Source organism: Kitasatospora sp. NPDC058190 (assembly GCF_042883685.1).
In the GTDB taxonomy this organism is placed as follows: Bacteria; Actinomycetota; Actinomycetes; order Streptomycetales; family Streptomycetaceae; genus Kitasatospora.
Map to the genome: position 1 here is coordinate 1 of NZ_JBHVVI010000003.1, position 55,858 is coordinate 55,858.

The window sequence follows — 55,858 nt, forward strand, 5'->3', positions numbered from 1 at the left end:
GCTCGACACGGAGCTTCCTGGGCCCCTGCGGCTTCCGGTCCCTACGGATCTCGAACTCCATCGCACACCTTGAGCTCGGGTGTTGCGACGACCGTTAGAACCCAAGCGCCGGGCCGGGGGTTCTCCATGTCCGCCGCCGCCGCGGTCAGAACTCCTGCGAGCCGCTGACCGCCCAGGCCACCCCGCTCGCCGGATCCTCCAGCGCGAGGTGCAGGTGGCGCAGCCCGGCGGCCGGCTCCTGCCAGGTGAAGCAGCGCATCCGGGCCACCAGGGCGTTCACCTCGGTCCGGTCCGGCCCCTCCGCACCGGCCATCGCGCCCAGCGCCCGCCAGAGGCCCAGCCGCCCGTGCGCGCCGCCGTGGGTGCGGCCCACGGCGGCCGCCTGCACCAGCGCCGGGCAGGCGAGCGCGAACGGCAGGTACCCGCCGACCACCCGACGGCGCCGGGCCAGCACGGCGGCCGCCAACTGGGCCTGGCCGCGGACGCAGACCACCTCCACCCAGGGCGCGAGCGCGGACAGTTCGGCCAGCGCCCGGGTGACCCGCTGGCCGCCCAGCCGCCCGCCCGGTTCCGGCAGCTCGACCTCGCCCAGGCCCTCCCGACTGGCCGGCAGGGTCAGCAACGCGCTGCGTGCTCCCCCGCCGGGCAGGTACTCGCGCACCCGCGAGGCCTCGTCCCAGCCCGCCGCCTCCCACGGCTCCAACCGCAGCGGCACGCCGTCCGGGTCGGGCTCGGCCCCGTACGAGAGGTCCTCGCCGAGCAGCACCCGGGTGTGCGCGACCAGTCGGCGCACCGGGGCCGGGCCGAGCAACGGGGCCAGCCGCAGCCAGGAGTGCCGGGTCGCCAGGACCTCCCAGAGCGGGCCGGCGTCGTGGTCGGCCACCCCGGCGACCGTCCCCTCGCCGCCGTCCGCGTCGAACAGCCGGACGGCCAGTTCGGGCGGCGCCGAGTAGGCGATCAGGTGGCCGAGCGGCGCGGTCAGGTCCACGGCGGCCCGCTCCCCGGCCTGCACGACGGCGGCCGCCCGGCCCTGCCGGTAGGCGGCGAGCAGCTCGGGCCAGCGGCCGTCCTCGGCCAGGGCTCGCAGGCGGTGGTCCTCGTCCGTGATCACGATTTGAGCGTACGGGCCGGTGGCACGCATCAGCCGACTTGCCGTCAGTTCGGTGCGTCGGTGGCCCGGTCGGAGCCTTGTCCGGAGTCCTCGGATGCCATCCGGGCCGCATCCGGACGCCACCCCGGGCACCGCGCTCAGGCCCCGGGCACCGCGCTCAGGCCCCGTGCCGACGCTCGTGCTCCAGGACGGCGCGCAGCCGGCCGTGGGCGCGGCGCCGGGTGACGGCCAGGGTGCTGCGGTGCAGACCGAGCAGTTCGGCGGCCTCGTCGACGGAGTAGCCGTCGAGGTCCACCAGCACCACGACCCTGGCCTGCTTGGCCGTCAGGAAGCCGAGCAGCCGGACCACCTCCCAGCGGGCCTGCAGCTCGGCCATCCCGCCGGACGGCGGGTCGAGCGCGGACCGGCCGCGCTCCACCGCCTCGGCCAGCCCGGACACCTCGGGCAGCGCCACCCGGCGGCGCTCCCGGCGCCACTGGTCGCGCAGGATGTTGGTCATCGTGGTGAAGGCGTAGGCGTACGGCTGAGGATGGCTGAGGAACCGCTCCGGTCGGCGGGCGATCCGCAGGTAGGCGTCGTGGACGACGTCACCGGCAGCGAGCGGGTTTCCGGCGAGCATCTCGGCCGCCCGGTGGAGTCTGGGCAGAAGGTCGGTGAACATCCGGTTGAAATCGGCGGATTGGCGCTCGGTAGGACCCGAACCGAAGCCCTTCCCATGCCCGCCCGCATGTCGTCCGCTGCAATCCGCCATGCCGCTCTCCCCGGAAATCGGCATCCTGAACGCCCAGTTGGGGCCGGCCTCGGGCCGGCCAACCGGGCGGGTTGTGACGCGAGTCACATCATAGGTCGTCGTCTCACGCTGCGCAGTCATTCGTGTGCAATTCGTCATCGACCGGGCGGGAGGCGGGACTTCACCTCACCCGCCGTTCCGCCTGCCGGGGCGCTCCGCCCGATGGCAACCGTTGAACGAGGAGAAGTGCCATGCGAGGCTGCATCGCCAGGAAGATCGCCACCTTCGGGATGGCCACCGCGGCCGCCCTGGGCGTGCTCGGTTCCGCCACCCTGCCGGCCGCCGCGGCTCCGGCCGCCGACCAGACCATCACCCCCGGGGCCGCGGCGGCCTCGCCGCACGTCGTCGCCGTCCCCTACCACTGCGTGATCACCGCCAACTACGGCTGGCGCTGGGAGGGGTACTGCAACATCTACTCCGGCCAGCTGCGCACCATCACCTACTGCGCCAACGGCAACTACTCGGTCGGCCTGTGGATCGGCGCCCGACCGCAGGCCTGGGCGGTGTGGGGCAACTGCCCGGGGTCCACCTGGACGAAGATCGTGTTCCAGTGGCACAGCTGAGCGGGTAGGCGATGACAGCTGACGGATGACAGATTTCGAAATCTGTCATCCGTCAGCTGAACTCTGTTCGCTGAAGCCTGTTCGCCGACATCCGTTCGCTGAAATCCGCTGGCCCTCGTCCCACCCGACCAGTCGTCCCACCCGACCGACCGCCCCGCCGAGCCGGTCACCGGATCGGCGAGACCTCCTCGAGCAGCCGCGCGGTGTGCACCCGCCCCGCGTGCTCGACCAGGTTGATCAGCACCTCCTTCCCCGAGGCCCGCTGACGCGCATCGCACAACACCACCGGCGTCCCGGCGTCCAGGTCCAGCGCGCGGGCGACCTCCTCGGGACCGAACTCGCGCGTCCCCGCGAAACGGTTCACCGCGACCACGAACGGAATGCCCCGGTGCTCGAAGAAGTCCACGGCCGGGAAGCAGTCGGTCAGCCGCCGAGTGTCGGCCAGCACCACCGCACCGAGCGCGCCCTGCGCCAGCTCGTCCCAGAGGAACCAGAACCGGTCCTGCCCCGGAGTGCCGAACAGGTAGACCGCCAGGCCCTCGCGAATGGTGATCCGGCCGAAGTCCATCGCCACCGTGGTGGTGGTCTTGCGCTCGACGCCGTCGAGGTCGTCCACCCCGCGCCCGGCTTCGGTCAGCCGCTCCTCGGTGCGCAGCGGCCGGATCTCGCTGACGGCGCCGACCAGCGTCGTCTTGCCGACCCCGAAGCCGCCCGCCACCAGGATCTTGAGCGCGAGCACGGAGTCGGCCGGGTCCACCGGGTCGGACAGTCGGCGGTCGGACGGCTGGCGGTCGGACGGCTGGCAGTCGGACGGGTGGTCAGAGTGCACGGAGTCCATGGATGACCTCCTGGAGGATGCGCTCGTCGGGGAGCAGGGCGGGCGGGACGGGGCGGCTGACCCGGACGAGCCCGGCGGCCAGCAGGTCGCCGAGCAGCACCCGCACGACGCCCAACGGCAGGTCGAGGTCGGCGGCCAGCTCGGCCACGGACAGCGGCGTGCCCCGGCACAGGCCGAGGATGCGCGCCTGCTCCGGGCCGACCGGTGGCTCGGGCGTGTCCGGGGTGAGCGCCGGGTCGGGCAGGTCGGACACGACCACGGCGATCAGGTCGAACTGCCGCTCGCCCACGCCGGTCCGACCCCTGGTCATCGTGTACGGCCGGACGAGCGGCCCGGCCTCGTCGTCGTACCAGCGGGCCCGGTGGGCGGCGGCGAGCGGGTTTCGGGAGCGTTCGCCGGACTCGGCCCGTGGCTGCTCCGGATGCCGCTGGTGGTACGGATGGAACGCGGGCGCCGACCCGTACCGGTGATCCGGTTCATACGGACGATCCGACTCCGACGGCTGGTCAGACCCGTACGAGCGGTCCGGTCGGTAGGGGCGGTCCGCCGGGTACGGCCGGTCCGGTCGGGGCACCGGGCTCACCCGCCGTACACCACGCGGGGCGCGGCGCTCAGGTGCTCCCCGACCCGGCGGACCAGTCTGGCCATCTCGTAGGCGATCAGCCCGAGGTCGGCCCGGGCGCTCGCGAACACGGCCAGGCAGGTGCCCTCCCCGGCCGCCGCGACGAGCAGGTAGCCGCCCTCCAGCTCGACCATGGTCTGACGGACTTCGCCCGCGCCGAAGTGCCGGCCGGCGCCCTTGGCCAGACTGTGGAAGCCGGAGGCGACAGCGGCGAGGTGCTCGCCGTCCTCTCTGTCCAGTCCGGTCGAGGTGCCCATGGCCAGGCCGTCGGCGGAGAGCATCACGGCGAACCGGACCTCGGGGGCGCGCTGGACCAACTCGTCCAGGAGCCAGTTCAGTTCCCCCGCGCGGTGGGTGGTGCCGATCACGGACGGTCTCCTTCGGGTCGGGGCGAGGACGGATGGTGGCGCGGCGGCCGGGGCAGGGCCGGGTCGGCCGGCGGGTCCTCGGGCCGCCGGTCAGGGCGCAGTCCGCGTGCCCAGCCGCTCTGGAAGGCGGACATCGCCGCGCGCGCCGCCTCCGGGCTGCGACCCTCGGGCGCCGGACCGGCGACCCCGGAAGCCCCGGCGACGGTGGTCCGGCGGGTGCGCGGGGCCGGTCCGGCCGGGGCCTCGCGCAGTTGGGGAACCAGGCTCGCCTGCCGCACTCGACGCGGCAACTCCTCTGGCCCGCCGCCCGGTTGTGATTCTCCGGCCGCCGGCACGGCCGCCGTGCGGTACGGCTGCGGCGGACCGGACTGCGGACGGGAGGCGGCACCCTGGCCCCCGTCCGCAGCCGGTCCGGCCGTCCGGGCGCCGGAGGCCCGGAAGGGGGTGCGGCGCACCGGCCCGGGGTCGCCGCCCCGGACGCCGAAGGCCAGCAGCGCCCCACCCTCCGGCAGCGGCCCACCCGCCGCCGGAAGCTCGATCTCCGTCACCCCGCCACCGGGGAAGGCCAGGCCCTCGGCCGGGAGGGGTGCGGGCTCCGGTCCCGTCGCGGCGGTCGGCGGCTCCGGGAAGGCCAGGCTCTCCGGCACAGCCATCCATTCCGGGGCGGCCGGACCGGCCGGAGCGGTGACGACGTCCAACTCCGCTACCGAGTCGAAGGATTGCGCCCCGCCGTGCCGCTCGTCGGCCAGCACCCCGGTGGGCAGCAGGACCACGGCGGTGGTGCCGCCGTACGCGGAGGTCACCAGCGAGACCCTGACGTCGTGCCGCCGGGCGAGCCGACTGACCACGAACAGGCCGAGCCGGTCGCTGTCGAACAGGTCGGCCTGCTCGGCGGCGGCGATCCGGCGGTTGGCGGCGGCCAGCTGGGCCGCTCCCATGCCGAGGCCGCGGTCCTCGATCTCCAACGCGTAGCCGTTGCCGACCTGTTCGCCCCGGATGTGCACCCGGGTGTGCGGCGGGGAGAACCCGGTGGCGTTCTCGACCAGTTCGGCCACCAGGTGGGTGAGGTCGGCGACGGCGTGGCCGACCACGGCGGCCCGCGGCAGCGGGTGCACCTCGACCCTGGCGTACTCCTCGACCTCCGAGACGGCCGCGCGCACCACGTCCACCAGGGGGACGGGCCGGCGCCAGGCCCGGCCGGGGACGGCCCCGGAGAGGATGATCAGGCCCTCCGCGTGGCGTCGCATCCGGGTGGTGAGGTGGTCGAGACGGAACAGGTCGGCCAGCTCGGACGGGTCCTCGGTGCGCCGCTCCATGGCGTCCAGAAGGGTGAGTTGGCGGTGCACGAGGACCTGGCTGCGGCGCGCGAGGTTGACGAACACCCCGGAGACCCCGGACAGCACCTCGGCCCGTTCCACCGCCGCCGTGACGGCCGCCCGTTGGACGGTGCCGAGCGCCCGGTGCACCTGGCCGATCTCGTCGTCGCGACCCACCGGGCGGGGCGCCTCGGCCTCGATGTCCACCTCCTCCCCCGCGCGCAGCTTCCGGATCGTGGCGGGCAGTTTGCGGCCGGCCAGGTCAAGTGCCGAGTTCCGCAGGCCGATCAGCTCGGTGACCAGGCCGCGGCCGATCTGCACCGAGATCACCAGCGAGGCGACCACCCCGAGCAGACCGAGCAGCACAGCGATCCCGGCCGGTGTGAACAGGCCCAGGGCGTAGGGGTTCTGGCGCTCGGCGGCGAGCCGTCCGGCCCGGTCCTCGACGGCGCGCAGGCCACCGGTCACGTTCCCGGCCACCATCGCCCACCGGTCGGCGGGCACGGCGGCGACGGCGGCCCGGCCGTCGGCGGCGGTACGGACCGTGTCCTCGTAGCCGACCAGCTCCCGGTGGTCCTGGCCGTCGGTGACGGCGAGCAGCGCGTCCCGGTCGGCGGGGCGCAGGTCGGCGGCCGTACCCTGCTCGAACTCGCGCCGGGCGAAGACCGTGCCGGAGAACTCGCGGAGCTGGTCGTCGCCGAGCGCGCCGGAGAGCTGGGCGGTGCGCAGCAACGCGTCCTCACGGGTGAGGAGTTCGCGGGAACGGGCGAGGTCCAGCAGCACCCGGGTGTCGGCGGCCGACCTGCCGTCCTGCTGCGGGGCGACGGCGCCGGACACGGCGAGCGCCCGGTCCACGGCCGCGCCGTACGCGGCGTACGCCTCGGGCCAGCCGACGGTCCGGGCCAGCACCCGGGCGCGCAGCTCGGGCAGGGCGGCGAGGGAGGTGCCGAGGGCGTCCAGGCGGGCGGCGGCGTCGGCGCCCAGACCCTGGGCGTCCGCGCGATTGTAGCCCTGGCCCGGGTGGCGGGGGTCGGGGAACAGCGGGGCGAGCGCCCGGTCGGTGGTGTCGGCGGCCTCGCGCAGGGCGCTCTCCCGAGCGGCGGACGGGGCGGAGGGCGCGGAGGGCGCGGAGGGCGCGGCGCCCGGGGTGGCCAACAGCTGGCCGGCGGCGGCGCGTTCGGCCTGAAGGCCGGCGACCGTCCCGGCGACGGGCGCGAGCAGGGTGCGCTGGGCGTCGCGCAAGCGCAGCAGGTCCCAGACGCCCTGGGCGGTGGTGACGGTCGCGAAACTCCAGAGGGCGATGACGGAGACGACCGGGACCATCAGCAGGGCGATGATCCGGGCCCGGACGGTCCGGGGACGCAGCCCGCGCAGCCAGGGCCCGGGGCGCGGTGGACGGGCGGGCGGCCCGGCGTGGGCACCCCGGCGGGCCCCGGGGGCGGTACCGCGGTCTTCTCGCATGGGTGAGGGGCCTTTCGGGCGGGGGCTGGCGTCGGACGGGAACGGACTTCGGCCGGAACGGACGTCGGCGGTACCGGACGTCGACGGGGAACGGCGCCGGACGGGGAGCGCCCCGAGCGCGGCCGCTCAGGCGGCGCGGTCGTGGCTCTCGGAGCCGTGGCGGTACGGGTCGAGGAGTCCCGCGCCCGGGAGCTCGACGTCGGGGTGGGCGGGCGGCGCCGGGAACTCCTCGATGGTCAGCTCGCCCGCCGCCAGGTAGCCGGCCCGCTCCTGGGCGGTCGGGGAGAGCGCGACGAAAGCCGAGGCGAGGAAGAGGAAGGAGCCGAGGCCGACGGCGAGCGGGAAGACGAACTCCATCGGACTGACCCCGCCGAGGCCGGTGCGGGCGGGGTCCAGCTGGACGTGCACGGCAGCCATGCCGGTGTAGTGCATGCAGCTGACGGCGAGCCCCATGGCCAGCGAGGCGGCCACCGCCGCGTACACGTTGCGGATGGTGACGGCGGCCCAGAGCGCGGCGGTGGCGGCGCCGACCGCGACCAGCACGGACAGCGCGACCGTTCCGGCGTCGTAGCGCAGCCCGCCGTGCATCCGGACGGCGGCCATCCCGAGGTAGTGCATCGCGGCGACGCCGACCCCGGTGGTGAAGCCGCCGCCGAGCAGGGCGAGGCCCCGGTGCCTGCCGTAGGTGACGACGGTCAGGCCGAGGCCGGTGACCAGCACCGCGACGACCAGGCTGAGCACGGTCAGCGGCACGTTGTAGCGCAGCTCGGTGCCGTCCACGGTGAAGCCGAACATGGCGACGAAGTGCATGGTCCAGATGCCGGAGCCGATCGCCGCGGCGGCGGTGACCAGCCAGTTCCGGCGGACAGCGCCGCTCGCGGCGAGGCCGCGCAGGGTGCAGCGCAGCCCGAGGGCGGCGCCGGCGCAGGCCATCAGGTACGAGAGGACGGGTGTCAGCCAGCCGAAGCTGAAGTGGTTCAGGGTGCCCATGGGACCTCCGGTCGACCGGTCAGGCCCGGAGCGGTACGCGGTGCGCCCGGGCTCCCCCGGCCGGGCGGACTGCACGCGGGGCATATGCCATTCGCATGTGCGCTTTCGACCTGGGGTGCGTGGGACGCTACCGAGGGGCCGGAATCGTCCACCCGAAGATCTGAAAAGCTGCCCGCACGGCAGGGGCGATGTGTTCGAATGACCCGGTCGTGTGCCCAGATCCGCCGTGGAACCCCGGCATGGAACCACCCGGCGAACGACCAACGGCGGGCTGCGAACAGCGGACAACAGACAGCAAACAACGAACAGCGGACAGATAACAGATTTCGAAATCTGTTATCTGTCCGCTGAACGCCGAACCCCGCCAGCTGTCAGCCGTCAGCCCACGGCCGCCACCCGCACCCGCATCGCACTCGCCGCCCGCAGCGTGATGCCCTGCGCGAGCGCCACCCGCTGGTCCACCACCTCCATGTCGAAGTCCCGCAGTAGCACCCCGAGGGTCAGCACCGCCTCCAGCATCGAGAAGTGCTGCCCGATGCACGCCCGCGGTCCCCCGCCGAACGGGAACCAGGCGTACCGGTGCCGGGCCTTCTCCTCCTCCGGCAGGAACCGGTCCGGGTCGAAGCGCTCCGGCTCCACCCAGTGGTCCGGGTGCCGCTGGGTGACCAGCGGTGCGACCACGACCTGGGCCCCCGCCGGGATGACGTACCCGTCGATGACCGTCTCCTCGACCGCCCTCCGCCCGACCAGCGCCGCCGCCGGGAAGAGCCGCATCGACTCCTTCAGCACCCGGGTGATGTACGGCAGCCGCTCCAGGTCCGCCGCCGTCGGCGCCCGCCCGGCCAGGACGGTCCGCGCCTCCTCCTGCGCGAGCTTGCGCTGCTCCGGGTGCTTGGCCAGCAGATGCAGCGCGAAGGCCAGCGAGGTGGCCGTGGTCTCGTGCCCGGCGAGCAGGAACACCAGGACCTGGTCCCGAAGTTCAGCCGGATCCAGCCGCTCCCCGTCCTCGCCGCGGGCCCTTCCGAGCAGCGTCAGCAGGTCGTCCGCGTCCTCGTCGCCACCCCCGCGCGCGGCCCGCTCGGCAATGATCCGGTCACAGATCTCGTACAGCGCCCGCTGCGCCTCGGCGCCGCGCCGGTTGCCGGGCGTCGGCCAGTTGCGCGGGAGCCGGACCGGTGCGAAGCCGCGCTCCTTGATGTACTCGCCGAGCGCCGGGAAGCTGCGGTTCACCACCTCCACCGCCTCCTCCACGTCGGCGCCGAAGAGGATCCGCGCCACCGCGCGCAGCGCGAACCGCGACATCTCCTCCGCCGCGTCCACCACCCCGTCCGGCGCGGCCCGCCACCGCTCGGCGAGCGCCTGCGCCTCCCGGGCGAGCGCGTCGGCGTAGCCGTCCACCCGGCGCCGGGTGAACAGCGGCTGGACCAGCCGACGCTGGCGCAGGTAGTCGCCGTCCTGGCTGGTGAGGAGCCCGTTGCCGACGCTGGTCCGCAGCTCGTCGTAGAAGTTGTTCTCCTTGCGGAAGTTGGCCGCCTCGGCGCCCAGCACCTGGTGGACGCCCTCGGGCGAGAACACCCCGTAGAACTCGACGCGCAGGCCGGGCGGTCCGGCCTGGAAGCGCACCACGTCCCCGTAGTCGCGACGGGCCGCGAGGTAGGTGCGCAGCGGACGGCGGGTGAGGTCGAAGAGCGAGCCGACCAGGGGGTTCCCGACCGGTCCGGGTACGGCGGCTGCGGTGGTCATCGGCACTCCTTCTGCGCTGGCGATCCCTCAACCTTACTGACGGGTATTCAGCCGTGGAAGCGTCGGGCACAAACGCGCGGGCGGGCACGCATCGTGCGCACCCGCCCCAACCACGCACCCGACCCGACCACGCACCGGACCCGATCCGACCGCGAGCACCGGGCGCCCGGCTCACTCGTACTCGGTGCCGCCCTTGCGCGTCAGATAGGCGTCGCTGACCACCTTGGCGATCGCCCGCCCGCCCAGCACCGGGCTCCAGCGCTCGGCGACCGGCCGGACCACCACGCCCTCGCGCAGGTGGAGTTCGCGCCCGGAGTGGGCCTCCCTGCCCTGCGCGTACGCCAGCACCGTCGCGGCGTCGAACGGCCCGCGCCACAGCTCGGGCACCAACGGCAGTTCGCCGTCCAGCACTTCGGCGGCGGGAAGCCAGGTCAGCTGCCCGTCAACCACGGCCGACACGTCGAACGCGGCGTAGCCGGGCCGTTCGGTGCGCGCGGAGGCCCCGTACGTCAGGTCCTGGACGCCCTCGCCGAATACCTCGCCGAAGATGCCGACCCGCTCGGCGCCCAGCCGCCCGGCCAGTCGGGCCGCCACCTCCGCGATGCCGTACCCGCGCACCGCCCGCCAGTACAGGTTGCGCGCGTCCTCGGCCAGCGCCAGCCCCTGCGCGCCGATCCCCTTGGAGGAGACCTGCACCCCACCGGTGGCGGCGGTGTAGGTGACCAGGCAGCAACTGCCGTGCAGCTTCTCGGTCAGCACCACCGGCTCGCCCGGCTCGAAGACGTCCGGGTAGCGCTTGAGGTTCTCGACGTCCACCCAGGGCAGCAGGTCCGGCGCGCTGACCACCTCTCCGCTCATCGAAGTCGGCACCGGCGGCTGCCACTTGACGATCCCGAGCAGCTCGGCGAAGTCCTCGCCCCGGTCCGCGGCCCCGGCCAGGTCGGTGTCGGCGAGCGCGGCGGGCCGGCAGACGATGCCCTGGGAGAGCTCTCCGCGCAGCCGTACCGCCTTGACCCGGTTCGCCCGCGCACCGGCCAGCTTGCCGGTCAGACCGATCTCCTCGATCAACTCATCCGGGAGGACGGCCTGTTCGGGGATGTAGAGGGCGATGTCGCCGGTCCGGTAGGCGCCCTTCGCGACCACCGCACGGTAGAGGCCGACCTGCGCCAACTCCAGGGCATCGGCGTTCGGGTGCTCGAGAATGACCAGCTTCTCGGCGGTGACGCGAAGTGTGGACATGGGTGGACTCCTCCCCTGGGCTCGGCCGTTGGGCCCGGCGCGACCGCTCCTCGGTCGTACGGCCGGACTGCGAACACTCTGGCCGTTCGACCGGCCTCGGTGCGACGCATTTTCCACACCGGGACCACCTGCCACCCCCGCCGAACGGTCCGCCCCGCCGGACCGTCCGCGAACACGAACCGTCCGTGCACGTTTGAGCCTTTCCACAGCGGGCCCGAGCCCCTCACCCCAGCCCGTCTGTGCGAAGCAACAGAGGATTTATCGCTCGCATCTGCGGCACTATGATCGCCGTCATGGCCGCATCTGCGGTCACACCTCCGCGCCCCTTCCGGCGCGAACCCTGGAGGGGAAGCACTGATGAGCACCCGCACCACCGCCGGCCGCAGACTCGCCGTCGCCGTCGCGGCGGCCCTCGCCCTCAGCCTCGGGGTCACCGCCTGCGACAGCGACGGCGGCTCCACCTCCTCGGCCGCGAGCAGCGGCGCGAGCACCACGGGCGGCGCGACCGGCAACAGCAGCGCCCCGAAGGCCCACGGCGACATCACCGTGTTCGCCGCTGCCTCGCTCAAGGAGACCTTCACCGACCTCGGCAAGAAGTTCGAGGCCGCCAACCCGGGCACCAAGGTCACGTTCAACTTCGGCGGCAGCTCCGCCCTCGCCACCAGCATCAACTCGGGTGCCCCGGCGGACGTCTTCGCCGCCGCCAGCCCGGCCACCATGAAGACCGTCACCGACGCGGGCGGCGCCGGCGGCGAGCCGAAGACCTTCGTGAAGAACACCCTCACCATCGCCGTGCCCAAGGGCAACCCCAAGCACATCGCGGGCCTGAAGGACCTCACCGCCCCGGGCGTGAAGGTCGCGCTGTGCGCAAAGGAGGTGCCCTGCGGCGCCGCCGCCCAGACCGCGCTGAAGGCCGCGGGCCTCAACCTCACCCCGGTCACCCTGGAGCAGGACGTCAAGGGTGCCCTCACCAAGGTCGAGCTCGGCGAGGTCGACGCCTCGCTGGTGTACAAGACCGATGTGCAGTCCGATGCTGCGAAGATCGACGGTGTGGACTTCCCCGAGGCCGACAAGGCCGTGAACGACTACCCGATCGCCGCGCTCGCCAAGGCGCCGAACAAGGACGGCGCCGCCGCCTTTGTCGCCTACATCCAGTCGCCCGAGGCCAAGCAGGTGCTGACCACGGCGGGCTTCCAGGCACCGTGAACAAGCGCACCACCGGCCGCGACGGCAACCGTGCCGACGGCCGCGACGGCTCCGGGGACCACGGCGCCCCGGTGACGGCAGGACCCGCGAGGGCCCTGCCGCGCCGCCGCCCGGGCACGCAGCGCGTCCCGGCCACGTTGCTGCTCCCGGCGCTGCTCGGGCTGGCGTTCCTGGTCCTCCCGCTGGTGGGCCTGCTGGTCCGAGCGCCGTGGAGCGGCCTGTCCGAGCAGCTCACCAGCACGGCCGTCTGGGAAGCCCTGCGGCTGTCGCTGATCTGCGCGACGGCCGCCACCGCGGTCTCGCTGGTCCTCGGCGTCCCGCTGGCCTGGCTGCTCGCCCGCACCGAGCTGCCCGGCCGGCGGGTGATCCGGGCGCTGGTCACCCTGCCGCTGGTGCTGCCGCCGGTGGTCGGCGGTGTGGCGCTGCTGCTGGTGCTGGGGCGGCGCGGGATCGTCGGCTCCTGGCTGGACTCCGCCTTCGGCGTCACCCTGCCTTTCACCACCACCGGGGTCGTGATCGCCGAGGCCTTCGTGGCGATGCCCTTCCTGGTGATCAGCGTCGAGGGCGCGCTGCGGGCGGCCGACCCCCGCTACGAGGAGGCCGCCGCGACCCTGGGCGCCTCCCGGCTGACCGCGTTCCGCCGGGTCACCCTGCCGATGATCGCCCCGGGGATCGCCGCCGGGGCCGTCCTGGCCTGGGCCCGGGCACTCGGCGAGTTCGGCGCGACGATCACCTTCGCGGGCAACTTCCCTGGCCGCACCCAGACCATGCCGCTGGCCGTCTACCTGGCCATGGAGTCCGATCCGGAGGCCGCGATCGCGCTGTCACTGGTCCTGCTGGCGGTCTCCGTCGCCGTCCTGGTCGGCCTGCGCGACCGCTGGATGTCGACTCCTTGACCCGACCCACCCCCTGAACCGCCCCCCGGACCGAACCGGCCCCGAACCGACCCTGAGCCGAACCGACCCCGAACCGAACGAACCGGCCCCTGAACCGAGATGCAGAGCCGAAATGCAGAGCCGATGAGCACCCCGAGCCCCGCCCTGGACGCCCGCCTCCGGGTGGACCGCGCCGCGTTCACCCTCGACCTCGCACTCGCCGCCGCCCCCGGCGAGGTGGTCGCGCTGCTCGGCCCGAACGGCGCCGGCAAGTCCACCGCCCTGCGCGCACTGGCCGGCCTGCTCCCGCTCACTGGCGGCCACCTGCGCCTGGACGGCCGCGTCCTGGAGGACCCGGCGCAGCGCCTGCACACCCCCGCCGAGGCGCGGCCGGTCGGCGTGGTGTTCCAGGACTACCTGCTGTTCCCGCACCTCAGCGCCCTCGACAACGTCGCCTTCGGCCCGCGCTGCCAGGGCCGCCCGAAGCGCGAGGCCCGGGCCGAGGCCGCGGCCTGGCTGGACCGGATGGGCCTGGCCGAGCACGCCGCGGTACGTCCGGGCCGGCTCTCCGGCGGCCAGGCGCAGCGGGTGGCGCTCGCCCGGGCGCTGGCCGTCCGGCCCCGGCTGCTCCTGCTGGACGAGCCGCTGGCCGCCCTGGACGCCCGCACCCGGCTCGACGTACGGGCCCAACTGAGGCGCCACCTGGCGGAGTTCGAGGCAGTGGCAGTGCTGGTGACGCACGACCCGCTGGACGCCATGGTGCTGGCCGACCGGCTGGTGGTGATCGAGGACGGCCGGGAGGTGCAGTCCGGCAGCCCGGCAGAGGTCGCCCGGCGGCCGCGCACCGACTACATCGCCCGCCTGGTCGGACTGAACCTGTACCAGGGCCGGGCCGAGGGCCCCCAGGTCACCCTCCCGGACGGCACGGTCGTGGCCACCGCCGAGGAGCTGACCGGTCCGGCCTTCGTGGCCTTTCCGCCCTCCGCGGTGACCCTGTACCGGGAGCGGCCGCAGTCCAGTGCCCGCAACCTGTGGAAGGCCGAGGTCACCGGCCTGGACCTGCACGGCGACCAGGTGCGCGCCGAGCTGTCCGGGGAGCTGCCGATGGCCGCCGACCTCACCCCGGCCGCGGTCGCGGAGTTGGGGCTGGCGCCGGGGGCGGCGGTCTGGGCCTCGGTCAAGGCCGCCCAGACCCACGCCTACCCGGCCTGACCGCGCGGCCGGCCGGCCGCCGGGGTCATTCCGACGGCTCGACGAACCCCGACTCGTACGCCGCGATCACCGCCTGGGTGCGGTCCCGCGCGCCGAGCTTCGCCAGCACGCTGCTGACGTGTGTCTTCACCGTCTGCACCCCGAGGAACAGTTGCTCGGCGATCTCCCCGTTGCTGAGCCCGCGCGCCATCAGCCGCAGCACCTCCGCCTCGCGCTCGGTCAGCGCCGCCCGGGTCATGGCTGCGCGGGCGGTGGGGTTGCCGTGCCCGGCCGCCAGGCGGCGGATCGCGGCCGGGAACAGCAGCGACTCGCCCGCCGCCACCAGCCGTACCGCGTGGGCGATCTCGGCCGGGCGGGAGCGCTTGAGCAGGAAGCCGTCGGCGCCCGCGCGCAGCGCCTGGTAGACGTAGTCGTCGTTCTCGAAGGTGGTCACCACCAGGATCCGCGGCGGCCGCTCCCCCGACCCGTCGGGGCGCAGCAGCTCGCGGGTGGCCGCCAGTCCGTCCAGGACGGGCATCCGGACGTCCATCAGCACCACCTGCGGGCGCAGCGCGCGGGCCAGGGCCACCGCCTCCGCGCCGTCGGCCGCCTCGCCGACGACCCGCAGGTCGCCCTGGGCCTCCAGGACGGCCCGCATCCCGACCCGGACCAGCTCCTCGTCGTCGGCGAGCAGGATGTCGGTCATCCCGCCGATCCCCTTGGCCGGACCGTCAGCTACAAGATCATTCGTCACGAGCCCAAGCGTAAGGGCAGCCGCACCTGCAGCACCCACTCCCCGCTGCAGTCCTGCGACGCCCCCGCCGTGGCCTCCCCACCGAGCAGCGTGGCCCGCTCGCGGATGCCGCGCAGGCCCTTGCCGCCCTTGCGCGCCCCGGCGGCGGGATTTCGCGCCGCGACGCCCCCTCCGGCCGACATCGCGTTGGCGCAGCGCAGCTCCAACTGCCCGCCCCGGACGCCGATCCGTATGCTGATCGGCTCGCCGGGCGCGTACTTGAGCGCGTTGGTGACGCCCTCCTGGACGATCCGGTAGGACTCGCGGGAGAGCACCCCGGGCAGCTTCCCCTCCGACAGGTCGACCAGCGCCTCGACCTGGCTGCCGGCCGCCCGCGCGGTGTCGAAGAGCACGGGCAGCTGGTCGACGCCCGGGTGTTCGGTGGCCGCACCCTCAGGGCTCTCGCGCAGCAGCACGAGGGTGCGCTCGAGGTCCTCCATGGCCTGGCGGCCGGTCTCCTCGATGACCTCGAGCGCCTTGGCGATGAACGCCCGGTCCCCGACCTCCCGCGCGGCACCGGCCTGAAGCACCGTCACCGTCAGGGCGTGGCCGATGGAGTCGTGCAGTTCGCGGGCCAACCGGTTGCGCTCCAGCAGCCGTTCGGCCCGCAGCTCCGCCTCCGCCAGCCGTTCCGCCGGAGACGGCCCCAGCAGCCGGATCGCCATGGCGAGTTGGAGCCGCCCGGCACCCACCACCAGCCAGCCGTAGCCGAGCAGCGCCACCGGCAGCAGCAGGAGGTAGTGCGGCCCCTGCGGCCCCGTCAGCAGGTGGGCACCGTTGGTGAGACCGAGCACCGTCGCCATCCCTACGGCCGAGCCGAGCGCGACCCGGCCGACCAGCCAGAGCGCGGTGCGCCACCGGTCGGCCCAACTGTCGGAGGGCTCGGCGGCGATGTCGGTCTCGCGGTCGGGCACCAGCAACAGCCGGGCCTGGACCCCTTCCGCCCGCCGCGCCGCCGGGATGAGGGCGACGAGCATCAGCAGGACGGAATCCACGGCGACCGCCCCCGCCAGGATTTGGGGGAGAGTCAGCCCGTACGTCCCCGGATAGATCAGCAGGATGACTCCCATGAAGACCCATCCCACCAAGAGGTGCAGCAGACGCGCATAGGTGGCACCGGCCAGCAGCGGCGCGAGGATTCTGGGCACTGCGATCTTGGTCACCGAGCCATCCTGCCAGGTCAGCGGCAGGTTCGGGATCACGCCCGAGGCCGGGGCGCGCTCCCTCCCAGGAGGGAGGCGGCTCCACTCCGCGGCGGGATCCGCCGGGACCGGCGCTCCGGTGGAATGTGATCGCCGACAGGACGCCGGCACCCGCACCGGACCAGCCAGAGGGGAGCGCGGCCGTGATCGAAATCCAGGGCCTCACCAAGGAGTACGACGGACGACGCGTCGTCGACGACCTGACCTTCGAGGTCCGACCCGGCCTGGTGACCGGCTTCCTCGGCCCGAACGGCGCCGGCAAGAGCACCACCATGCGCCTCGTCCTGGGCCTGGAACAGCCCACCACCGGACGCGCCCTCGTCGCCGGCCGCCCGTACGCCGAACTCGCAGACCCGCTACGGCAGGTGGGTGCGCTGCTGGACGCCCAAGCCCTGCACGGCGGCCGGACGGCGCGCGGCCACCTGCGCTGGCTCGCCGCCAGCAACGGCCTGCCGGAGCGCCGGGTGGACGAGGTGCTCGGCCAGGTCGGCCTGACGGACGCCGCGGGTCGGCGCATCCGTCGCTTCTCGCTCGGCATGCGCCAGCGCCTCGGGGTGGCGGCCGCGCTGCTCGGCGACCCGGCGGTGCTGCTGCTGGACGAGCCGGTGAACGGCCTCGACCCCGAAGGCATCCGCTGGATCCGCACGCTCCTGCGCGCACTGGCCGCCGAGGGAAGGTCGGTGCTGGTCTCCTCCCATCTGATGAGCGAAATGGCGCTCACCGCCGACCACTTGGTGGTGATCGGCCGCGGCCGACTGCTGGCGGACTCCCCCACCGCCGAGTTCATCGACCAGCACGGCCGTACCCGGATCCGGGTACGGGCCGTGGACCCGGACAAGCTGACCGCGCTGTTCAGCGGCGGCGGCCACGACTTCACCGCCGTCCAGGTCGACGGCGGTGCCTGGGAGGTGACCGGCGCCGAACCGGAGCGGATCGCCGCGTTCGCGGCCGCGCACGGCGTCGTCCTGTACGAGATCGCAGTCCAACAGGACTCCCTGGAGGAGGCGTTCATGCGGATGACCGCCGACAGCGTCGAGTACCGCGCGGAGGTGGCCGCATGAGCATCGGCATCGACTCCCCCGGGGCGTACGCGTCTCCCGCCGTCCGAGCCCTCCAGGTCCTCCGCTCCGAGCGCATCAAGTTCACCACGCTCCGCTCGCTCTGGCTCACCCCGCTGCTCGCCCTGTTGCTCACTGTCGGCGTCACCACGGCCGTGGGCGCCGCACTCGGCGGCGCGGAACCGCACATCGTCGACGATCCCGGCGTGGGCGTCTTCTACGGGCTCAACTTCGGCCATGTCGGGCTGGCTTGCTTCGGCATCCTGCTGATCGGCCAGGAGTTCGACACCCGCATGATCGACGTCTCCCTCACTGCCGTCCCCCGCCGCGCCAGGATGTACGGCGCGAAGCTCGCGCTCGGTGCGCTGGTCGGCCTCGCCGTCGGCACGGCCGGTACGGCGGGTGCCTTCGCGGGGTACGCGGCGACCGTCCCCGGCGACTGGCACGGCCCCGCCTTCACCCGCGCCGTCGTCGCCGGAGTGCTGTACCCGCCGCTGCTGGTGGTGTTCTGCCTCGGGCTGACCACGCTGTTCGGCAACCTCACCGCCGCCATGGGCCTGATCGTCCCGACCGTCTTCCTGGTCTCGCCAGCGCTCGGCGGCCTGCCCGGGGCACAGCTGGTGGCGCAGTTCCTGCCCGACCGCGCCGGCCAGTACGCGCTCCACTACGTCGACGACCCGCAGGTCGCGTACGGGCACTGGACCGGACTGCTGATCATGGCCTTCTGGGCGGCCGCGTCGGCGTACGCCGGCCTGCGCGCCCTTCGGCGCGACAAGTGACGCCGCGCCAAGTGGCGTCGGACGAAGGGAAGACGAGAATGAGCCTGGGACCGACCGCCAACGCCCTGCGCGCCGAACGGATCAAGTTCACCACCCTGCCCTCGCAGTGGGCGGCCCCGCTGACCGCCCTGGCCCTGACCGTGGGCATCACCGCGGCCGTCAACATGGCCTACGGCACGAAGGACCACACCCCGGGTGAGGACCCGGCCGGCGGGATCTACTACGGGCTGCTGTTCGGCCACGTCGCCGTGGCCTGCACAGGGATCCTGCTCATCGGGCAGGAGTTCAACACCCGCATGATCAACACCTCGCTCACCGCCGTCCCCCGGCGCGGGCGGTCGTACGGCGCCAAGCTGCTGCTCGGCGCCGGGCTGGGCCTGTTGCTGGGGCTGGCGTCGACGGCGGGCTCCTTCCTCGTCGTCGACGCCACCGTCGGCCTGGACTTCTCCACTCCGGGCCTGGCCCGCAGCTTCCTGGCCGGCGTGCTCTACCACCCGATGATGGTGCTGATCTGCCTCGGACTGACCGCGATGCTGGGCAACTTCAGCGCAGCACTCGGCCTGCTCACCCCGATGGTCTTCCTCGGCACCACCTGGCTGGGCGCGATTCCCGGCGTCCGCGAGGCCGGCCAGTTCCTGCCCGACCGGGCCGGCCTGTACGCGATGCGCACCCAGACCGAACCGGGCATCCACTACGGCCACTGGACCGGACTGGCGATCATGGCGCTCTGGACTGCCGCGGCGGTGTACGGCGGCCTGCGGGCGATGCTGCGGTACCAGGCCTCGGGCGACTAGCCGCAGCCACGAGCAGCGGGGACGGCGGGCAGAGAGGTAGGAGGCAGGGGACGGGGGACAACAAACAGCGAACAGATGACAGATTTCGAAATCTGTCATCTGTTCGCTGTTATCTGTCAGCCGCCCCCTGCACGCCGTCCACCGCTCCCCCTCACCGCAGCGCCGGATGGTCCGCGATCACCGTGCAGCTGCCCGGCGCGATCTCCGTGAAGCCCGCGTCCTGGACCACCGGCAACCCGCTGTGGACCAGCTCCTCCCACGCCTCCGGCGAGGCCGTCCGAACCGCCAGCACGAAACCCGCCTCCGCCCACTCCTTGCGCTGCGCGTCGTCCAGCCGCCACCAGGCGAGCTGGGCGGCGTGCCCGGTCTGCGCCATCGTCTTGCCCGCACTCATCTCCAGCTCCGGGTTGAGCCACAGCACCGGCAGCCCCGGCTCGGGCACGTCGACCTCAGCCGTCTCCTCCAGATCCGTCCCGGAGACCTGGAGCTTGGCGAGCTCCTTCGGCCAGCCGTCCAGCGGAATCGGCGGGAACACCCGCACCTCCGCCTCGCGCCCCCGCACCGTGATGCCCGGCAGCTCCCCGGCCCGGCGCCACTCCCCACCCCGGGCCCGCCGGACCACCTTGCGGATCCGGGCGTCCTCCCAGGCCGTGACCTGCTCCGCCCACTCGCCCTCCGCCTCGGTCACCCGGGGGTCGGCGAGCAGCGTGAGCACCGCCCGCGCCGAGGTCTCCAGCGCGTCCGTCCTCTCCGGCGGCGTGGCCTTCTCCAGCCGGACGACCAGCGGCAGCACGTACTGCGGCCGCGCGTCACGGCCCTCGGGGGCGGGGGCGTCCCCGGCGTCAGGTGCGCCGCCGGGAGCGTCGTCGGGCGCGGAAACGGGGGTCGGGGCATCGAACGGAGAAGTCACCCGTCCAGCATGCCAGCCCCACCGCCCCCCGCTTCGGCCCGCCCCCGGCTCAGCGCAACCGCTGCCGCAGCTCGTCCACCGCCGCCCGGATGCCAGCGCTGTACACGTCCTCCGGCAGCGCGTCCAGGCTCCGCACCGCCCGTTCGAGCTGCTCGCGCGCCAGGTCCGGCTCGCCGAGCTTGAGGTGGTCCGAGGCCAGGTTGAGGTGCAGTGAGGGATAGAAGGCACGCACCTGGAGGGCCGACTCGTACGTCTGGGCGCGCTCGGCAGTCAGCGAGTCGGCGGCCGCGAGGGCCCGCCGGTCCCACTCCAGCTCGGCTCGCGGGTCGTCCTGCAAGTCGGCCAGATAGTGCGCCAGGACGCAGCGGTGGAACACGTCCCGCTCGCCCAGCGCCTCCCACAGCGCCTCGAAGCTGGCCCGCGCCTCCGCCGTCCGCCCGCGCTGCGCCGCCTGCACGCCGTCCAGCCCGAGCGCGACCCGGGCCAACCCCGGCTCGTCCCCGCCCGACTTCCCCGAGGACGGACCGGACACACCCGCACCATCGAACGGACCGAACGAACCGAACGGACCGGACACGCCGGATACACCAGACACATCGGACATGTCCGCAGCCTAACGGCCCGCCCGTCGCCGCGCCCGGCCCACCGGAAGGACCTCCAGCCGACGCCCGCTCAGCGCCGGTACCCGCGCTGCGGGTCCCGCTCCTCCGCATCCTCGTACATCAGGAACCACCCCTCCGGGTGCGTCGCCGCCAGCAGCAGTTCGGTGCGCTGTTCCGCGCCCAGCTCCGGGTCCCCGTCGTCCGGTCCGTACACGCCGAACAGCTCGTCGTGGCAACCGTCCCAGTCGTAGTCGTACAGGTCGGCCGGCAGATCGCCCATCATGTCGGCCACCGACTCGGGCTGGGAGCCCAGCAGCGCCCGGGCGTCCACCAGCGCCATCCGCAGCGCGATCTCCTCGGCCAGGCAGCGCGGCAGCGGCCACTCGCCGAGTGCGAGGTCGTCGGCCAGGTCGTCGAAGGCCCGGGCCAGCGAGCGGCGCCAGCCCCGGTGGAGGCGCCAGGTGCGCTGGGGCAGCCGGGCGAAGACCGTCCAGTCGGTGTCCTCGGCCTCGACCACCGGGTCGTCCCCGTGCTCGTCGAGGTCGTCGTACGCGGCGTCACCCAGGCCGATCAGCTGGGCGTGCAGCAGACAAGCGGTGCGCGGGGTGAGGGTCCAGTCGGCGCCCGCCCCGCCGTCCTCGTCCTCGGCGTCCAGCGGGAACAGCTCGGCGAAGTCCGGCGTGAAGTCCTCGGTGACGCTGATCTCCAGGGTGCCGCCGATCGCCTCCACGCCCGGGATGGCGGCCACCAGCCGGTCGGGGTGCAGCAGCGCGCCGAGCGCCGCGTTGGCGTCCTCGGCCACCTCGCGCAGCAGTTCCCGGCGCTGGCCGGCCGGGTCGATGCCCTCGAAGTCCAGCTCCTCGACGGCCCTGATCGCGGCTGCGCGCAGCGCCGGCCAGTCGGTGATCCGCAGGCCCAGCACCACCGTCGCCTCGATCTCCGGCGCGCCGGAGTACTCCGCCGCGCCCGGCCCCTGTGGATGATCGCTTCGCTCGCCCATGGGGCTACGGTACGGCTTTTCGGCCGCCCGATCACCGGTCTGAACCAGCTTCGCGAAGCCTTCTCGGCCACGTCCCGGCCGCGCCTCTGTCACTCGGACGCACGAACCCGGCAGGATGGGCGCCATGGCTGACATCAACGAGTACGGCGGCGGGCAGGGCCCGAACGCCGATGTCCTGGTCGTGACCACCAACGACATCCCCGGCTTCCGGGTCGACCACGTGATCGGTGAGGTCTTCGGACTGACCGTGCGCAGCCGCCACATCGGCAGCCAGATCGGCGCCGGGCTGAAGTCGCTGATCGGCGGTGAGTTGCGGGGTCTGACGAAGACGCTGGTCGAGAGCCGCAACGAGGCGATGCAGCGGCTGATCGAGCAGACCAAGGCGCGCGGCGGCAACGCGGTGCTGATGATGCGCTTCGACGTGACCGAGGCGGCGGACGTGGGCACCGAGGTCTGCGCCTACGGCACCGCCGCGGTGGTCTCCCCGATCGCCTGATCCGCCACCGGCGCGCGGCAGCACGATCGCGCCGATGATGCGCCTCGACGCGACCACGGCCACCGACGTGGGCACCGGGAACAGTCGCCGACCCCTAGATGTTTCACCCGCGTGACTGTTTACGGTGCAACCAACAGCGTCTCGCGGCTTCCCGACGGACAGCGGCCCGACGCCCCGCAGCGGCGCGTGGACGTCCTGGTGGTGGGCGCCGGGCAGGCGGGCCTGTCCGCCGCCTACCACCTGCGCCGCCGCGGCTTCGCCCCCTACCGGGAGGGAGCCGACGGCGGCTTCGTCGTGCTCGACGCCAACGCCTCCCCCGGCGGCGCCTGGGCGCACCGCTCGCCGTCCCTGCGGATGGCCACCGTGCACGGCTTCCACGACCTCCCGGACGCCGAGCTCCCGCCGACCGATCCGGGGGCCCCCGCGCGCGAGGTGGTGCCGGGGTACTTCGCGGCGTACGAGGCCCGGCACGCGCTCCCGGTCGTGCGCCCGGTCGCGGTCCGCGCGGTGCGTACCGAGTCCGAGCGCCCCGACTCCCGCCTGCTGGTCGAGACCGACCGGGGCACCTGGTCCACCCGCGCGCTGATCAACGCCACCGGCACCTGGACCCGCCCCTTCCTCCCGCACTACCCGGGCCACTTCGCGGGCCGTCAGCTGCACTACGCCGACTACCGCGGCCCCGAGGAGTTCGCGGGCCGGCGCGTCCTGGTGGTGGGCGGCGGCGCCTCGGCGATCCAGGTGCTGTCGGAGGTGGCGGCGGTGGGCGATACGGTCTGGGTCACCCGCTCCGAACCCGTCTACCACGAGGGCCCGTTCACCCCCGAGTACGGGCGTGCCGTGGTCGCCAAGGTCGAGGAGCGGGTCCGCCAGGGCCTGCCCGTACGCAGTGTGGTGAGCGTGACCGGCCTCGGCCCCTCGGTCGCCTACCGGCGCGCCGAGGAGTTGGGCGCGCTGCACCGCCGGCCGATGTTCGACCGGCTCACCGAACACGGGGTCGCCTGGGGCGAGCAGGAGGTGGCGGTGGACGCGATCGTCTGGGCGACCGGCTTCCGCCCCGAGGTCGGCCACCTCGCGCCGCTCGGCCTGCGCTCCCCCGGCGGCGGCATCGCGCTCACCGGGACCCGCGCCACCGCCGACCCGCGCGTCCACCTGGTCGGCTACGGCCCCTCCGCCAGCACCGTCGGCGCCAACCGGGCCGGGCGCGCGGCCGTCAACGACCTGGTCAAACTGCTCGGGGACCCGGCGAAGGAGCTCACCACCGTCTGAAGCGCGACAGCGGCTCAGCGGTCGTAGTCGACCGTCACCCGGTCGGTGAGCGGACGGGCCTGGCAGGTGAGGACGTAGCCGGCCGCCAGCTCCTTCTCCTCCAACGCGAAGTTGCGGCGCATCTCCACCTCGCCCTCGGTGACCAGGGCACGGCAGGTGCCGCAGACCCCGCCCTTGCAGGCGAAGGGCAGGTCGGGGCGGGAGCGCTGGGCGCCGTCCAGGATCGAACGGTCGCGCGGAAGGGTGAGGGTGCTGCCGCGGCCGTCGAGGACGACGGTGACCTCGCTGCGCTCGCCGGGCGCGCCCTCGGCGTCGCCGTCCGCGCGGTCCCAGTCCTCGTCGCGCTCGGCGAGCGGCTCGTCCTCGGCGTGGAACAGCTCCTGGTGCACCCGTTCGCCCGGCACCGCCAGCTCGGCGAGCAGCTCCTTCGCCCCGGCGACCATGCCGAACGGGCCGCACAGCCACCAGTGCCCGACGCCGGCGACGTCCACCAGCGCCGCGAGCAGGGCCCGGACCCGCTCCGGGTCCAGCCGGCCGCTGAGCAGTTCGGCGTCCCTGGTCTCCCGGGAGAGCACGTGGACCAGCTGGAAGCGGCCGAGGTAGCGGTCCTTCAGGTCGGCCAGCTCGTCCGCGAACATCACGGTGTCACTGCGCCGGTTGCCGTAGAGCAGGGTGACGGTGGAGCGGCGGTCGGCGGCCAGCACGGAGGCAGCGATCGACAGCATCGGGGTGATGCCGGAGCCGGCCGCGAGCAGCACGTGGTCGGCGGGGACGCCGAGTTCGGGGGTGAACAGGCCGGACGGGGTCAGCACCTCCACCTCCTCGCCGGGCCGGGCCTCGCGCACCAGCCAGCGCGAGAACAGCCCGCCGGGCACCTCCCGGACGGCGATCCGCAGCGGACCGCCGGCGGGGGCGCAGATCGAGTACGAGCGGCGCTCGTCGGCGCCGTCCACCACCTTGCGCAGGGTCAGGGTCTGCCCGGGGCGGAAGGCGTACTCGGCCGCCAGGCCGTCCGGCACCGCGAAGGTCACCGCCACGGCGTCGTCGCAGAGCCGCTCCACCCGGTCGATCGGCAGCCGGTGGAAGCTCGGGCGGCGGGCGGGGCGCACGGTGTCCGTGGCGGACGCGGCAGGGGTGGCTGCGGGAGAGGCGGCGGGCATTCAGATCTCCTTGACGCGTTCGAAGGGCTCACGGCAGGCGCGGCAGCGCCAGAGCGCCTTGCAGGCGGTGGAGCCGAAGCGGGACAGCTCCTCCGTGTCGGTGCCGCCGCAGAGCGGGCAGGGCACGGGGGCCACCGCTCCGATGCGGGTGGGCCCGAGGGTCAGCGGCACCGGACCGGCCCCGGCGGCGCCGACGGCCGAGGTCTGGCGCGGCGGGGCGATGCCCGCCTCGGCGAGCTTGCGGCGGCCCTCCGCGGTGATCAGGTCGGTGGACCACGGCGGGTCCAGCCGCAGCCGCACCCGGACGTCCGGGTACCCGGCCGCGCGCAGCCGGCGGTCGACGTCGGCGGCCATCTCGGCGACGGCCGGGCAGCCCGAGTAGGTCGGGGTCAGCCAGGCGGTCACCGCGCCGCCGGCGCCGTCCACCTCGACCTCGGCCAGCACGCCCAGGTCGGCCAGGGTGAGCATGGGAAGTTCCGGGTCCGGGACGGCCGCGGCGACCGACCAGGCCAGGTCTCGGGTGGTGGTCACGGTGTCCGTCACCACGTCGCCCCCGGGTGTGCGCGGGCCACCACCTGCAGTTCGGCCAGCAGCGGGCCGAGCGCCTCGGTGTGCACCCCGTCCCGGCCGGCCCGGCCGAGCACGGTGGCCAGCGGCGGGACGTCCGGCACCGTCAGCCCGGCCTCGGCGATGACGGCGCCGAGCGAGCGCAGCACCGGTTCGCGCAGCTGCGCCGGGTCGACGCCCACCCGCAGCTCCACCGGGTGCGCGGTGAACAGTTCGTCCAGCAGCGGCCAGACCGCGTCCAGCCCGGCCTGCATCCGCTCCGCCGAGTACGGCGTGCCGTCGCCGAGGCGCAGCGTCCAGGCGCTGGCGTACTCGCGGTGGTAGGCCAGCTCCTTGACGCCCCGGGTGGCGACCGCGGCCAGCACCGGGTCGGGGTGCGCGCTCAGCGCCTCGTACAGGGCACCGCGGGCGGTGGCGAACAGCAGCAGCCGGGCGATCGAGTACGCGAAGTCGCCGTTCGGGGTCTCCACCAGGCGGACGTTGCGGAACTCGTGCTCCTCCCGCCAGTACGCCAGGTCGTCCTCGGTGCGGCCGGAGCCGTCCGCCTGCCCGGCCCGGGTGAGCAGCAGCCGGGCCGGGCCGAGCAGGTCGAGGCCGAGGTTGGCGAGCGCGACCTCCTCCTCCAGCTCGGGTGCCCGGGTGCACCACTCGATCAGCCGCTGGGCGAGGATCAGGGCGTCGTCGCCGAGCATCTGGCAGTAGCCGGCGAGGTCGGCGCCGTCCAGGCCGGCGGGCAGGGCGGTGTCCACGCCGAGCAGCGGGTCGGCGAAGCCCGTCCCGTACGCCCAGCGGCCCTCGCCCTCGGGGCCGGGCGTGGCGTCGACGAGGCTGAGGTAGACGTGGTCGTCCTCGGTGGTGGACGTGGTGTGGTCGTGCACGGTGGCTCCCCCGTCAGATGTGCGGGACATCCTCGGGGATGTCGTAGAAGGTCGGGTGGCGGTAGACCTTGTCGCCGCTGGGCTCGAAGAACGGGTCGCGCTCGTCCGGGGTGGAGGCGGTGATCGCGTCCGAGCGGACCACCCACAGGCTGACGCCCTCGTTGCGGCGGGTGTACAGGTCACGGGCGGCGAGCAGGGCCATCCGGTCGTCGCTGGCGTGCAGCGAACCGACGTGGACGTGGTTCAGACCGCGCCGGGGGCGCACGAACACCTCGTACAGCGGCCAGCCGGCCTTGGACTCAGCCGGGGACTCAGCCTTGGGCTCGGTCACTTTCCGTTCTCCTGTTCGGTGTGCTGCTCGGCGGCTGCGGTCTGTTCGGCGGCGCGCTTGGCGGCGTAGGCGACGGCCGCCTCGCGCACCCAGGCGCCGTCCTCGTGGGCGGCCCGCCGGCGGTCGATCCGCTGGGCGTTGCAGGGGCCCTGGCCGTGGATGACCCTGGTCAGCTCGGACCAGTCCGGCTCGCCGAAGTCCCAGCCGCCGCGCTCCTCGTTCCAGCGCAGCTCGGGGTCGGGGAGGGTGACGCCCAGGTGCTCGGCCTGCGGGACGGTCATGTCGACGAAGCGCTGGCGCAGCTCGTCGTTGGTGTGGCGCTTGATCCGCCAGGCCATCGAGCGGGCGGTGTTCGGCGAGTCGGCGTCCGAGGGGCCGAACATCATCAGCGACGGCCACCACCAGCGGTCGACGGCGTCCTGGACCATCCGGCGCTGCGCCTCGGTGCCACGCATCAGGGTCATCAGGAGCTCGTAGCCCTGGCGCTGGTGGAAGGACTCCTCCTTGCAGATCCGCACCATCGCGCGGGCGTACGGACCGTAGCTGCAGCGGCAGAGCGGGACCTGGTTGCAGATCGCGGCGCCGTCCACCAGCCAGCCGATCACGCCGACGTCCGCGAAGGTGAGGGTGGGGTAGTTGAAGATCGAGGAGTACTTCTGGCGGCCGCTGATCAGCTTCTCGGTGAGCTCGGCTCGGTCGACGCCGAGGGTCTCGGCGGCGGCGTAGAGGTAGAGGCCGTGGCCGGCCTCGTCCTGGGCCTTGGCGAGCAGGATCGCCTTGCGGCGCAGCGAGGGGGCCCGGGTGAGCCAGTTGCCCTCGGGCTGCATGCCGATGATCTCGGAGTGGGCGTGCTGGGCGATCTGTCGGATCAGGGTGGCCCGGTAGGCGTCGGGCATCCAGTCCCTGGGTTCGATCCGCTGCTCGGCGGCGACCACCGCCTCGAAACGGTCCTCCGGCGTCTGCGCGGGGACCGGCTCGGCCACCTCTGCTGTCACCACGGTCCCCTCTCCTGTTTCCCGCTCCGGCTGTTTCCTGCTTCGGCGTGTCCTGTGTCGACGCCGAGCGCCAACCGACTGACCGTTCGGTCGGTCCCATTCTGCGCGGTGGGGAGGAGGGATGGCAAGGGATGGCGGGGATGGCGACGTACAGGCGGGACGACCAAGGGCGCGCGCCGGGCGCGGACAGGCGCAGAAACGGATAACAGCTGACAGAATCTGAAATCTGTCAGCTGTTATCCGTTATCTGTTAGCAGCGTTCTGTTAGCAGCGTTCTGTTAGCTGTGTTCTGCTAGCCGCCTCCTGTCGGTCGCCCCCGCCAGCCGTCGCCGCCCCGGCTCACCCCTCCCCGCGGTCCCGCAACCGCGGCAGCGGCACCGCGAGCAGCGCCGCCAGCAGCGCGATCCGCGGAGCGAGCTCGTCCAGCCGGATGTACTCGTGCCGGGCGTGGGCGCCGGCGCCCACCGCGCCGAAGCCGTCCAGCGTCGGCAGTCCGCGCGAACCCGGCAGGTTGGTGTCCCCGGCCCCGCCCGCCGGGGCACCGTCCAACTGCTGCCCGAGCACCGCGGCAAGCGAACGCACGTGCCGCAGCAGCGGGTTGCCGGTCCGCTCGGGCCAGGCCGGGCGGCTGGACAACACCTCCGTCCGCACCCTGGCACCCGGGCGCAGCGCGGTCAGCCGGGCGAGGTTGTCCAGCGTACGGCGCTGCGCTTCCGCGGTGGCGAACCGCAGGCCGAGCTCCGCCTCGGCCCGCCCGGCCACCACATTGGCCCGCGAACCCCCGCTGATCCGACCGGCGTTGAGCTCGGTACCGGGCTGGCCCGCGAGTCCGCGGACGAGCACCAGCTGGTCGACGAGCTCGTCCACCGCCGAGACCCCGTCGTGGGCGTCGTTGCCCGCGTGGGCCTCCCGCCCGGTCACGGTGAGCCGGACCCGGGTGCTGCCGCGCCGCGCGGTCTTCAGCCGGCCGTCCGGATGCGGGGGCTCCAGCCCCAGCGCCGCCGCCGCGCCGCGCAGCTGGCGCTCGACCAGGCGACGCCCATCCGGGCTGCCGACCTCCTCGTCGGAGACCACGACCAGCCGCACGGTGCGGTGCGGCCGCTCCCCCAGGTCCGCGAGCAGCGCCAACGCGCCCTCCAGGATGGCGAGTCCGCCCTTCATGTCGACCACGCCGGGCCCGGTGAGCCGCCCGTCCTGCTCGGCCACCGGCCAGTCGGCCAGGGTGCCGACCGGCCAGACGGTGTCGTGGTGGCCGACGATCAGCAGGTGCGGCAGCGTCTCGTCGCGCCCCTCCCACTCCAGGACGAGATGGTCACCGGCCGGCCCGGGTTCGCGGCGGGCAGTGGCCCCGGTGGCCCGAAAGCCGGCCGCCAACTCCTCGGCCAGTGCGTCGAGTCTGGGCGCGTCCCCGCTCGGCGACTCGATCCGCGCCAAGTCGGCGCAGCGCCGCCGGACGGCACCGGCGAGGGTACGGGCACGGGCGCTGAGCGCCTGCGGCAGGCCGGGCAGCGCCGCGGTGGCACCGGCAGCGGCGGACTTGGCCGCCGCGGAGGTGGTGGAAGTGCTGGGAGCCGCAGTAGTAGCGGACCTGGCAGACGTGGCGGGCGTGGCGGTAGCGGAAGCGGTTCCGGGCGCGGTTCCGGACGCAGTCCCGGACGCGGCAGCGGCACCGGCGGCGACCACGAGGGCCTCGCCGTCGGCGGCGGCGGGAACAGTCACCGGTACGCGGTCGGGTTCGACGGCGGCACCCGGCGCGGCCGGCGACCCGACGATCTGGGGACTCAACGCTCGCCTCCGCGGCCGCCGCCGGTATTCAGCGGCCGCACCGGCCGACCGCTCCCGCCCGGGTGCCAGGCCCGCCCGGACCGCACCGGTCGGCCGGGATGATTCACGGCCGGTCGGAACGGCCCGTCTGGCCCAAGTGCGGTGGAACGGCTGGGCGGCGTGCTTGGCATTGCGTCCTCCTCGCTCGATCCGGTGCCCCGGTCCGCCCGGAGCCCCGTGCACGGTCTCCCGGCAGCGGGCGCGGAAGCCGGACCGCCGCAGGGAAGCCGAGATGTGAGCCTAGAAGAACCGTTCGGTTTCCTGCGAGGTGGCCCTGCTCCCAGCGTGCCGGTACCGGCCCCAACCTGGGACACCCGTCGGACAACGGCGACGGGCGCTCGGCGCGCGGGCCCGGATCGGCACGCGGGCGCGGTCGCCGGATCGCGCCCATCTCCACCATGGACCCGCCGCCCGGGTTCGGCAGCGCAAACCGCCAAGGCACGGCATTTCCAGGCCGGATGGGTGACAGCGGCTCAGCAGGCGGTACGAACCGGGGGCACGCGGCGGCTCAGTGAAGCCCGCCGCGACGCCCGGCCTGACGTCCGGGGAACATCCGTGTGAACACCGTCCGGCGCTGCGCCCCGCCCCGCCCTCGCGCGCGCCCGTCGTCAGGCACCGTCCCCGACCACCCCCGCATCCCGTGCGAGCAGCGCGGCCTGGACCCGGTTGCCCACGCCGAGCGCGGTCAGGATCCGACTGACGTGCGCCTTGACGGTGCTCTCCCGCATCCCCAGCACGCCCGCGATCTCCGCGTTGGACAGCCCGTCGGCGAGTTCGCGCAGCACGTCGGTCTCACGCGGGGTGAGCCCGGCGACCCGGCTGCGGGCGGCGACCGACCGGGGCGCGCCGACCCGGTGGTACCGGTCGATCAGCCGTCGCGCGGCCGCCGGGTGCAGCATCCCCTGGCCCCCGGCGACCACGTGGACAGCCCGGGCGATCTCGGCGGGCGGGGTGTCCTTGAGCAGGAAGCCGTCGGCCCCGGCCGCGAGCGCCTGGTACACGTACTCGTCCAGGTCGAAGGTGGTGAGCGCGATCACCCGCGGGCCGTCGGGCAGTTCGCGCAGCCGCCGGGTGGCGGCGATACCGTCGAGCCGGGGCATCCGGATGTCCATCAGCGCGACGTCGATCCGGTGGCCGCGGGCGAGCTCGACGGCCTGCAGCCCGTCGGCGGCCTCGGCGACCACGGTCAGGGCCGGGTCCTGGGCGAGGAGGTCGACCAGACCGAGGCGCACCAGCGCGTCGTCGTCGACCACCATCGTGCGGATCATGAGGCGTCCTTGGGCTGCGGGATCGTTGGCTCCGGGGTCGGTAGCTGTGGGACCGATGGTCCCGGGGCCAGCGGCTCCGCGGTCGGTGGCTCTGCGGTCGGTGACTGCGAGGTCGGACCACCGCCGGGGGCGGGGAACGGCTGCGGCGGGCGGTCCGGCGCGGGCAACCGGGCCGAGAGACGGAAGCCGCCGGTGCCGTCCGGGCCCGCGTCGAGGTGACCTCCCAGTGCGCCGACCCGTTCACCGAGTCCGACCAGGCCGTATCCGCCGCCGGTGCCCGCCCCGTTCGGCGACGCCCCGCCCGGACCGTTGCGGACGTCGACGGTGGTCGCGGGCCCGCCGTAACCGACCCGGACGGTGACGGGCGCGGCGTGTGCGTACTTGCGGGCGTTGGTCAGCGCTTCCTGGACGACCCGGTGGACGGCCAGCCGGTGGGTGGTCGGTACGGCCTCCGGGTCGCCGGAGACGGCGAGTTCGATCTGCTGCCCGGCCTGGATCGCCTCGCCGACCAACTCGGTGAGGTCGCGCAGGGCGGGCGCCGGGACACGGGTCGTCCCGGTCGACTCGGGCCGCTCGTCCTCGGCGGCGGGCCACTCCGGCGGGTCGGCGCGCAGGGCGCCGAGGACGTCGCGCAGGTCGTCGAGCGAGCGGGCGGCGGTGGTGCGCAGCAGTTCGAGGCGGTGGGTGAGCCGGTCCGGGTCGGTGGCGGCGGTCCCGGCGCGGGCCTGGTCGCGCAGCACCCCGGCGTGCAGCACCAGCAGACTGAGGCGGTGGGCCAGCACGTCGTGCATCTCCCGGGCGATCCGGGCACGTTCGGCGGATCTGGCCTGCTCGGCACGCAACTCCCGCTCGCGGCGCAGCGTTTCGACCTGCTCGTGCAGGGTGCGGATCAGCACCCGGCGGCCGTGCAGCCACAGCCCGACGGACAGGACGGCGGCCTGGACGAGGAGTTGGGAGCCGGTGGTGCCCGCCCAGCCGACCAGCGAGTCGGCGCCGGTCGCATTGAGCACCGCAATCGCCGCGCCGCCGGCCACTGCCGGTCCGATCCGGCCGAGGGAGGCGAGGTGGTAGACGCTGAACAGGGCCGGGAAGGCCCGGTTGAACAGGCCGCCGGTGAGCACCGGCAGGACGGCGGAGGCCACCGGGCAGCGGCGGGCGAACAGCAGGGACAGCGCGGCGAGCGCGGCCATGACCGTCCGGGGAAGGCGCAGCGGGCCGTCGGTGTTCAGCCACTGGACGAGGCCCTCCTCCACGGTGAGGGCGAGGACGCCGAGCAGCAGCAGTGTGTCGATCCAGGGCCGGCGATCCAGGCCGAACCAGCCGAGCAGGCCCGTGCGCATCAGCCCCCTCCCCTCCCGCCCCGTCCGACCGTCTGTCCGTCTGCCTGCCTGTCCGTCCGTCCATTCGCTCGCTCGATGCTAGGGCGGGCGGCGACGCGACGCTCCCGTCTCCCGGGTAGCCGCACCCTCGACTTTGGTCGGGGGATGATGCCGCTCTCCAGCCGATTCCGGGCCCGCGCGGTCCCCCTAGCGTCGACGGCATGACGAACGGACAGCTCCGCCACCGCCCCGACTCCCTTCCGCCGCGGACCAGTTCGCACGGCGCACTCGGTTCGCCGCCCGGCGGGGACCACCTGCTGTTCCTCGCCGAGGCGCTGCGCACCTTCCACGACACCGGCGCGCTGGCACCGAGCGGCGCGAAGCTGGTGAACGCGCTGGTGGTGCCGGCGACCAGCCGTCCGAACCGGCCGATCTCGGTGCTGGAGGTGGGCGCCGGGACGGGGGTGGTGACCCGGCGGCTGGCCCAGGTGCTGCGCCCGGGCGACCGGCTGCACGTGGTCGAAGCGAACCCGCGGTTCGCCGAGCGGCTGCGGGAGGACCCGGTCCTGGCGGCGCGCCGACCGGGGGTGGGGCTGCGACTCTCGGCCTGCCGGGTGGAGGAGCTGCCGGAGGCGGGGGGCGAGGTCGCGGGGGCCGAGGTCGCGGGGGCCGCCCCGGGCCCCGAGGAGCGGTACGACGTGATCGTGTCCGGCCTGCCGTTCACGAACTTCGAGCCGACCCAGGTCCGGGACCTCCTCGACCTCTACCTACGGCTGCTGGCGCCCGGCGGAGAGCTGACCTACTTCGGCTACCTCGGCACCACGACGGCACGCGCGCTCGCTTCCGGGCCCCGCCGGAGCGCCCGCCACCGGGTGGTGGTGCGGCTGCTGCGACGCTTCGAGGCGACGTACGGGCTGGGCGAGCGCACGGTATGGCGCAACCTGCCGCCCGCCCGGGCCTACCTGCTGCGCTCGCCGGGCGGACGGGAGGACTGGGCGCCGGCCGCGGCCGCGGACCCGGTCCCGACCCCGACCCCGGTCCCGACCCCGGTCCCGACCTCGCCCGCCTCCGTCGCCGCCCCTGCCCTTGCCCTCACGCCGGAGCCCGATCCGAACAGATGACAATCGACAGATTTCAGATAACAGACGACAGCGAACAGATTTTGAAATCTGTTCGCCGTCATGCCATAGTGAGACTCGGGTCACACGACCCGCGCCACCCGGCGCCACACCCGTCCCTGGAGTACTCATGGCCTCGACCACCCGCCCCGCACAGCGCGCGCTCGGCACCTCCGGGCCCGTCACCTCCGCCCTCGGCCTCGGCTGCATGGGCATGTCCGACCTCTACGGCCCGGCCGACGAGGCCGAGGGCATCGCCACCATCCACGCCGCCCTGGACGCCGGAATCACCCTCCTCGACACCGGCGACTTCTACGGCATGGGCCACAACGAGCTGCTGATCCACGAGGCGCTGCGCGGCCGCGACCGCGAGAGCGTGCAGATCAGCGTGAAGTTCGGCGCCCAGCGCGACCCGAACGGCCAGTGGCTCGGCTACGACGCGAGCCCGGCGGCCACCAAGACCGCGCTCGCCTACACCCTGCGCCGCCTTCGCACCGACCACATCGACATCTACCGCCCGGCCCGCCTCGACCCCAAGGTGCCCATCGAGGAGACCGTCGGCGCCATCGCCGACCTGGTGAAGGCCGGTTACGTCCGCCACATCGGCCTGTCCGAGGTGGGCGCCGACACCCTGCGCCGCGCCTCCGCCGTCCACCCGATCAGCGACCTGCAGATCGAGTACTCGCTGCTCTCCCGCTCGATCGAGGCCGCCGTACTGCCCGCCGCCCGTGAACTCGGCATCGGCATCACCGCGTACGGCGTGCTCTCCCGCGGCCTGCTCAGCGGCCACTGGAACCAGGACCGCCCGCTGGCCGACACCGATTTCCGCGGCCAAAGCCCGCGCTTCCAGGGCGACAACCTGACCCACAACCTCACGCTCGTCGAGGCGCTGCGCCAGATCGCCACCGCCAAGGGCGCGAGCGTCGCCCAGGTCGCCATCGCCTGGGCCGCCTCGCGCGGCGAGGACATCGTCCCGCTGGTCGGCGCCCGTCGCCGGGAGCGCCTGACCGAGGCCCTCGGCGCACTGGACGTCACGCTGACCACAGAGGACCTCGCCGCCATCGAGGCGGCCGTCCCCGCCGGTGCCGCCGCCGGCGACCGGTACGCTGCCGCGCAGATGGCGAACCTGGACAGCGAGCGCTGACCAGCGGAAACCTCCGCACCACCTGACCGCACGACCCTAAGGACGGCCCTCCCCGTGACCACGGACACCGCACTCACCGCCGAGCAGATCCTGATCGCGGCGGAGGAGGTCCTGCGTCGGTTCGGCCCGGCCAAGGCCACCGTCGTGGACGTCGCCCGCGAACTCGGCGTCAGCCACAGCAGCGTCTACCGCCACTTCCCCAGCAAGGCCGCCCTGCGCGAGGCGGTCACCCAGCGCTGGCTCGACCAGGCGCACCACGAGCTGGAGACCATCTCGATCGACGCCGGCGGAGCGGCCGAGCGCCTCAAGCGCTGGCTGAGCACGCTGTTCGCGGCCAAGCGCAAGAAGGCGCTGGACGATCCGGAGCTGTTCGCCACCTACATGGTGCTGGTCGACGAGAACAGCGGCACCGTGGCGGCGCACATCGACACCCTGGTCAAGCAGATCGCGCAGATCGTCCAGGACGGCATTGACGGCAAGGAGTTCAAGCTCGCCCACGTCCTCACCACCTCCCGCGCGGTCTTCGACGCCACCGCCCCCTTCCACGACCCGGCCTACGCGCCCACCTGGTCCGAGCCGATCGCGGACGAGCGCTTCGAGGCCGTCTGGAAGCTCGTTCTCGGCGGCCTGAAGGCGAAGTGACGCACATCGTCAGATCCAGGCGCCGGCGCCCGGAGTGAAATCCGGTCGCCGGCGCCTCGGCCGTCGGGCAGACTGCCGCACACAGTTGATCTCACTCGGAGGATGACATGCGTGCGGCCGGCCCGGTCCTGGACAGTCTGCGGGGGCTCGCCCTCGGCGACGCCTTCGGCGACCGCTGGTTCTCGGTCCCGGCCGACGAGACCTCCGCCGCCCTGGCCGCCCGGCTGGCCCGCCCGGCGCCCTGGCACTGGACCGACGACACCGCGATGGCCCTCGTGCTGGTCCGCCACCTGACTACCCGCGGCGAGGTCCGACAGGACGCGCTGGCCCAGGAGTTCGCGGCGGAGTACACCCGCGAGTACGCACGCAAGTACGGTCCCTCGATGCACCGGGTGCTGCGCGGGATCGGCTCCGGCGGGGACTGGCGCGCCATCACCTCGGGCCAGTTCGAGGGTCAGGGCTCGTACGGGAACGGCGCCGCGATGCGGGTCGCCCCGCTGGGCGCCTGGTTCGCCGACGACCTGGACGAGACGGTCCGGCAGGCCGAACTCCAGGCGCTCACCACGCACTTCCACCCCGAGGCGGTCGCCGGGGCGGTGGCGGTCGCGCTCGCCGCGGCGCTCGCCGTCCGCAGCCGGGGGCAAACCCCGCCCGGCCGGGCCGAGTTGCTGAGCGAGGTGGCCGGGCGACTGCCGGACAGCGAGGTCCGCTCCGGTCTGCGGATCGCCGCCCGGATGCCGGGGCACACCAGTGTCCGGCACGCCGCCGCCGTACTCGGCTCGGGGCTGATGATCTCCGCCCCGGACACCGTCCCGTTCGCCCTCTGGTCCGCCGCCGGGCACCTGGACTCGCTGCCCGAGGCGATCTGGCACACCCTGGAGGGCGCCGGCGACATGGACACCACCTGCGCCATCGCCGCCGGGGTGGTCGCCGCCCGCACCGGACTCGCGGACGTCCCGCCCGCCTGGCTCGCGGCCCGCGAGGCGCTGCCGGACTGGGTAACCGAGGTGTCGACCGGGCCCTGAGCCGAACGGCGCCGCGCGGCGACACGTGCGGGCCGGCCCCTCCCCCGGGGCCGGCCCGTCAGATCGGTGACACCTCGACGGTCAGCGCCGCGAGTTGCCGAACAGCAGTCGGTAGGCGATCAGCAGCACCAGCGCGCCGCCGATCGCCGACACCCAGGTCGGCCCGTCGAAGAAGCGCGCCGTGATCGACCTGTGCAGGAAGTGCGACGCGATCCAGCCGCCGACGAAGGAGCCGGCGATGCCGATCAGGGTCGTCACGATCAGGCCGCCCGGGTCCCTCCCGGGCAGCAGCAGCTTGGCCAGGGCGCCTGCCACCAGGCCCAGCACGATCCACGCGATGACGCTCATCCGTCCATCCTCCCGTCCGCGGCGCGACGGCCCCGTCCGCCCGCCCTGCCCCGAAGGACGCCGCCTCCCGCGGGCCCGGTTCCGCCGTCCGGGCGGGGCGCGCGCGAGCCGCCCGTCCCGAGCCGACCGGTCCGCGCGTAGCGCCCTTCCGGTGCGCCGTCCACCTCCGAACCACGGCCGCCATCCCGGTCGCCGATCACCCGCCAGCCGCGTGGCGCCCCGCGCCCGCGCGCCGCCACCCGCCGGACACCGCGCTGAGCCCCAGGTACAGCACCGACGCCGCCGCGAAGCCCACCGCCCAGCCGTAGTCGGCGAGCGGCTTGAGGAAGGGGACCACCCCGTCCACCGGGAACGGACCCTGTTTGACCCCGTGCCCGTCGACGGCCGAGTACGAGCCACCGACCGCCAGCAGGCCGCCGACCAGCAGTGCGGCGACCGCCCGCCAGTTCCACCCGGCGGCGTACCAGTACGCGCCGAACGGCCGGTAGAGCTCGACGAGTTGGAGGCGGGTGCGGCGCACCACCCAGTAGTCCGCGATCAGCACCCCGGCGACCGTCCCGAGCAGGCCACCGACCACGCCCAGCCAGACGTAGATGTAGACGTGCGGGTCGGCGGTCAGCTTCCAGGGGAAGATCGCGATCCCGACCACACCGGTGATCAGCGCCCCGGTGCGGAAGTTGACGAACCTGGGCAACAGGTTGGCCAGGTCGTAGGCCGGGGAGACGACGTTGGCGGCGATGTTCACCGACAGCGTCGCGACCAGGACGGTCAGCAGCGCGAACAGGACGGCGACCGGGTTCTCCATCTTCGCGGCCAGCTTGATCGGGTCCCACACCGGTTCACCGTAGACCGCCTCGGAGCCCGAGGTGACCAGCACCGACAGCAGCGCGAAGAGCGTCATCGTCGTCGGCAGGCCGAGCGCCTGGCCGCGGATCTGGGCCCGCTGGCTGCCGCCGAAGCGGGTGAAGTCGGGGATGTTCAGCGACAGGGTCGACCAGAAACCGATCATCCCCATCAGCGACGGGAAGAAGACCTTCCAGAACCCGCCGTTCCAGCCGAGTCGGGAGGGCTGGGAGAGCAGGGGCCCCAGACCGCCCGCCTTGACGGAGATCCACACCAGCAGGGCGAGCGCGCCGACGATGACGAACGGCGCCGCCCAGTTCTCGAAGCGCCGCAGCGTCTCCATCCCGCGGGCGATGATGGCCATCTCGATCAGCCAGAACAGCAGGAAGGAGAGCCACTGCGTCCACGGGTACCCGCCGAACTCCGACGCCGTGCCCCAGGATTCGCCGAACAGCTTGCCCGCCAGCAGGAAGATGCCCTCGCCCCCGATCCAGGTCTGGATGCCGAACCAGGCGCAGGCCACCGCCGCCCGGATCAGCGCGGGCAGGTTGGCGCCGCGCAGCCCGAAGGAGGCCCGGGCGAACACCGGGAAGGGAATGCCGTACTTGGTGCCGGCGTGCCCGGTGAGCAGCATGGGGACGAGCACGATCAGGTTGGCGAGCGCGATGGTCAGCACTGCCTGTTTCCAGTCCATGCCGATCGCGACCAGGCCCGAAGCCAGCGTCCAGGACGGGATGTTGTGGGCCATGCCGACCCAGAGCGCCAGGAAGTTGTACGTGGTCCAGGTGCGCCGCCGCACCGGGACCGGCCGCAGGTCGTCGCTGGTGAAGCCGTTGGGGGGCAACACCCGGTCGGCCGGGTCGAGTTCGACCCGACCGTCGGGGTGCTGCCGCTGTCCGCCGCCGGTCGCGGTGTCGGCCATGGGCAACTCCCGTCTTGCGCGAAGGGATCAGAGGTGGGGGATGACGTCCGTTCCGTAGGCGTCGATGGTGGACTCGACCGCGTCGTGCATGGCGTAGACGGCGAACTGGTCGACGCCGAGCGAGCGGAGGTCCGCCAGCCGGGCACGCTGGGCCTCCACCGGCCCGATGAGGCAGAAGCGGTCGACGATCTCGTCCGGGACGAAGGCCGTGTCGGGGTTCCCGGCCCGGCCGTGGTGGCTGTAGTCGTAGCCCTGGCGGCCCTTGATGTAGTCGGTGAGTGCTTCGGGCACCAGGTCGGAGTGCTCGCCGTAGTGGCTGACCAGGTCGGCGACGTGGTTGCCGACCATTCCGCCGAACCAACGGCACTGCTCCCGGGCGTGGGCCAGCGCGGCGGGCGAGTCGTCGGCGGTGACGTACGCGGGGGCGGCGACGCAGATGGTGAGCGAGGACGGGTCCCGGCCGGCCTCGGCGGCCGCGGCCCGGACCGCCTTGACCATGTACTCGGTGAGGTACGGGTCGGCCAGCTGCAGGATGAATCCGTCGGCCTGACGTCCGGTCAGTGCGAGCGCCTTCGGGCCGTACGCGGCCATCCAGATCGGCAGCGTCGCGCCGGGTCCCACCCACGGCAGGTGCATCTCGGTGCCGTCCACCTCGGTGGTGCGCCCCTCGGCCAACTCCTTGATGGCGTGCATGGCGTGGGAGAGCCGGTCGAGGGTGGCGGGTCGGCGTCCGGCGACCCGCATGGCGGAGTCGCCGCGGCCGATGCCGCAGACGGTGCGGTTGCCGTACATGTCGTTGAGCGTGGCGAACAGGGAGGCGGTGACCTCCCAGGTGCGGGTGGAGGGGTTGGTGACCATCGGGCCGACGGTCAACCGCTCGGTCTCGGCGAGGATGCGACTGTAGATGACGAACGGCTCCTGCCACAGCACACAGGAGTCGAAGGTCCAACCGTGGCTGAACCCGGCCCGTTCGGCGCGGATCATCCGGTCGATGAGCAGGCGGGCGGGCGGGTCGGTCTGCAGGACGAGGCCGATGTCCATGGGTGGCTCCGGGAGGGGTGGGAGGGCGGCCCGGGGCCGGCGTGCGCCGCACGGCCCCGGGCGGGCGAGGGAGGGGTTCAGGTCAGGTACTGGCAGGTGTCGCGGCGCAGGAAGGCGCCGTGCCCGGCCCGTCCGAGCCAGCTGCCGTCGTCCAGCACGACGGTGCCGCGGGAGAGCACCGTCCGTGCCCGGCCGGTGAGTCGGCGGCCCTCGTAGGCCGAGTAGTCCACGTTCATGTGGTGGGTGGCGGCGGAGACGGTCTGCACCGCGGTGGGGTCGTAGACGACCAGGTCGGCGTCGGCGCCCGGCGCGATGGTGCCCTTGCGCGGGTGCAGTCCGAACATCCGGGCCGGGGTGGTGCAGGCGATCTCGACCCAGCGCCGCCGGCTGATGTGCCCGTCCACCACCGCCTGGTGGAGCAGGTCCATCCGGTTCTCCACGCCGGGAAGGCCGTTGGGGATCTTCGAGAAGTCGCCGCGGCCGAGTTCCTTCTGCCCGACGTAGCAGAACGGGCAGTGGTCGGTGGAGACCACCTGGAGGTCGTTGGTGCGCAGCCCGCGCCAGAGCGCCTCCTGGTGCTCGCGGGGCCGAAGCGGCGTGCTGCACACGTACTTGGCGCCCTCGAAGCCGTCCGTTCCCTCCTCGGCGAGGTCGTCGGTGGAGAGGAAGAGGTACTGCGGGCAGGTCTCGCCGAAGACGTTGAGCCCGGCATCGCGGGCCTGGGCGAGCTCGGCGAGGGCGGAGGCGGCGGAGACGTGCACCACGTAGAGCGGACTGCCGGCCACCTGGGCGAGCTTGATGGCCCGGTGGGTGGCCTCGGCCTCCAGCAGTTCGCGCCGGACCTCGCCGTGGTAGCGCGGGGCGGTGTGCCCGGCGGCGAGGGCCTGTTCGACCAGGACGTCGATGGCGATGCCGTTCTCGGCGTGCATCATGGTCAACCCGCCGTTGGCGGCGCCGCGTTGCATGGCGCGCAGGATGCGGCCGTCGTCGCTGTAGAAGACGCCGGGATAGGCCATGAACAGCTTGAAGGAGGTGGACTCGCCGGAGTCGACGAGCGTGTCCATCTCCTTCAGGACGGCGTCGTTGACGTCGGAGACGATGGTGTGGAAGGCGTAGTCGATCGCGCAGTTGCCCTCGGCCTTGGCGTGCCAGGTGTCCAGGCCCTCGCGCAGCGAGCCGCCGACGGGCTGGACGGCGAAGTCGACGATGGTGGTGGTGCCGCCCCAGGCGGCGGCGCGGGTGCCGGTCTCGAAGGTGTCGGAGGCCGCGGTGCCGCCGAAGGGCAGCTCCATGTGGGTGTGGGCGTCGACGCCGCCCGGGATCACGTAGTGGCCGGTGGCGTCGATGACGGTGTCGGCGGTCCAGGCCTCGGCGGCGGCGCTGCCTGTGGCGGCCAGCGCGGCGATGCGTTCGCCCTCGATCAGGACGTCGGCGTGGAGTTCGTCGGTGGCGGTGATGACGAGGCCGCCGCGGACGACGGTGCGCTGCTGCGGGTCGCGGGTGGTCATCGCGGTGCTCCTCAGGCCTCGGCGATCGGTCCGTAGGCGTCGGGCCGGCGGTCGCGGTAGAACGCCCACTGCTGGCGGACCTGTTCGATCAGGTCGAGGTCGAGGTCACGGACGACGAGTTCCTCCTCCTTGTCGGAGGCGACGTCGCCGACGAACTGGCCGCGCGGGTCCACGAAGTAGGAGGTGCCGTAGAAGTCGTTGTCGCCGTACTCCTCGGTGCCGACCCGGTTGATGGCGGCGACGAAGTACTCGTTGGCGACGGCGGCGGCGGGCTGTTCGAGCTGCCACAGGTAGGCGGACAGGCCGCGGCTGGTGGCGGAGGGGTTGTAGACGATCTGCGCGCCGGCCAGGCCCAGGGCGCGCCAGCCCTCGGGGAAGTGGCGGTCGTAGCAGATGTAGACACCGACCTTGCCGACGGCGGTGTCGAAGACGGGCCAGCCGAGGTTGCCGGGCTTGAAGTAGTACTTCTCCCAGAAGCCCTTGACCTGCGGGATGTGGTGCTTGCGGTACTTGCCGAGGTAGCTGCCGTCCGCGTCGATCACGGCGGCGGTGTTGTAGTAGACGCCGGTCTGCTCCTCCTCGTAGACCGGTACGACCATGACCAGGCCGAGTTCGCGGGCGAGTTCCCGCATCCGGCGCACGGTCGGACCGTCCGGGACGGCCTCGGCCCAGCGGTAGTGCTCGGGCTCCTGGACCTGACAGAAGTACGGGGAGTTGAAGACCTCCTGGAAGCCGATGATCTGCGCGCCCTGGGCGGCGGCCTCCCGGGCGTACCGCTCGTGGAGCGCGATCATGCTCTCCTGGTCGCCGGTCCAGCGGGTCTGGACGAGCGCGGCACGGACGATCTGCGACATGGGTACCTCCGCAACTCCGCGGTCCGGCCGTGCGGTCGGGCCCGCGGTCTGAGGGTTGACGGGGCGGGTCTCTCCTGCGGTCCGCACAGGGAACCGCAGGGGTCTACGTGCGTAGAAAGCGATCTGTAGACGGTAGGCCTGGCCTTGGTGGCCTGACAATACGTTGGCGGTAACGCGTCTGGGGCGATCTTGTTGCGCGGACACGCGGGTGGCCCTGGGTGGGATGAAACGCTGATCTACCCCGCACGCGCGCTCCTTACTCATACGAGTGAAAGCGAGCGCCCGGGGTGCGGAATCCGCCGCCAGCGGGTAACACGCCGATGGGCGTCACGACGGGCCGCCACATCGGCGCCTGGCGTCGTGAACTCGGGGATCTGGCAGGCGAATCGAACGACGGCACGGCGACGACACGGGGTGGCATCGGGCCCAAGGGGGTGGTGCGGATGGCAGCGCTCGGCAAGCGCGCGGAGCGTGCTTCGGATACGGCGGGTACTTCGGGTGCGGCGCACGCCGAGGGTGCTTCGGCTACGGCCGTGGGCGACGGTCCGGTGGCGGCGGGGCGGGCGCCCGCCCTGCCCGCCTGGGCCGGCCTGCTGCTCGCCCTCGGTGCGGTGCTGCCGCTCGTCCTCGGCTGGCTGCTGCACCACCGCCAGGCGCCGCAGGTGCGGGAGGTCGCCCTGCGGCTGGCCGGTTCCCGCACCGCCGCCGAGGCGCTGGTCGGCGGGCGCACCGGGGACTACACGGCCGCCCTGCGCGCCGAGCTCTGGCCGGTCGCCGGGTACGGGCTGACGCTGGTGGCCGCTGCGCTGCTCGGCCGGTACGTGTTCGGCCGGCGGCGTGGGCGCGCCCTGGCGCTGGCGGTCGGCGGCGCCGGTCTGCTCGCGGCCGGCTGCGACCTCACCGGCAGCCTGCTGCTGCGCGTCGCGCTCGACCACCACGGCTCCGACACCCCCTTCGCGGTCGCGGCCGCGCTCGCCACCGTCGCGTGGCTGCTGCTCCTGCCGGCCGGGGTGGCGGCGGCGGGCGTGCTGCTGGTGACGGCCGCGCGGGCGGTGCGCGGACTGCGGTCCTCCGCGTCGAAGCCCTCGGTCGAGACGGACGAGACGAATCGCCCGGCGCTGATCCCGCCCTGGCCGACGGCCGCCCGGCACGACGGGGACGCCCGGTACGACGGGGACGGCGGGCAGTCAGCGGAGGGGCCGCCCGACGCCCACACCCACTGGCGCGACGCCGCGCGGGTGCCGCCCGGCCGCGAGCCCGCCGAGCTGGGCTTCTGCGCCTCGGGCGGCGGCATCCGCTCGGCCTGCGTCACGCTCGGCGCGCTCCAGGCGCTGCGCCCATGGCTCAAGCGGGCCCGGTACCTGGTCTCCGTCTCGGGCGGCGGGTACACCGTGGGCGCGCTGCAGCTCGCGCTCAGCGACTCCGCCCCCGGCAGCCCGGTGCACGCCGTCTCGGGACTGACGGCCGACACCGTGCTGGAGCCCGGCTCCCCGGAGGAGGACCACCTCCGTCGGCACGGCAAGTTCATCGCCGACGGCGCCGGCGAGTGGCTGGTCGCGCTCGGGACGCTGCTGCGCGGCGTGCTGTCGGCGCTCACCCTGCTGCTGGCCGCCGTTCTGGTGCTCGGCCTCGGACTCAGCCGCTTCTACCGCGCCGCCCCACTCACCGATCTGCACGCCCTGGCGGCCGTCGGTCTGCGCCACACGGGCGCCGTGCCGGGCGAGTTGGTCTTCCGGACGCCCGCGCTGGCCGCCCTCGCCGCTCTGCTGGCCGCGGCGGCCGGGTGCTGGCTGCTGTGGCTGCTGGCCTTCCCGCCACTCGGCTGGCACGCACTGCTGCCGCGCACCCTGCACCGGCTCTACTCCGCCGCGCTCGCGCTGGCCGCCCTGCTGGCCGTCGGGGTGCTGGCGGTCCCCGGGCTGGCCTGGGGCGCCGTCCGCCTCCAACAGGCCCTGGCCGCCGGTCCGCGGCTGACCGGCGCCGGGCTCAGCCTGACCGTGGTGCTCAGCTACCTCGCCCTGTTGCTCGGCATACTCTGGCGCGACCGCCGGACGATCCGCAGCGGCGCGGCCGCGTTCGCCGGGGCGCTACGCGGCGCCGGCCGGCTCGGCGGCGGCCTGACCGCCAACCTGCCGCAGTACATCGTGGTCTGGGCGGCCCTCACCACACTGACGGCCTGCGCGCTGCTGGCCCTCGGCTGGGCGGTCGCCACCGGGTACGCCTGGCCGACGGCCGTGCAGGTGCTGCTGCCGCTGGTGCTCGCCGCGGTCGGGCTCAACCTCGACCAGACCTGGATGAGCCTGCACCCGTTCTACCGGCTGCGGCTGGCCTCCGCGTTCGCGGTCCGCCGGGTCACCGACGGCGGCCGGTCGTTCGCCCGCGGGTACGACTTCTACCGGGAGCAGACCTGGCTGAGCCACTACGCGGCCCGGCACCCCGACTTCCCGCAGGTGATCTTCTCGGCGGCGGCCAACCTCTCCGGCAACTCCCGCACGCCGCCGGGCCGTCGGGCGGTCTCCTTCTCGCTCTCCCACGACTACGTGGGCGGTCCTGACGTCGGGTACGCCCGCACCGACCTGCTGGAGCGGCGCACCCGGCGACACATCGCCCGGGACCTCACCGTGCAGTCGGCGATGGCCGTCTCCGGGGCCGCCTTCTCCTCCGCCATGGGGCGCCAATCCCGCGTCTACCAGGGGCTGTTCGCGGTGACCAACGCCCGGCTCGGGACGTGGCTGCCCAACCCCGCGGTGCTCGGGCCGGCCTGGTCCGGCACCCCGGACTGGCGCCGCGCCGGGCAGCCGGCCGTCCGCCGACTCCCCTACCAGCTGCGGGAACTGACCGGCCGGTTCCCCGCGGACGACCGCTTCCTGCTCACCACCGACGGCGGCCACTACGAGAACCTCGGACTGGTCGAGCTGCTGCGGCACCGGGTGCGGACGGCGGTGTGCATCGACGCCAGCGGGGATTCGGGCTACGCGGCCAACCTGGCCGCCGCGATCACGCTGGCCCGCGAGGAGCTGGGCATCGTGATCACTCTGCACCGGCCGGAGCTGCTGATCCCGGGCAGCGCCACCGCCGACCGGGACGGCGGCGGAGCGCCCCTGCGCGGGCTGGCGGCCCAGCTCTCCGACCGGCTCTCCGCCCGCGGGGTGATCACCGGCGACATCCGCTACCCCCGCACCGACGGCCTCCCGGAATCCGACCGGCACGGCACACTGATCGTCCTCCAAGCCGTGCTGACCGCTGACATGCCCTACGAGCTGCACTCCTACGCGGTGGCCAACCAGGCCTTCCCGAACGACGGCACCAGCGACCAGTGGTTCAACCACCAGCAGTTCGACGCCTACCAGACGCTCGGCCGCCACCTGGGCGAGCAGGCCGGGCCGGTGATCGAGCAGGCCCTGTCGGACGCCGCGGACGACTCCGCGGCGCCCGTCCCCGCACAGGCGCCGGGCAGCGCGTCCTCGGCGTCGGGCGGCGCGTCCTCGGCTCCGTCCGAGCACTCGGCTGCGGCGCCGTCGGCCGCGGCTCCCCTGGCTCCGCGCCGTCCTGCCGAGAGTTAACAGGGCGCAACAGACGGGCGCCCCGGCTTGACTTCGTCCGACCGGCTCGGAAAGGATCCGGTGCATGGACTCCGGCGCCACTCTGGTCTGCCGCCTGCACGTCGATCTGCGACGCCAGGCGAGTTCCATCTGTGCCTGTTGACCTTGCTCCTCCCCGCCGGTCCCGCCCTGTGACGTCTGCCAGGGCCCGAGCCGCGCACCCGTACCCGCGGTTCTGACTCCTGTCGTACTTCCGCCTCGCCCGACGGCACCGTGCGTGCCGTGCCCGGTCGTGCCGGGTCGCTCCGCCGACTCGCGCCCGCCGGGCACCACCGCAGCCGCCGGACCCGGCCGCACCCCGCCGACGTTCCCGCCGCACCCGAGGACGCCCCATGAGCCTGGACCTCGTCTCCGAGACCCCGACGCACACCCCCGAGACACCCACCACCGCGCGCGCCCGCGCTCCACTGACCCCGAACTCCCTGCGGAGCATCGTCCGCGAGCTGGCCGAGCAGCCCGAGCAGTGGATCCACCTGGTCCGCCTCTCCACCGAGGAGCGCTGGTACCAGCGCCTGGTGACCGGGGAGGACCACGAGGTGTGGCTGATCAGCTGGCTGCCCGGTCAGTCCACCGGCTTCCACGACCACGGCGGCTCGCGCGGCGCGTTCACCGTCGCGCTCGGCGAGTTGGAGGAGCTGTCCCTCGGCGGCCCGGATCAGGGCCTGCTGATCCGCCGGGTCCCGGCCGGCACCGCCCGCGCCTTCGGCCCCGACTACGTGCACGACGTCCGCAACACCGCCTCCGGCCCGGCCGTCACCCTGCACGCCTACTCGCCCCCGCTCAGCTCGATGGCGCACTACGATCTGCGGGCCGGCGGGCTCGTCCGTACCTCGGAGGAAGGACCGGAGCAGTGGTGACCACGATCGACGACCTGGTGGCACGGGCCCGAGAAGGCGTCCACCGCCCCCGCGCCCAGGAGGCGCACCTGGCCCAACTGGCGGGCGCGCTGCTGGTGGACATCCGTCCGGCGGCGCAGCGGGCGGCCGAGGGTGAGATCCCCGGCTCACTGATCATCGAGCGCAACGTCCTGGAGTGGCGGCTCGACCCGACCGGCAGTCACCGCATCCCCGAGGCTTCGGGTTACGACGTCGAGCTGATCGTGGTCTGCTCCGAGGGCTACGCCTCCAGCCTGGCCGCCGCCTCGCTGCGTGAGCTGGGGCTGCACCGGGCGACCGACCTGGACGGCGGTTTCGTCGGCTGGGCCGCTGCCGGGCTGCCGACCCGTCCGGGCGGCTGACGTCGAGCCCCCGACAGGGGCGGGGAGAAGGGGCTCAAGCCAGGCCTGAGCCGGGCTCCACGGCGCGTGCCGGACGGTAAATCACGGACAGGAGATAATGCAGGTCATAGTCTGATCGGAGTTTCTGCCGGTCCGAAGCTGGGCAGCCACGCGGGCGGACGAACGCCCGGGCGGTTGGACCCGCCGTCACACGAACGACCCGACCGAACGACCGAACGACACAGGCGCCGCCTCCCCGGGGCGCCCTGACGAGGAAACACCCCGTGATCAGATTCGAGGGCGCCGGCAAGCGCCACCCCGACGGCACGATCGCCGTCGAGGGCCTGGACCTGGAGGTCCCGACCGGTCGGATAACCGTCCTGGTCGGACCGTCCGGCTGCGGCAAGACCACGCTGCTGCGCATGGTCAACCGGATGGTCGAGCCCACCTCCGGCCGGGTGCTGCTGGACGACACCGACGTCGCCCAGCTGGACCCCGCCAAGCTGCGCCGAGGCATCGGGTACGTGATCCAGCAGGCCGGGCTCTTCCCGCACCGCAAGGTGATCGACAACATCGCCACCGTCCCCTACCTCCTCGGCTGGGACCGCAAGAGGGCCCGCGCCCGAGCCGCCGAACTGCTGGAACTGGTCGGACTCGCCCCGGAGACCGCCAGGCGCTACCCGTTCCAGCTGTCCGGCGGCCAGCAGCAACGGGTCGGCGTGGCCCGCGCGCTGGCCGCCGACCCGCCGGTGCTGCTGATGGACGAGCCGTTCAGCGCGGTCGACCCGGTGGTGCGCGCCGGGCTCCAGGACGAGTTGCTGCGGCTGCAGTCCGAACTGCACAAGACGGTGCTGTTCGTCACCCACGACATCGAGGAGGCCGTCCGGCTCGGCGACCAGGTCGTGGTGCTGCGCGAGCACGGCCGGATCGCCCAGCTGGCCGACCCGCACACCTTGCTGACCACGCCCGCCGACGACGGCGTGGCCGCCTTCCTCGGCCGCGACCGCGGCCTGCGCGGCCTCGGGCTGCGCCCCGCCACCGCCGTCCCGCTGCGCCCGGTGGGCGAGGGAATCCGGTACGGGGGCTGGGAGTTGGCCCTGGACGACGAGCTCCGCCCGATCGGCTGGATCGACCGCACCGCCGTCACCGCCGAGCTGCAGCCGGTGGCCGGATACCGCCCGGACACCGACACCCTGCGCACCGCCCTGGACGCCGCCGTGCTCTCCCCCGCCGGGGTCGCGGTCGCGCTGGACGCCGAGGGCCGGGCCGCGGGCACCGCGAGCCGCGAGGCGATCCTCGCCGCTCTCGCGCCCGCCGACCGGACCACCGACGCCCTCAAGAAGCCCGTCGGCACCGGCAAGACGCCCGGCACCGGCAAGACGCCCGGCACCGGCAGGACCCCGGACAGCGGCAAGACCCTCAGCACCGACCGGACGGACGGAGCCGACGGTGGACGATGAACCGATCGTCCGCTGGTACTGGATCGGCGACCACCTCGGCTACCTCGGCCACCTGCTCGCCGACCACGCCCTGATCTCGTTGCTCCCGGTGCTCATCGGCCTGCTGCTGGCCGTCCCGCTCGGCCTGGCCTGCGCCCGGTTCCCCCGGCTGTACCAGCCGCTGGCGGCCGTGTTCAACATCGTCTACGCGCTGCCCTCGCTGGCCGTGTTCGTGGTGCTGATCCCCTACACCGGGCTCGCCACCCAGGCGACCGTGATGATCCCGCTCACCTTCTACGCCCTCGCCGTCCTCCTGCCGACCACCGTGGACGGGCTGCGCGCCGTCCCGGAGTCCGTCCGGCAGGCCGCCACCGCGATGGGGTACGGGCCGTGGCACCGGCTGACCTCGGTCGAACTGCCCGCCGCCGTGCCGTACCTGATCGCCGGACTGCGGGTCGCCGCGGTGTCCAGCATCTCGCTGGCCAGTGTCGGCGCGCTGGTCGGGCGTGGCGGGCTCGGCTACCTGTTCATCGACGGCTTCCAGCGCACCTTCCCGACCCCGATCGCGGCCGGCATCGTGCTGATCGCCGTGCTCTCACTGGTCGTCGACCTGCTGCTGGTGGCCGCCCGGCGGCTGCTCGCGCCGTGGGCCGTCCGGGCGAAGGGGGCGGGCTCGTGAACTGGCTCACCTGGCTGAGCGACTTCTTCACCGCCCCGGACCGCCGCAGCGGCCCGGACTCGATCGTGCACCGGGTCGCCGAGCACCTGCTGCTCTCCGGCGAGGCCCTGCTGTTCGCGACCGTCCTGGCCGTGCCGCTCGGGCTGCTGATCGGCTACACCGGGCGCGGCGTCACCGCGGTCACCGCGCTGGCCGGCGCCGCCCGCGCCCTGCCCACCCTCGGCCTGGTGACGCTCGCGGTGCTGCTCGGCGGGGTCGGCGACACCGCCGTGCTGATCCCGCTGGTCGCGCTCGCCGCGCCGCCGCTGCTGGTGGCGGCCGTCGAGGGGGTGCGGGGCACCGACCCGGACGTCCGGGACGCCGCGCGCGGCATCGGGCTGACCCACCCCCAGGTGCTCCTCCAGGTCTGCCTGCCGTCGGCCGCGCCGACCCTGCTGGCGGGCTGGCGCACCGCGACCGTCCAGGTGATCGCGACCGCCACGGTAGCCGCCTACGTCGGGCTGGGCGGCCTCGGCCGCTACGTCATCGACGGCCTGGCCACCCGCCAGTACGCCGTGACCGTGGGCGGCGCGCTGCTGGTGGTGCTGCTCGCGGTCGGCGCCCAGCTGTTCTTCGCCCTGCTCGCCCGGTTCGCGCTCCCGCCCGGGATGCGCGCCCAGCGCCGGGCCCGCTGAAACCCTCCTCTCCCATCCGCCCCGGAAGGACAACTGTCACCATGTCGACATTGAAGAGAAGCAGGCGTGCCGTCCTCCTCGGCACCCTCACCGCGCTCGCCCTGGGCGCGACCGCCTGCGGCTCCTCCAGCAGCAACCCGCTCGACGGAGGGTCGACCGCCGCGGCGGGCACCACCGCCTCCGGGGGCGCCACGGCGGCCGGCGGCGGCTCCGGGTCGACGGTCGTCGTCGGCTCGGCGAACTTCCCGGAGAACGTCCTACTCGGCTCGATCTACTCGCAGGCGCTCAAGGCCAAGGGCGTCAAGGTCGAGGAGAAGTTCAACATCGGCAGCCGCGAGGTGCTCTACGGGCAACTGCAGAGCGGCAACCTGACCGTCCTGCCCGAGTACAACGGCGCGCTGCTCGCCTACCTGGACGCCAAGGCCACCGCCGTCACCACCCAGGACGTGAACGCGGCGCTGACCAAGACACTGCCCGCCTCGCTGGCGATCCTCGACTCCTCGCCGGCCGAGGACAAGGACTCGCTCAGCGTCACCCAGGAGACCGCCGACAAGTACGGCCTCAAGAGCATCTCCGACCTGACCGCCAAGGCCGGCGAGTTCACCATCGGCGGCCAGCCGGAGTTCAAGTCCCGCCGCGAGCAGCAGTTCAAGGACGTCTACGGGCTCACCTTCAAGGAGTGGAAGCCCACCGCCGACAGCACCGCGAACGCGCTCAAGGACGGCAGCATCCAGGTCGGCAACGTGTTCACCACCGACCCGAAGATCGTCCAGTACAAGCTCGTCCCGCTGACCGACCCGAAGAACGTCTTCGGCGCGCAGAACATCACCCCGCTGGTCAACAAGGCGGGCGTGGACGCCACCGCGACGGCGGCGCTCAACGCGGTGTCGGCCAAGCTCGACACCGCCGGGTTGACGGGGCTGATGAAGCGCGTCGCGATCGACAAGGAGGACCCGTCGGCGGTGGCCAAGGACTGGCTGAAGGCCAACGGGCTCGGCTGACGACCCGCACGGCGACCGAGTCGTACGGCGAACGGCGGCGCGGAGGCATCGGCCTCCGGGCCGCCGTCCACCGCACGCCGTTCACCGTCCGCCGTTCACCGTCCGCCGTTCACCGTCAGGCGGGACCTTCCCTTCGGCGCCGCGAACATGACAGTGTGGCGCCATGCGCACTCGTCTCCTCGCCGCCACCCTCACGGCACTCGCCGCGGTGAGCCTCGCTGCCTGCTCCAGCTCGGGATCGAGCTCGGGCAAGGCCACCGCTGCGGCCGGTTCCCCCACCACCGTCGCCGCCACCCCCTCCGACGCCTCGACAAGCTCGGCCGCCGCAACGCCCGCCACCTCCGCGCCCTCCACGTCTGCTACCGCCGACGGCACCACCGCCGCGCCCGGCGCCACGGCCGCGCCTGCGGGCTCCTCGCCCGGTGCGGACGGGTCTGCCCCGGCCAAGCCCGCACCGCCCGCCGATGCCGGGCTGCCCGCCAAGCCGGACTCCGACCTGACCGGCAAGGTGGTCGCCGCGCTGAACGCCATCGACCCGGCGATCGTCGGCGGCAAGCCCGACCAGGTGGTGGAACAGGCCCGCAAGCAGTGCCAGTCGATGTACCAGTTCCCCAAGGACAAGGCAAAGCTGATCGAGCTGGCCAACCAGCACTTCACCTCGCCCGACCACCCGCAGGGCTTCGGCCCCGACACCGCCGCGAAGATCAACGACGCGTTGCGCACCACGCTCTGCCCGTCGCCGCGCTAGCGCGATCCGCACCCCGAACCGCCCGGCGTCCTGAGCTCCGGGCAGCCGTGGCCGCGCCCCGCCCGCCGGGTGCGCGGCCACCGGCGTTCGCGGACCGGGAAGCGCGGTTCACCCACCATCGCGCCCGACACCCCGCCCGCCACATCCTGCTGCTCCGTTTCACGTCCATGCACGTCGCCCGTGAGCGGCACACGGAACTCCTCGGCGACGACGCGTGGTTGACCGATGCGGTCGACAAGCTGACGCCGCCGCACCGCTACCAGGAGACCACCGCCCTGCGACTGGTGGAACCGACACCGGGCGACCTGCGCCGCACTGCCCAACGGCCCCTCCCCGCCACCCCGGTCGCCAATCCGGTCCGTTCGGCGGCCGGGGCCGTATGCTGACGAGCAGTCAGGACTCTTGACAGACCAGTGGTCTAGTCCAAACATAAGCATGTCGATCCGACCGGGATGCACTGTGGGGGTGTGACCACCGGCGGCTGAGGCACCGCCCTGCCCTGCTCCGCTCCACCCCCCGCCCCGTACGGCGTGCGCACGTTCGCACCGTCGCCCGCCTCCACGCGAGTCGGCGGGTTCCGTACGCCCTTGTGTCCGCACCGGACTCCCGGACCAGGGTCCGCGCGGCCGCCTCCCACACGGCCGCCGACGCCCCGGCCCGGTTTGACCGCCCCAACGCCCTACCCCACCACGTCCGTTGGAGAATCCATGCGTCTTCGCAGAACCGTCCAGGCCGCGCTGACAGCCTGTGCCACCCTGGCCGCCTCGGCCGGCCTGGTCGCCGCCGGGACGGGCACCGCCCAGGCCGCGACCCCGCTGCCGAGTCGGGTGTTCGCCCCCTACTTCGAGTCCTGGACGGGCCAGAGTCCCGCCACGCTGGCCGCGCAGTCCGGCGCCAAGTACCTGACCATGGCCTTCCTGCAGGCCGCCACCAAGGGCTCCTGCACCCCGTACTGGAACGGCGACACCTCCAAGCCGGTCTCCTCCTCGACCTTCGGCGCCGACATCGCCACCATCCGGGCCAACGGCGGGGACGTGATCCCCTCCTTCGGCGGCTACACCGCCGACAACACCGGCACCGAACTGGCCGACAGCTGCACCGACGTCAACCAGATCGCGGCCGCCTACGAGAACCTCGTCACCACCTACGACATCAGCCGGATCGACCTCGACGTCGAGGACAACTCGCTGACCAACACGGCCGGGATCGACCGCCGCAACAAGGCGATCAAGACCGTGCAGGACTGGGCCGCCGCCAACGGGCGCAACGTCCAGTTCTCCTACACGCTGCCGACCACCACCAGCGGGCTGGCCGACAACGGCCTCGCGGTGCTGCGCAACGCGGTCAACAACAACGCGCGGATCGACGTCGTCAACATGATGACCTTCGACTACTACGACGGCGCCACCCACGACATGGCCGCCGACACCCAGACCTCCGCGCAGGGCCTGTACAACCAGCTGGCCAAGCTCTACCCGTCCAAGACCCCGGCGCAGCTGTGGGGTTCGATCGGGATCACCGAGATGGTCGGCATCGACGACTACGGAGCGGCCGAGACCTTCACCGTGGCGAACGCCACCACGGTGTACAACTGGGCGGTGTCGAAGGGCATCAACACCCTGTCCTTCTGGGCGCTCCAGCGCGACAACGGCGGCTGCGTCGGCAAGGGCGGGGACGACTCCTGCTCCGGCATCGCCCAGAACACCTGGGACTTCAGCCACGTCTTCGCGCCGTTCACCAGCGGCTCGACGGTGACCAACGACTTCTCCGTCACGCCTCACCCGAACTCCGGTACGGTGGCGGCCGGTTCGTCCACCTCGGCGAGCATCGCGACGACGGTGACCGCCGGATCGGCGCAGAGCGTCAACCTCTCGGTCAGCGGCGCCCCGGCGGGCGTCACCGCCACCGTCACCCCCGGCAGCGTCACCGCCGGCGGCAGCGCCACGCTCAACATCGCCACCACCTCGGCGGTGGCGCCCGGGAGTTACCCGCTGACCGTGACCGCCACCGCGCCCTCCGGCACCCACACCGCGACCTACTCGCTGACCGTCACCGGGACGGCCCCGTCGACCGGCCTGGCCAACGGCGACCTGGAGACCGGGAGCCTGGCCCCGTGGACCTGCCGGAGCGGCGGCGCCGTGGTCTCCACCCCGGTCCACTCCGGCTCCTACGCGCTGCAGGCCGCACCCGGCGCGAGCCAGACCGGCGAATGCACCCAGGCCGTGACGCTGAAGCCCAACACCAGCTACACCCTGAGCGGCTGGGTGCAGGGCAACTACGCCTACATCGGCGTCAGCGGCGGTGCCACCGGGAGCACCTGGGCCAACTCCTCGGGCTGGACCAAGCTGTCCGTCCCCTTCACCACCGGCGCCTCCGGCGCCGTGACGGTGTACCTGCACGGCTGGTACGGGCAGGGCGATGTCTACGGAGACGACTTCTCGATCTCCTAGTGGCTGCGGGCTGACGACTGACGTGTAACAGATGACGGCTGACAGATTTCCACATCTGTCAGCCGTCATCTGTTCGCCGAAAGCCGTCACCCCGCCACGGCCCGCAGCCGCACCGGCCGGCACATCGTCACGTACGCCACCAGCGCCAGCACCCCGCACCCCAGCACCACCACCGCCAGCAGCACCGCCGACGGCCGTCCGCCGAGGCTGCTCAGCGGCGCGACCAGCGCGCCGCACAGGAAGTTGCCGGTGCCCAGCAGCGCCGAGGCCGTCCCCGCGACCTGCGGCTCGACCAGGCTCAACGCCTGGGCCGCCGTGTTCGGCAGGACCACCCCGAGGCTGCCCATCAGCACGAACAGCGGCGGGCAGAACCCGGCCAGCCCGAAGTCCCAGACCGTTGTCAGCAGCACCAGCGCCACCCCCGCCGCGACCGCCGTGGCGAGCCCGCCCAGCATCAGCGCCCGTGCCGTGAAGCGCGGGGCCAGCACCCGCCCGTTCAGCTGGGTCGTCACCACGATCGACAGCGAGTTCAGCCCGAACAGCAGACTGTAGGTCTGCGGCGAGACCTGGTACACGTGCTGCAGCACCGTCGACGACCCACTGATGTAGCCGAACAGCGCACCGAAGGACAGCGAGCTGGTCAACGCCAGCCCCAGGAAGGGAAGTCGGCGCAGCAGCCGCCCCATGGTGCGCAGCGCCGCGCCCGCCCCGCCGCCGTTCCGGGCCTGCGGCGGCAGCGTCTCGCGCAGCGCGCCGAACGCGGCCAGAGCGAGCAGCAGCCCGAGCGCCGTCAGCGCGCCGAAGGTGCCGCGCCACGAGGTGAACCGCAACAGCTGTGCGCCGACGATCGGGGCGAGGATCGGCGCCAGCCCGGATATCAGCGCGATCGAGGCGAGGAAGCGCAGCATCGCCACGCCCTGGAAGCGGTCCCGGGCGACGGCGCGCCCGATGACCAGCCCCGCCGACCCGGCCGCGCCCTGGACGAAGCGGGCGGCGATCAGCACCGACAGGTTGGGGGCGACCACGCACACCACGCTCGACACGGTGTAGACGACCAGCCCCACCAGCAGCGGCGGTCGGCGCCCGAAGCGGTCGCTGAGCGGTCCGAAGAGCAGCTGACCGGCCGCGACCCCGAACATCGAGAAGGTGAGGGTGAGCTGAACGGCCGCCGGTTCGGCCGCCAGGTCCTCGGCGATCGCCGGCAGACCGGGGAGGTAGAGGTCAGTGGTGAGCGGGCCGAGCGCGGTGAGTCCGCCGAGGACCGCGACCATCGCCCGGCCGGCACCGGCCCGGCCCACGACGGGCGAGGTGCCGAATGCCGGGGCGGTCGATGCAGGTACGGTCGATGCGGGAGCGGTCGACGTGTCGTCGGCGGGGCCGACGGTCGGGCCGGGCATGGCTCTCCTAACGGACGCGGTGACGTGGGTTCGTTCGCGATCCGTCCTGTCGCAGCCCGGCGGGGGAACGACAGCAGGGGTGCGCCCGGGCGGATCCGCCCACCGGTCGATCGCGGCGCGCGCACGATTCTCGACACGCGCACGACGACGGCCCGCCCGCACCTTCCGGTGCCCGGCGGGCCGTTCCACTCCCTGGTCAGGACGGCTGATCCGGGATCAGCGCCCGGTCAGCACCCTCAGTGCTTGGCGACGTGCTCGGCGCGAAGGGCCGCCTGCAGTGTCGCGCCGTCCTGCCACGCGTAGAGCTGGTTGCCGGTGAGCGTCACATTGTAGTACCCACAGGTGCCGCTCGCCTTGGTCGCCATGTTCTCCGGGAACCAGCCCGCCTTGAGCGAGAGCGGCACCGGGTGCGGGCCCTTGCCCGGCAGCCCGGCGGTGCAGCCTGCGGGCAGCCGGCCCTCGGGGAGGGTGGCGCGCAGCAGGCGGTCGTCGCCCGAGGTGGACATCACGTACTTCACCGAGGAGGCGTTGTCGGGCAGCCAGGCGGGCATCGAACGGCGGTCGGCCTTGGCCTGGGACCCGCTCTCGTACGAGGCCTGCTCCTGATGGCGCCCGTCCCACCACTCGGACACCCGCGGGCCGATTGCCACGGCGGCCACGGCAACGGCCATGCCGGTGCCCGCGACTCCCAGCGCGACCTTGCTCACGATGCCCTTCATACCCGACTTCCCTCTCCGTGTCCGGTGCCGATGTGTCGGTTGCCGGAGTGACCGCGCTCGGCCCGTCCGGACCGTCCGGCGGAGCGGTCCGCCGTCCGGGTGTATCCATCCTGGCCCGGACCGCCCCTTCGGATCGTCACCACGAGGTCGCGATCCTGCACCCAACCCACGGGGTACCGTCTCCACCTTCAGGCGTATGTCCGGCGGCCCGGTCCCCGAGGTACGGGCCGTTCGGGCCCGCGATCGAGCGTGACTCAATCGCGGGCCCGTCGCAGTCCGGCCTGCTGCACCCGGGGGGACGGAGCGCCCCGAAGGGCCCGTAGGACGGTGCGACGGCAGGTCAGACCGTCGCGGACACCGGCCGGGCGACCGGGAAGGGGCGCCCGTCGAGGGTCCAGTGCGGGTCGATGGGACGCAGCAGGGAGGCGTACACCTGGGCGGCGACGTCGGGGTGGCGGATCTCGCCGCTGGGCGGGGCGGCCGGGATGTCGTGGCCGGCGCAGGCGACCCAGGCGGTCCGCTCCTCGACGCTGCGGCCGCCGTGGCCGCCGGCGTCGACGTGCCCGTGGTCGGTGACGACGATGACGGTCCACTGCTCCTCGGCGTAGCTCGCCCGGCCGCGGACGGCGTCGAGCAGACGGCCGAGGCGCTCGTCGGCGGTGCGCATCGAGGCGCGGTACTCCTCGCCGCAGCCGAGGAAGTGGGCGGTCTCGTCCACGGCTCCGAGGTAGACGAAGGAGGCCTCGGGGTCGGCGGTGGAGAGGACGTGGACGGCCTCCCGGGTGACCTCCTCGTCGACGGTCTCCCAGGCCTCGGGGGTGTCCTCCGCCGGGGCGATGTAGGAGAGCCGGCCGGGGGCGCGGAAGAGCGGGCCGCCGGACTCGTTGATCATCAGCGGGTCCCAGCCGGCCGCGACGAAGGTGCGGCGACGGT

General features: G+C 73.5%; 53 protein-coding genes and 1 pseudogene (1 of these 54 cut by a window edge). 24 read left to right on the plus strand and 30 right to left on the minus strand.

Going from position 1 to position 55,858, the window contains the following annotated elements; translation table 11 throughout:
• Positions 1 to 145: 145 nt before the first annotated feature.
• Positions 146 to 1,111 (minus strand): hypothetical protein, encoded by a 966-nt coding sequence (locus tag ACFVWU_RS01885; protein WP_387614117.1) that lies wholly within the window; start codon positions 1,109 to 1,111, stop codon positions 146 to 148.
• Between the two features lie 157 nt (positions 1,112 to 1,268).
• The gene (locus ACFVWU_RS01890; RefSeq protein WP_387614120.1) at positions 1,269 to 1,772 is read right to left on the minus strand and encodes an RNA polymerase sigma factor; all 504 of its coding nucleotides are present in this window, start codon (positions 1,770 to 1,772) and stop codon (positions 1,269 to 1,271) included.
• 320 nt (positions 1,773 to 2,092) lie between these two features.
• Between ACFVWU_RS01890 and ACFVWU_RS01895 the strand changes: the two genes are divergently transcribed.
• Positions 2,093 to 2,464, plus strand: coding sequence for a hypothetical protein (locus ACFVWU_RS01895; RefSeq protein ID WP_387614123.1), 372 nt, complete (start codon positions 2,093 to 2,095; stop codon positions 2,462 to 2,464).
• 166 nt (positions 2,465 to 2,630) lie between these two features.
• On the opposite strand, the gene ACFVWU_RS01900 is transcribed toward ACFVWU_RS01895, so the two are convergent.
• The 7 genes and pseudogenes from ACFVWU_RS01900 to ACFVWU_RS01930 form a co-directional block, all read right to left on the minus strand.
• Complete coding sequence (locus ACFVWU_RS01900; protein ID WP_387614125.1) at positions 2,631 to 3,302, minus strand: ATP/GTP-binding protein; 672 nt, start codon at positions 3,300 to 3,302, stop codon at positions 2,631 to 2,633.
• Positions 3,283 to 3,657, minus strand: a pseudogene (locus tag ACFVWU_RS01905) (DUF742 domain-containing protein); the annotation flags it as partial. The gene ACFVWU_RS01900 and the pseudogene ACFVWU_RS01905, both read right to left, overlap by 20 nt.
• Before the next feature lie 224 nt (positions 3,658 to 3,881).
• A complete protein-coding gene (locus ACFVWU_RS01910) occupies positions 3,882 to 4,292 on the minus strand; it encodes a roadblock/LC7 domain-containing protein (protein WP_387614128.1) in 411 nt (136 codons plus the stop codon).
• Complete coding sequence (locus tag ACFVWU_RS01915) at positions 4,289 to 7,069, minus strand: nitrate- and nitrite sensing domain-containing protein (protein ID WP_387614131.1); 2,781 nt, start codon at positions 7,067 to 7,069, stop codon at positions 4,289 to 4,291. Before ACFVWU_RS01915 ends, ACFVWU_RS01910 begins: the two co-directional genes overlap by 4 nt.
• A 126-nt stretch (positions 7,070 to 7,195) precedes the next feature.
• The gene (locus tag ACFVWU_RS01920) at positions 7,196 to 8,059 is read right to left on the minus strand and encodes an MHYT domain-containing protein (RefSeq protein ID WP_387614134.1); all 864 of its coding nucleotides are present in this window, start codon (positions 8,057 to 8,059) and stop codon (positions 7,196 to 7,198) included.
• A gap of 378 nt (positions 8,060 to 8,437) precedes the next feature.
• Positions 8,438 to 9,802, minus strand: a complete 1,365-nt coding sequence (locus tag ACFVWU_RS01925) for a cytochrome P450 (RefSeq protein ID WP_387614136.1) — start codon at positions 9,800 to 9,802, stop codon at positions 8,438 to 8,440.
• A gap of 171 nt (positions 9,803 to 9,973) precedes the next feature.
• Positions 9,974 to 11,041 (minus strand): RNA ligase (ATP), encoded by a 1,068-nt coding sequence (locus ACFVWU_RS01930; protein ID WP_387614139.1) that lies wholly within the window; start codon positions 11,039 to 11,041, stop codon positions 9,974 to 9,976.
• A 357-nt stretch (positions 11,042 to 11,398) separates the two neighbouring features.
• Here ACFVWU_RS01930 and modA point away from each other — a divergent pair, with 357 nt between their 5' ends.
• The 3 genes from modA to ACFVWU_RS01945 all read left to right on the plus strand — a co-directional run bounded on the left by modA (position 11,399) and on the right by ACFVWU_RS01945 (position 14,334).
• Complete coding sequence (modA, locus tag ACFVWU_RS01935; protein WP_387614141.1) at positions 11,399 to 12,247, plus strand: molybdate ABC transporter substrate-binding protein; 849 nt, start codon at positions 11,399 to 11,401, stop codon at positions 12,245 to 12,247.
• 71 nt (positions 12,248 to 12,318) lie between these two features.
• Positions 12,319 to 13,143, plus strand: a complete 825-nt coding sequence (locus ACFVWU_RS01940; RefSeq protein WP_387614519.1) for an ABC transporter permease — start codon at positions 12,319 to 12,321, stop codon at positions 13,141 to 13,143.
• A gap of 123 nt (positions 13,144 to 13,266) precedes the next feature.
• The gene (locus ACFVWU_RS01945; RefSeq protein WP_387614144.1) at positions 13,267 to 14,334 is read left to right on the plus strand and encodes an ABC transporter ATP-binding protein; all 1,068 of its coding nucleotides are present in this window, start codon (positions 13,267 to 13,269) and stop codon (positions 14,332 to 14,334) included.
• Between the two features lie 25 nt (positions 14,335 to 14,359).
• Here the strand turns inward: ACFVWU_RS01945 and ACFVWU_RS01950 are convergent, their stop codons facing one another.
• Both ACFVWU_RS01950 and ACFVWU_RS01955 read right to left on the minus strand, forming a co-directional pair.
• Positions 14,360 to 15,019, minus strand: coding sequence for a response regulator (locus tag ACFVWU_RS01950; protein ID WP_387614521.1), 660 nt, complete (start codon positions 15,017 to 15,019; stop codon positions 14,360 to 14,362).
• 44 nt (positions 15,020 to 15,063) lie between these two features.
• On the minus strand, positions 15,064 to 16,269 hold the full coding sequence (locus ACFVWU_RS01955; protein WP_387614146.1) for a sensor histidine kinase: 1,206 nt from the start codon (positions 16,267 to 16,269) through the stop codon (positions 15,064 to 15,066).
• 182 nt (positions 16,270 to 16,451) lie between these two features.
• Here ACFVWU_RS01955 and ACFVWU_RS01960 point away from each other — a divergent pair, with 182 nt between their 5' ends.
• From ACFVWU_RS01960 to ACFVWU_RS01970, 3 genes are read left to right on the plus strand one after another with little or no spacing between them, the layout of a single operon-like run.
• Entirely contained in the window at positions 16,452 to 17,369 is a 918-nt protein-coding gene (locus ACFVWU_RS01960; RefSeq protein ID WP_387614149.1) for an ABC transporter ATP-binding protein, read from the plus strand.
• The gene (locus ACFVWU_RS01965) at positions 17,366 to 18,145 is read left to right on the plus strand and encodes a hypothetical protein (RefSeq protein ID WP_387614152.1); all 780 of its coding nucleotides are present in this window, start codon (positions 17,366 to 17,368) and stop codon (positions 18,143 to 18,145) included. The genes ACFVWU_RS01960 and ACFVWU_RS01965 overlap by 4 nt, the downstream gene beginning before the upstream one ends.
• Before the next feature lie 38 nt (positions 18,146 to 18,183).
• Positions 18,184 to 18,939 carry a hypothetical protein gene (locus ACFVWU_RS01970; RefSeq protein WP_387614153.1) on the plus strand — a complete coding sequence of 252 codons (756 nt, stop codon included), beginning with the start codon at positions 18,184 to 18,186 and terminating at the stop codon, positions 18,937 to 18,939.
• 151 nt (positions 18,940 to 19,090) lie between these two features.
• On the opposite strand, the gene ACFVWU_RS01975 is transcribed toward ACFVWU_RS01970, so the two are convergent.
• From ACFVWU_RS01975 to ACFVWU_RS01985, 3 genes are all read right to left on the minus strand, one after another.
• Positions 19,091 to 19,849: a peptidyl-tRNA hydrolase gene (locus tag ACFVWU_RS01975; RefSeq protein WP_387614156.1), complete on the minus strand. Its 759-nt coding sequence runs from the start codon at positions 19,847 to 19,849 to the stop codon at positions 19,091 to 19,093.
• 49 nt (positions 19,850 to 19,898) lie between these two features.
• A complete protein-coding gene (locus ACFVWU_RS01980) occupies positions 19,899 to 20,381 on the minus strand; it encodes a hypothetical protein (RefSeq protein WP_387614158.1) in 483 nt (160 codons plus the stop codon).
• Between the two features lie 140 nt (positions 20,382 to 20,521).
• On the minus strand, positions 20,522 to 21,451 hold the full coding sequence (locus ACFVWU_RS01985) for a hypothetical protein (RefSeq protein ID WP_387614161.1): 930 nt from the start codon (positions 21,449 to 21,451) through the stop codon (positions 20,522 to 20,524).
• A 124-nt stretch (positions 21,452 to 21,575) separates the two neighbouring features.
• On the opposite strand from ACFVWU_RS01985, the gene ACFVWU_RS01990 reads away from it, so the two are divergent.
• Positions 21,576 to 21,947, plus strand: coding sequence for a YbjQ family protein (locus ACFVWU_RS01990; protein WP_380609498.1), 372 nt, complete (start codon positions 21,576 to 21,578; stop codon positions 21,945 to 21,947).
• Positions 21,948 to 22,133: 186 nt separating this feature from the next.
• Complete coding sequence (locus ACFVWU_RS01995) at positions 22,134 to 23,213, plus strand: NAD(P)-binding domain-containing protein (RefSeq protein WP_387614524.1); 1,080 nt, start codon at positions 22,134 to 22,136, stop codon at positions 23,211 to 23,213.
• Between the two features lie 14 nt (positions 23,214 to 23,227).
• Here the strand turns inward: ACFVWU_RS01995 and paaE are convergent, their stop codons facing one another.
• The 8 genes from paaE to ACFVWU_RS02035 all read right to left on the minus strand — a co-directional run bounded on the left by paaE (position 23,228) and on the right by ACFVWU_RS02035 (position 31,576).
• Positions 23,228 to 24,373: a 1,2-phenylacetyl-CoA epoxidase subunit PaaE gene (paaE, locus tag ACFVWU_RS02000; protein ID WP_387614163.1), complete on the minus strand. Its 1,146-nt coding sequence runs from the start codon at positions 24,371 to 24,373 to the stop codon at positions 23,228 to 23,230.
• Positions 24,374 to 24,904, minus strand: a complete 531-nt coding sequence (gene paaD / locus ACFVWU_RS02005; protein WP_387614165.1) for a 1,2-phenylacetyl-CoA epoxidase subunit PaaD — start codon at positions 24,902 to 24,904, stop codon at positions 24,374 to 24,376.
• Positions 24,905 to 24,912: 8 nt separating this feature from the next.
• Positions 24,913 to 25,848 (minus strand): 1,2-phenylacetyl-CoA epoxidase subunit PaaC, encoded by a 936-nt coding sequence (paaC, locus tag ACFVWU_RS02010; RefSeq protein WP_387614168.1) that lies wholly within the window; start codon positions 25,846 to 25,848, stop codon positions 24,913 to 24,915.
• Entirely contained in the window at positions 25,832 to 26,149 is a 318-nt protein-coding gene (gene paaB / locus ACFVWU_RS02015; protein ID WP_355670425.1) for a 1,2-phenylacetyl-CoA epoxidase subunit PaaB, read from the minus strand. The genes paaC and paaB overlap by 17 nt, the downstream gene beginning before the upstream one ends.
• The gene (gene paaA / locus ACFVWU_RS02020; RefSeq protein ID WP_387614527.1) at positions 26,146 to 27,132 is read right to left on the minus strand and encodes a 1,2-phenylacetyl-CoA epoxidase subunit PaaA; all 987 of its coding nucleotides are present in this window, start codon (positions 27,130 to 27,132) and stop codon (positions 26,146 to 26,148) included. Before paaA ends, paaB begins: the two co-directional genes overlap by 4 nt.
• A gap of 351 nt (positions 27,133 to 27,483) precedes the next feature.
• Entirely contained in the window at positions 27,484 to 28,929 is a 1,446-nt protein-coding gene (locus tag ACFVWU_RS02025; RefSeq protein WP_387614171.1) for a M20 family metallopeptidase, read from the minus strand.
• A gap of 647 nt (positions 28,930 to 29,576) precedes the next feature.
• A complete protein-coding gene (locus ACFVWU_RS02030; protein WP_387614174.1) occupies positions 29,577 to 30,236 on the minus strand; it encodes a response regulator in 660 nt (219 codons plus the stop codon).
• On the minus strand, positions 30,233 to 31,576 hold the full coding sequence (locus ACFVWU_RS02035) for a histidine kinase (protein ID WP_387614176.1): 1,344 nt from the start codon (positions 31,574 to 31,576) through the stop codon (positions 30,233 to 30,235). Before ACFVWU_RS02035 ends, ACFVWU_RS02030 begins: the two co-directional genes overlap by 4 nt.
• 200 nt (positions 31,577 to 31,776) lie before the next feature.
• On the opposite strand from ACFVWU_RS02035, the gene ACFVWU_RS02040 reads away from it, so the two are divergent.
• From ACFVWU_RS02040 to ACFVWU_RS02055, 4 genes are all read left to right on the plus strand, one after another.
• Entirely contained in the window at positions 31,777 to 32,676 is a 900-nt protein-coding gene (locus ACFVWU_RS02040; protein WP_387614179.1) for a class I SAM-dependent methyltransferase, read from the plus strand.
• A 127-nt stretch (positions 32,677 to 32,803) separates the two neighbouring features.
• Positions 32,804 to 33,817, plus strand: coding sequence for an aldo/keto reductase (locus ACFVWU_RS02045; protein ID WP_387614181.1), 1,014 nt, complete (start codon positions 32,804 to 32,806; stop codon positions 33,815 to 33,817).
• 54 nt (positions 33,818 to 33,871) lie between these two features.
• Positions 33,872 to 34,459 (plus strand): TetR/AcrR family transcriptional regulator, encoded by a 588-nt coding sequence (locus ACFVWU_RS02050; protein WP_387614184.1) that lies wholly within the window; start codon positions 33,872 to 33,874, stop codon positions 34,457 to 34,459.
• Positions 34,460 to 34,566: 107 nt separating this feature from the next.
• Positions 34,567 to 35,484 carry an ADP-ribosylglycohydrolase family protein gene (locus ACFVWU_RS02055; RefSeq protein WP_387614187.1) on the plus strand — a complete coding sequence of 306 codons (918 nt, stop codon included), beginning with the start codon at positions 34,567 to 34,569 and terminating at the stop codon, positions 35,482 to 35,484.
• An 81-nt stretch (positions 35,485 to 35,565) separates the two neighbouring features.
• Here the strand turns inward: ACFVWU_RS02055 and ACFVWU_RS02060 are convergent, their stop codons facing one another.
• The 5 genes from ACFVWU_RS02060 to ACFVWU_RS02080 all read right to left on the minus strand — a co-directional run bounded on the left by ACFVWU_RS02060 (position 35,566) and on the right by ACFVWU_RS02080 (position 41,000).
• Positions 35,566 to 35,832, minus strand: a complete 267-nt coding sequence (locus ACFVWU_RS02060; RefSeq protein WP_380609509.1) for a GlsB/YeaQ/YmgE family stress response membrane protein — start codon at positions 35,830 to 35,832, stop codon at positions 35,566 to 35,568.
• Between the two features lie 196 nt (positions 35,833 to 36,028).
• Positions 36,029 to 37,597: an NCS1 family nucleobase:cation symporter-1 gene (locus tag ACFVWU_RS02065; RefSeq protein ID WP_387614189.1), complete on the minus strand. Its 1,569-nt coding sequence runs from the start codon at positions 37,595 to 37,597 to the stop codon at positions 36,029 to 36,031.
• A 27-nt stretch (positions 37,598 to 37,624) separates the two neighbouring features.
• Positions 37,625 to 38,638 carry a TIGR03842 family LLM class F420-dependent oxidoreductase gene (locus ACFVWU_RS02070; RefSeq protein ID WP_387614192.1) on the minus strand — a complete coding sequence of 338 codons (1,014 nt, stop codon included), beginning with the start codon at positions 38,636 to 38,638 and terminating at the stop codon, positions 37,625 to 37,627.
• Positions 38,639 to 38,715: 77 nt separating this feature from the next.
• Complete coding sequence (hydA, locus tag ACFVWU_RS02075) at positions 38,716 to 40,146, minus strand: dihydropyrimidinase (RefSeq protein WP_387614194.1); 1,431 nt, start codon at positions 40,144 to 40,146, stop codon at positions 38,716 to 38,718.
• 11 nt (positions 40,147 to 40,157) lie between these two features.
• Positions 40,158 to 41,000, minus strand: coding sequence for a nitrilase-related carbon-nitrogen hydrolase (locus ACFVWU_RS02080; protein WP_387614196.1), 843 nt, complete (start codon positions 40,998 to 41,000; stop codon positions 40,158 to 40,160).
• A gap of 533 nt (positions 41,001 to 41,533) precedes the next feature.
• On the opposite strand from ACFVWU_RS02080, the gene ACFVWU_RS02085 reads away from it, so the two are divergent.
• The 11 genes from ACFVWU_RS02085 (at position 41,534) to ACFVWU_RS02135 (ending at position 52,809) form a co-directional block, all read left to right on the plus strand.
• Positions 41,534 to 44,563 (plus strand): hypothetical protein, encoded by a 3,030-nt coding sequence (locus tag ACFVWU_RS02085; protein WP_387614198.1) that lies wholly within the window; start codon positions 41,534 to 41,536, stop codon positions 44,561 to 44,563.
• A 64-nt stretch (positions 44,564 to 44,627) separates the two neighbouring features.
• Entirely contained in the window at positions 44,628 to 44,705 is a 78-nt protein-coding gene (locus ACFVWU_RS02090; RefSeq protein WP_107086570.1) for a putative leader peptide, read from the plus strand.
• A gap of 229 nt (positions 44,706 to 44,934) precedes the next feature.
• Positions 44,935 to 45,459, plus strand: coding sequence for a cysteine dioxygenase (locus tag ACFVWU_RS02095; protein ID WP_387614204.1), 525 nt, complete (start codon positions 44,935 to 44,937; stop codon positions 45,457 to 45,459).
• Entirely contained in the window at positions 45,453 to 45,839 is a 387-nt protein-coding gene (locus ACFVWU_RS02100; protein WP_387614206.1) for a rhodanese-like domain-containing protein, read from the plus strand. The genes ACFVWU_RS02095 and ACFVWU_RS02100 overlap by 7 nt, the downstream gene beginning before the upstream one ends.
• Before the next feature lie 263 nt (positions 45,840 to 46,102).
• Positions 46,103 to 47,278 (plus strand): ABC transporter ATP-binding protein, encoded by a 1,176-nt coding sequence (locus tag ACFVWU_RS02105; RefSeq protein WP_387614209.1) that lies wholly within the window; start codon positions 46,103 to 46,105, stop codon positions 47,276 to 47,278.
• Positions 47,268 to 47,936, plus strand: a complete 669-nt coding sequence (locus tag ACFVWU_RS02110; protein ID WP_387614211.1) for an ABC transporter permease — start codon at positions 47,268 to 47,270, stop codon at positions 47,934 to 47,936. Before ACFVWU_RS02105 ends, ACFVWU_RS02110 begins: the two co-directional genes overlap by 11 nt.
• Entirely contained in the window at positions 47,933 to 48,610 is a 678-nt protein-coding gene (locus ACFVWU_RS02115; RefSeq protein WP_387614214.1) for an ABC transporter permease, read from the plus strand. The genes ACFVWU_RS02110 and ACFVWU_RS02115 overlap by 4 nt, the downstream gene beginning before the upstream one ends.
• Positions 48,611 to 48,651: 41 nt before the next feature.
• Positions 48,652 to 49,611, plus strand: a complete 960-nt coding sequence (locus ACFVWU_RS02120) for an ABC transporter substrate-binding protein (RefSeq protein WP_387614217.1) — start codon at positions 48,652 to 48,654, stop codon at positions 49,609 to 49,611.
• Between the two features lie 163 nt (positions 49,612 to 49,774).
• Positions 49,775 to 50,359 carry a hypothetical protein gene (locus ACFVWU_RS02125; protein ID WP_387614219.1) on the plus strand — a complete coding sequence of 195 codons (585 nt, stop codon included), beginning with the start codon at positions 49,775 to 49,777 and terminating at the stop codon, positions 50,357 to 50,359.
• Positions 50,360 to 50,526: 167 nt separating this feature from the next.
• Positions 50,527 to 50,745, plus strand: coding sequence for a hypothetical protein (locus ACFVWU_RS02130; RefSeq protein ID WP_387614222.1), 219 nt, complete (start codon positions 50,527 to 50,529; stop codon positions 50,743 to 50,745).
• Between the two features lie 321 nt (positions 50,746 to 51,066).
• Positions 51,067 to 52,809, plus strand: a complete 1,743-nt coding sequence (locus tag ACFVWU_RS02135) for a glycosyl hydrolase family 18 protein (protein ID WP_387614225.1) — start codon at positions 51,067 to 51,069, stop codon at positions 52,807 to 52,809.
• 86 nt (positions 52,810 to 52,895) lie between these two features.
• Here the strand turns inward: ACFVWU_RS02135 and ACFVWU_RS02140 are convergent, their stop codons facing one another.
• The 3 genes from ACFVWU_RS02140 to ACFVWU_RS02150 all read right to left on the minus strand — a co-directional run.
• Positions 52,896 to 54,206 (minus strand): multidrug effflux MFS transporter, encoded by a 1,311-nt coding sequence (locus ACFVWU_RS02140; protein ID WP_387614228.1) that lies wholly within the window; start codon positions 54,204 to 54,206, stop codon positions 52,896 to 52,898.
• Between the two features lie 236 nt (positions 54,207 to 54,442).
• A complete protein-coding gene (locus ACFVWU_RS02145) occupies positions 54,443 to 54,925 on the minus strand; it encodes a hypothetical protein (RefSeq protein ID WP_387614231.1) in 483 nt (160 codons plus the stop codon).
• A 340-nt stretch (positions 54,926 to 55,265) separates the two neighbouring features.
• Positions 55,266 to 55,858 carry the 3' portion of an alkaline phosphatase family protein gene (locus ACFVWU_RS02150; RefSeq protein WP_387614234.1) on the minus strand. The gene runs 286 nt beyond the window's last position, so the window shows 593 of its 879 coding nt (coding positions 287-879); its start codon lies off the right edge, out of view; the stop codon is at positions 55,266 to 55,268.

Excerpts from the sequence above, each read along its gene's own strand:
- ACFVWU_RS01890 (WP_387614120.1), bottom strand. The coding sequence starts at position 1,772 with ATGTTCACCGACCTTCTGCCCAGACTCCACCGGGCGGCCGAGATGCTC.
- ACFVWU_RS01895 (WP_387614123.1), top strand. The coding sequence starts at position 2,093 with ATGCGAGGCTGCATCGCCAGGAAGATCGCCACCTTCGGGATGGCCACC.
- ACFVWU_RS01900 (WP_387614125.1), bottom strand. The coding sequence starts at position 3,302 with ATGGACTCCGTGCACTCTGACCACCCGTCCGACTGCCAGCCGTCCGAC.
- ACFVWU_RS01915 (WP_387614131.1), bottom strand. The coding sequence starts at position 7,069 with ATGCGAGAAGACCGCGGTACCGCCCCCGGGGCCCGCCGGGGTGCCCAC.
- ACFVWU_RS01920 (WP_387614134.1), bottom strand. The coding sequence starts at position 8,059 with ATGGGCACCCTGAACCACTTCAGCTTCGGCTGGCTGACACCCGTCCTC.
- ACFVWU_RS01925 (WP_387614136.1), bottom strand. The coding sequence starts at position 9,802 with ATGACCACCGCAGCCGCCGTACCCGGACCGGTCGGGAACCCCCTGGTC.
- ACFVWU_RS01930 (WP_387614139.1), bottom strand. The coding sequence starts at position 11,041 with ATGTCCACACTTCGCGTCACCGCCGAGAAGCTGGTCATTCTCGAGCAC.
- modA (WP_387614141.1), top strand. The coding sequence starts at position 11,399 with ATGAGCACCCGCACCACCGCCGGCCGCAGACTCGCCGTCGCCGTCGCG.
- ACFVWU_RS01945 (WP_387614144.1), top strand. The coding sequence starts at position 13,267 with ATGAGCACCCCGAGCCCCGCCCTGGACGCCCGCCTCCGGGTGGACCGC.
- ACFVWU_RS01950 (WP_387614521.1), bottom strand. The coding sequence starts at position 15,019 with ATGACCGACATCCTGCTCGCCGACGACGAGGAGCTGGTCCGGGTCGGG.
- ACFVWU_RS01965 (WP_387614152.1), top strand. The coding sequence starts at position 17,366 with ATGAGCATCGGCATCGACTCCCCCGGGGCGTACGCGTCTCCCGCCGTC.
- ACFVWU_RS01970 (WP_387614153.1), top strand. The coding sequence starts at position 18,184 with ATGAGCCTGGGACCGACCGCCAACGCCCTGCGCGCCGAACGGATCAAG.
- ACFVWU_RS01985 (WP_387614161.1), bottom strand. The coding sequence starts at position 21,451 with ATGGGCGAGCGAAGCGATCATCCACAGGGGCCGGGCGCGGCGGAGTAC.
- ACFVWU_RS01990 (WP_380609498.1), top strand. The coding sequence starts at position 21,576 with ATGGCTGACATCAACGAGTACGGCGGCGGGCAGGGCCCGAACGCCGAT.
- paaE (WP_387614163.1), bottom strand. The coding sequence starts at position 24,373 with ATGCCCGCCGCCTCTCCCGCAGCCACCCCTGCCGCGTCCGCCACGGAC.
- paaC (WP_387614168.1), bottom strand. The coding sequence starts at position 25,848 with ATGTCCCGCACATCTGACGGGGGAGCCACCGTGCACGACCACACCACG.
- ACFVWU_RS02030 (WP_387614174.1), bottom strand. The coding sequence starts at position 30,236 with ATGATCCGCACGATGGTGGTCGACGACGACGCGCTGGTGCGCCTCGGT.
- ACFVWU_RS02035 (WP_387614176.1), bottom strand. The coding sequence starts at position 31,576 with ATGCGCACGGGCCTGCTCGGCTGGTTCGGCCTGGATCGCCGGCCCTGG.
- ACFVWU_RS02040 (WP_387614179.1), top strand. The coding sequence starts at position 31,777 with ATGACGAACGGACAGCTCCGCCACCGCCCCGACTCCCTTCCGCCGCGG.
- ACFVWU_RS02045 (WP_387614181.1), top strand. The coding sequence starts at position 32,804 with ATGGCCTCGACCACCCGCCCCGCACAGCGCGCGCTCGGCACCTCCGGG.
- ACFVWU_RS02055 (WP_387614187.1), top strand. The coding sequence starts at position 34,567 with ATGCGTGCGGCCGGCCCGGTCCTGGACAGTCTGCGGGGGCTCGCCCTC.
- ACFVWU_RS02060 (WP_380609509.1), bottom strand. The coding sequence starts at position 35,832 with ATGAGCGTCATCGCGTGGATCGTGCTGGGCCTGGTGGCAGGCGCCCTG.
- ACFVWU_RS02065 (WP_387614189.1), bottom strand. The coding sequence starts at position 37,597 with ATGGCCGACACCGCGACCGGCGGCGGACAGCGGCAGCACCCCGACGGT.
- ACFVWU_RS02070 (WP_387614192.1), bottom strand. The coding sequence starts at position 38,638 with ATGGACATCGGCCTCGTCCTGCAGACCGACCCGCCCGCCCGCCTGCTC.
- hydA (WP_387614194.1), bottom strand. The coding sequence starts at position 40,146 with ATGACCACCCGCGACCCGCAGCAGCGCACCGTCGTCCGCGGCGGCCTC.
- ACFVWU_RS02080 (WP_387614196.1), bottom strand. The coding sequence starts at position 41,000 with ATGTCGCAGATCGTCCGTGCCGCGCTCGTCCAGACCCGCTGGACCGGC.
- ACFVWU_RS02090 (WP_107086570.1), top strand. The coding sequence starts at position 44,628 with ATGGACTCCGGCGCCACTCTGGTCTGCCGCCTGCACGTCGATCTGCGA.
- ACFVWU_RS02095 (WP_387614204.1), top strand. The coding sequence starts at position 44,935 with ATGAGCCTGGACCTCGTCTCCGAGACCCCGACGCACACCCCCGAGACA.
- ACFVWU_RS02120 (WP_387614217.1), top strand. The coding sequence starts at position 48,652 with ATGTCGACATTGAAGAGAAGCAGGCGTGCCGTCCTCCTCGGCACCCTC.
- ACFVWU_RS02125 (WP_387614219.1), top strand. The coding sequence starts at position 49,775 with ATGCGCACTCGTCTCCTCGCCGCCACCCTCACGGCACTCGCCGCGGTG.
- ACFVWU_RS02130 (WP_387614222.1), top strand. The coding sequence starts at position 50,527 with ATGCACGTCGCCCGTGAGCGGCACACGGAACTCCTCGGCGACGACGCG.
- ACFVWU_RS02135 (WP_387614225.1), top strand. The coding sequence starts at position 51,067 with ATGCGTCTTCGCAGAACCGTCCAGGCCGCGCTGACAGCCTGTGCCACC.
- ACFVWU_RS02140 (WP_387614228.1), bottom strand. The coding sequence starts at position 54,206 with ATGCCCGGCCCGACCGTCGGCCCCGCCGACGACACGTCGACCGCTCCC.
- ACFVWU_RS02145 (WP_387614231.1), bottom strand. The coding sequence starts at position 54,925 with ATGAAGGGCATCGTGAGCAAGGTCGCGCTGGGAGTCGCGGGCACCGGC.